At 73.0% G+C, this 57,097-nt stretch carries 46 protein-coding genes and 2 pseudogenes (1 of these 48 cut by a window edge); 22 read left to right on the forward strand and 26 right to left on the reverse strand.

Going from position 1 to position 57,097, the window contains the following annotated elements:
• Positions 1-123: 123 nt before the first annotated feature.
• Positions 124-1,431 carry a glucarate dehydratase family protein gene (locus ACZ37P_RS28800; RefSeq protein ID WP_391048490.1) on the reverse strand — a complete coding sequence of 436 codons (1,308 nt, stop codon included), beginning with the start codon at positions 1,429-1,431 and terminating at the stop codon, positions 124-126.
• 175 nt (positions 1,432-1,606) lie between these two features.
• Here ACZ37P_RS28800 and ACZ37P_RS28805 point away from each other — a divergent pair, with 175 nt between their 5' ends.
• Positions 1,607-2,686, forward strand: a complete 1,080-nt coding sequence (locus ACZ37P_RS28805; RefSeq protein WP_355333362.1) for a phosphotransferase family protein — start codon at positions 1,607-1,609, stop codon at positions 2,684-2,686.
• A 6-nt stretch (positions 2,687-2,692) separates the two neighbouring features.
• A complete protein-coding gene (locus ACZ37P_RS28810) occupies positions 2,693-3,913 on the forward strand; it encodes an acyl-CoA dehydrogenase family protein (RefSeq protein WP_391048496.1) in 1,221 nt (406 codons plus the stop codon).
• Between the two features lie 108 nt (positions 3,914-4,021).
• On the opposite strand, the gene ACZ37P_RS28815 is transcribed toward ACZ37P_RS28810, so the two are convergent.
• The 4 genes and pseudogenes from ACZ37P_RS28815 to ACZ37P_RS28830 form a co-directional block, all read right to left on the reverse strand.
• Positions 4,022-5,005 (reverse strand): NADPH:quinone oxidoreductase family protein, encoded by a 984-nt coding sequence (locus ACZ37P_RS28815; protein ID WP_467349299.1) that lies wholly within the window; start codon positions 5,003-5,005, stop codon positions 4,022-4,024.
• Positions 5,006-5,023: 18 nt separating this feature from the next.
• Positions 5,024-5,647 carry a TetR/AcrR family transcriptional regulator gene (locus ACZ37P_RS28820; protein ID WP_355333369.1) on the reverse strand — a complete coding sequence of 208 codons (624 nt, stop codon included), beginning with the start codon at positions 5,645-5,647 and terminating at the stop codon, positions 5,024-5,026.
• Between the two features lie 112 nt (positions 5,648-5,759).
• Positions 5,760-7,424, reverse strand: coding sequence for an AMP-binding protein (locus ACZ37P_RS28825; protein ID WP_401313553.1), 1,665 nt, complete (start codon positions 7,422-7,424; stop codon positions 5,760-5,762).
• A gap of 140 nt (positions 7,425-7,564) precedes the next feature.
• A pseudogene (locus ACZ37P_RS28830) lies at positions 7,565-8,326 on the reverse strand (SDR family oxidoreductase); the annotation flags it as partial.
• Between the two features lie 264 nt (positions 8,327-8,590).
• Here ACZ37P_RS28830 and ACZ37P_RS28835 point away from each other — a divergent pair.
• Positions 8,591-10,120, forward strand: coding sequence for an alpha/beta hydrolase family protein (locus tag ACZ37P_RS28835; RefSeq protein ID WP_467349301.1), 1,530 nt, complete (start codon positions 8,591-8,593; stop codon positions 10,118-10,120).
• On the opposite strand, the gene ACZ37P_RS28840 is transcribed toward ACZ37P_RS28835, so the two are convergent.
• A complete protein-coding gene (locus ACZ37P_RS28840) occupies positions 10,109-12,883 on the reverse strand; it encodes a penicillin acylase family protein (RefSeq protein ID WP_401856325.1) in 2,775 nt (924 codons plus the stop codon). The genes ACZ37P_RS28835 and ACZ37P_RS28840 overlap by 12 nt on opposite strands.
• 264 nt (positions 12,884-13,147) lie before the next feature.
• On the reverse strand, positions 13,148-13,891 hold the full coding sequence (locus tag ACZ37P_RS28845) for an SAM-dependent methyltransferase (protein WP_355333380.1): 744 nt from the start codon (positions 13,889-13,891) through the stop codon (positions 13,148-13,150).
• 355 nt (positions 13,892-14,246) lie between these two features.
• Here ACZ37P_RS28845 and ACZ37P_RS28850 point away from each other — a divergent pair, with 355 nt between their 5' ends.
• Both ACZ37P_RS28850 and ACZ37P_RS28855 read left to right on the forward strand, forming a co-directional pair.
• Positions 14,247-15,686, forward strand: a complete 1,440-nt coding sequence (locus ACZ37P_RS28850) for an amidase (protein ID WP_467349304.1) — start codon at positions 14,247-14,249, stop codon at positions 15,684-15,686.
• Between the two features lie 193 nt (positions 15,687-15,879).
• Positions 15,880-16,341, forward strand: a complete 462-nt coding sequence (locus ACZ37P_RS28855) for a MaoC family dehydratase (protein WP_391048511.1) — start codon at positions 15,880-15,882, stop codon at positions 16,339-16,341.
• A 55-nt stretch (positions 16,342-16,396) separates the two neighbouring features.
• Here ACZ37P_RS28855 and ACZ37P_RS28860 read toward each other — a convergent pair whose 3' ends face one another.
• Entirely contained in the window at positions 16,397-17,011 is a 615-nt protein-coding gene (locus ACZ37P_RS28860) for a TetR/AcrR family transcriptional regulator (RefSeq protein WP_391048514.1), read from the reverse strand.
• A gap of 210 nt (positions 17,012-17,221) precedes the next feature.
• Complete coding sequence (locus ACZ37P_RS28865; protein ID WP_391048517.1) at positions 17,222-18,376, reverse strand: acyl-CoA dehydrogenase family protein; 1,155 nt, start codon at positions 18,374-18,376, stop codon at positions 17,222-17,224.
• 89 nt (positions 18,377-18,465) lie between these two features.
• On the opposite strand from ACZ37P_RS28865, the gene ACZ37P_RS28870 reads away from it, so the two are divergent.
• Positions 18,466-19,119 carry a TetR/AcrR family transcriptional regulator gene (locus ACZ37P_RS28870; RefSeq protein WP_391161271.1) on the forward strand — a complete coding sequence of 218 codons (654 nt, stop codon included), beginning with the start codon at positions 18,466-18,468 and terminating at the stop codon, positions 19,117-19,119.
• Positions 19,120-19,190: 71 nt separating this feature from the next.
• Entirely contained in the window at positions 19,191-19,736 is a 546-nt protein-coding gene (locus ACZ37P_RS28875) for a DUF402 domain-containing protein (protein ID WP_391161273.1), read from the forward strand.
• Between the two features lie 97 nt (positions 19,737-19,833).
• Here the strand turns inward: ACZ37P_RS28875 and ACZ37P_RS28880 are convergent, their stop codons facing one another.
• The 5 genes from ACZ37P_RS28880 to ACZ37P_RS28900 form a co-directional block, all read right to left on the reverse strand.
• Positions 19,834-20,916, reverse strand: coding sequence for a Zn-dependent alcohol dehydrogenase (locus ACZ37P_RS28880; protein ID WP_467349307.1), 1,083 nt, complete (start codon positions 20,914-20,916; stop codon positions 19,834-19,836).
• 248 nt (positions 20,917-21,164) lie between these two features.
• Positions 21,165-22,565: an aldehyde dehydrogenase family protein gene (locus tag ACZ37P_RS28885; RefSeq protein ID WP_355333606.1), complete on the reverse strand. Its 1,401-nt coding sequence runs from the start codon at positions 22,563-22,565 to the stop codon at positions 21,165-21,167.
• 301 nt (positions 22,566-22,866) lie between these two features.
• The gene (locus ACZ37P_RS28890; RefSeq protein WP_401313541.1) at positions 22,867-25,107 is read right to left on the reverse strand and encodes a molybdopterin-dependent oxidoreductase; all 2,241 of its coding nucleotides are present in this window, start codon (positions 25,105-25,107) and stop codon (positions 22,867-22,869) included.
• A gap of 187 nt (positions 25,108-25,294) precedes the next feature.
• Entirely contained in the window at positions 25,295-25,900 is a 606-nt protein-coding gene (locus ACZ37P_RS28895; protein ID WP_355333401.1) for a TetR/AcrR family transcriptional regulator, read from the reverse strand.
• Positions 25,901-25,907: 7 nt separating this feature from the next.
• A complete protein-coding gene (locus tag ACZ37P_RS28900) occupies positions 25,908-26,561 on the reverse strand; it encodes a TetR/AcrR family transcriptional regulator (protein ID WP_467349309.1) in 654 nt (217 codons plus the stop codon).
• 142 nt (positions 26,562-26,703) lie between these two features.
• On the opposite strand from ACZ37P_RS28900, the gene ACZ37P_RS28905 reads away from it, so the two are divergent.
• The 5 genes from ACZ37P_RS28905 to ACZ37P_RS28925 all read left to right on the forward strand — a co-directional run bounded on the left by ACZ37P_RS28905 (position 26,704) and on the right by ACZ37P_RS28925 (position 32,382).
• Entirely contained in the window at positions 26,704-28,119 is a 1,416-nt protein-coding gene (locus tag ACZ37P_RS28905) for a DHA2 family efflux MFS transporter permease subunit (protein ID WP_467349310.1), read from the forward strand.
• 1 nt (position 28,120) lies between these two features.
• Complete coding sequence (locus ACZ37P_RS28910; RefSeq protein ID WP_467349312.1) at positions 28,121-28,948, forward strand: SGNH/GDSL hydrolase family protein; 828 nt, start codon at positions 28,121-28,123, stop codon at positions 28,946-28,948.
• Between the two features lie 67 nt (positions 28,949-29,015).
• Positions 29,016-30,356 carry a homogentisate 1,2-dioxygenase gene (gene hmgA / locus ACZ37P_RS28915; RefSeq protein WP_391161284.1) on the forward strand — a complete coding sequence of 447 codons (1,341 nt, stop codon included), beginning with the start codon at positions 29,016-29,018 and terminating at the stop codon, positions 30,354-30,356.
• Positions 30,353-31,099 (forward strand): GntR family transcriptional regulator, encoded by a 747-nt coding sequence (locus ACZ37P_RS28920; protein WP_355333412.1) that lies wholly within the window; start codon positions 30,353-30,355, stop codon positions 31,097-31,099. Before hmgA ends, ACZ37P_RS28920 begins: the two co-directional genes overlap by 4 nt.
• Positions 31,100-31,113: 14 nt before the next feature.
• Positions 31,114-32,382: a type ISP restriction/modification enzyme gene (locus tag ACZ37P_RS28925; protein WP_467349314.1), complete on the forward strand. Its 1,269-nt coding sequence runs from the start codon at positions 31,114-31,116 to the stop codon at positions 32,380-32,382.
• Positions 32,383-32,660: 278 nt separating this feature from the next.
• On the opposite strand, the gene ACZ37P_RS28930 is transcribed toward ACZ37P_RS28925, so the two are convergent.
• The gene (locus ACZ37P_RS28930; RefSeq protein WP_401856331.1) at positions 32,661-32,924 is read right to left on the reverse strand and encodes a hypothetical protein; all 264 of its coding nucleotides are present in this window, start codon (positions 32,922-32,924) and stop codon (positions 32,661-32,663) included.
• Between the two features lie 390 nt (positions 32,925-33,314).
• On the opposite strand from ACZ37P_RS28930, the gene ACZ37P_RS28935 reads away from it, so the two are divergent.
• Positions 33,315-34,484 carry a DUF5925 domain-containing protein gene (locus ACZ37P_RS28935; RefSeq protein ID WP_467349316.1) on the forward strand — a complete coding sequence of 390 codons (1,170 nt, stop codon included), beginning with the start codon at positions 33,315-33,317 and terminating at the stop codon, positions 34,482-34,484.
• Positions 34,485-34,960: 476 nt separating this feature from the next.
• Here ACZ37P_RS28935 and ACZ37P_RS28940 read toward each other — a convergent pair whose 3' ends face one another.
• The 4 genes from ACZ37P_RS28940 to ACZ37P_RS28955 form a co-directional block, all read right to left on the reverse strand.
• Positions 34,961-35,332 carry a GntR family transcriptional regulator gene (locus ACZ37P_RS28940; protein WP_188283791.1) on the reverse strand — a complete coding sequence of 124 codons (372 nt, stop codon included), beginning with the start codon at positions 35,330-35,332 and terminating at the stop codon, positions 34,961-34,963.
• Positions 35,329-36,459 (reverse strand): methyltransferase domain-containing protein, encoded by a 1,131-nt coding sequence (locus ACZ37P_RS28945; RefSeq protein WP_467349318.1) that lies wholly within the window; start codon positions 36,457-36,459, stop codon positions 35,329-35,331. Before ACZ37P_RS28945 ends, ACZ37P_RS28940 begins: the two co-directional genes overlap by 4 nt.
• 36 nt (positions 36,460-36,495) lie before the next feature.
• Entirely contained in the window at positions 36,496-38,178 is a 1,683-nt protein-coding gene (locus tag ACZ37P_RS28950; RefSeq protein ID WP_467349320.1) for a carboxyl transferase domain-containing protein, read from the reverse strand.
• Positions 38,179-38,245: 67 nt separating this feature from the next.
• Positions 38,246-38,692 (reverse strand): MarR family winged helix-turn-helix transcriptional regulator, encoded by a 447-nt coding sequence (locus ACZ37P_RS28955; protein WP_467349322.1) that lies wholly within the window; start codon positions 38,690-38,692, stop codon positions 38,246-38,248.
• 86 nt (positions 38,693-38,778) lie between these two features.
• Here ACZ37P_RS28955 and ACZ37P_RS28960 point away from each other — a divergent pair, with 86 nt between their 5' ends.
• Positions 38,779-39,153: a cupin domain-containing protein gene (locus ACZ37P_RS28960; RefSeq protein ID WP_391048546.1), complete on the forward strand. Its 375-nt coding sequence runs from the start codon at positions 38,779-38,781 to the stop codon at positions 39,151-39,153.
• Here ACZ37P_RS28960 and ACZ37P_RS28965 read toward each other — a convergent pair.
• Entirely contained in the window at positions 39,146-40,006 is an 861-nt protein-coding gene (locus ACZ37P_RS28965) for an esterase/lipase family protein (protein ID WP_355333432.1), read from the reverse strand. The two genes, ACZ37P_RS28960 and ACZ37P_RS28965, sit on opposite strands and share 8 nt — an antisense overlap.
• A gap of 435 nt (positions 40,007-40,441) precedes the next feature.
• Between ACZ37P_RS28965 and ACZ37P_RS28970 the strand changes: the two genes are divergently transcribed.
• The 4 genes and pseudogenes from ACZ37P_RS28970 to ACZ37P_RS28985 form a co-directional block, all read left to right on the forward strand.
• Positions 40,442-41,140, forward strand: coding sequence for a hypothetical protein (locus ACZ37P_RS28970; RefSeq protein ID WP_467349324.1), 699 nt, complete (start codon positions 40,442-40,444; stop codon positions 41,138-41,140).
• Between the two features lie 6 nt (positions 41,141-41,146).
• On the forward strand, positions 41,147-42,688 hold the full coding sequence (locus ACZ37P_RS28975; protein WP_401313520.1) for a Y-family DNA polymerase: 1,542 nt from the start codon (positions 41,147-41,149) through the stop codon (positions 42,686-42,688).
• Positions 42,681-45,998, forward strand: a complete 3,318-nt coding sequence (locus tag ACZ37P_RS28980) for an error-prone DNA polymerase (RefSeq protein ID WP_467349327.1) — start codon at positions 42,681-42,683, stop codon at positions 45,996-45,998. Before ACZ37P_RS28975 ends, ACZ37P_RS28980 begins: the two co-directional genes overlap by 8 nt.
• 90 nt (positions 45,999-46,088) lie before the next feature.
• Positions 46,089-46,529, forward strand: a pseudogene (locus tag ACZ37P_RS28985) (2'-5' RNA ligase family protein); the annotation flags it as partial.
• Positions 46,530-46,535: 6 nt separating this feature from the next.
• Here the strand turns inward: ACZ37P_RS28985 and ACZ37P_RS28990 are convergent.
• Positions 46,536-47,864: an MFS transporter gene (locus tag ACZ37P_RS28990; protein ID WP_467349329.1), complete on the reverse strand. Its 1,329-nt coding sequence runs from the start codon at positions 47,862-47,864 to the stop codon at positions 46,536-46,538.
• An 80-nt stretch (positions 47,865-47,944) separates the two neighbouring features.
• On the opposite strand from ACZ37P_RS28990, the gene ACZ37P_RS28995 reads away from it, so the two are divergent.
• The 3 genes from ACZ37P_RS28995 (at position 47,945) to ACZ37P_RS29005 (ending at position 50,112) form a co-directional block, all read left to right on the forward strand.
• The gene (locus tag ACZ37P_RS28995; RefSeq protein WP_467349330.1) at positions 47,945-48,628 is read left to right on the forward strand and encodes an ArsR/SmtB family transcription factor; all 684 of its coding nucleotides are present in this window, start codon (positions 47,945-47,947) and stop codon (positions 48,626-48,628) included.
• A complete protein-coding gene (locus ACZ37P_RS29000) occupies positions 48,628-49,095 on the forward strand; it encodes a PPOX class F420-dependent oxidoreductase (protein ID WP_391048563.1) in 468 nt (155 codons plus the stop codon). The genes ACZ37P_RS28995 and ACZ37P_RS29000 overlap by 1 nt, the downstream gene beginning before the upstream one ends.
• Positions 49,096-49,188: 93 nt before the next feature.
• Entirely contained in the window at positions 49,189-50,112 is a 924-nt protein-coding gene (locus tag ACZ37P_RS29005; protein WP_467349332.1) for a transglutaminase-like domain-containing protein, read from the forward strand.
• A 7-nt stretch (positions 50,113-50,119) separates the two neighbouring features.
• On the opposite strand, the gene ACZ37P_RS29010 is transcribed toward ACZ37P_RS29005, so the two are convergent.
• The 5 genes from ACZ37P_RS29010 to ACZ37P_RS29030 all read right to left on the reverse strand — a co-directional run bounded on the left by ACZ37P_RS29010 (position 50,120) and on the right by ACZ37P_RS29030 (position 56,390).
• Positions 50,120-51,109: a helix-turn-helix transcriptional regulator gene (locus tag ACZ37P_RS29010; RefSeq protein ID WP_467349334.1), complete on the reverse strand. Its 990-nt coding sequence runs from the start codon at positions 51,107-51,109 to the stop codon at positions 50,120-50,122.
• Between the two features lie 173 nt (positions 51,110-51,282).
• Entirely contained in the window at positions 51,283-52,308 is a 1,026-nt protein-coding gene (locus ACZ37P_RS29015; RefSeq protein WP_355333459.1) for a S1 family peptidase, read from the reverse strand.
• A gap of 239 nt (positions 52,309-52,547) precedes the next feature.
• Positions 52,548-53,291 carry a DUF1684 domain-containing protein gene (locus tag ACZ37P_RS29020; RefSeq protein WP_467349336.1) on the reverse strand — a complete coding sequence of 248 codons (744 nt, stop codon included), beginning with the start codon at positions 53,289-53,291 and terminating at the stop codon, positions 52,548-52,550.
• Positions 53,292-53,527: 236 nt separating this feature from the next.
• Complete coding sequence (locus ACZ37P_RS29025) at positions 53,528-54,664, reverse strand: LLM class oxidoreductase (RefSeq protein WP_467349337.1); 1,137 nt, start codon at positions 54,662-54,664, stop codon at positions 53,528-53,530.
• Positions 54,665-55,148: 484 nt separating this feature from the next.
• The gene (locus ACZ37P_RS29030) at positions 55,149-56,390 is read right to left on the reverse strand and encodes a DUF5685 family protein (RefSeq protein WP_355333465.1); all 1,242 of its coding nucleotides are present in this window, start codon (positions 56,388-56,390) and stop codon (positions 55,149-55,151) included.
• A gap of 457 nt (positions 56,391-56,847) precedes the next feature.
• On the opposite strand from ACZ37P_RS29030, the gene ACZ37P_RS29035 reads away from it, so the two are divergent.
• Positions 56,848-57,097 carry the 5' portion of a cell division protein SepF gene (locus tag ACZ37P_RS29035; protein WP_188283772.1) on the forward strand. Its footprint extends 194 nt past the window's final position, so the window shows 250 of its 444 coding nt (coding positions 1-250); the start codon lies at positions 56,848-56,850; its stop codon lies beyond the right edge, outside the window.

The raw sequence follows: 57,097 nt of genomic DNA on the forward strand, positions 1-57,097 counted from the left end.
GGCCGTTCCCCTTTTTTTCGCTGTTGCCTTCCTCCCTCTTCCTTCCCCTGTTCCTATAACCCCCGCCCGTCGCGGTGCTCGTCGTCCCACTCCCCCCCCCCCCCCCCCCCCCACACGTGTGTGTCACCAGCGCGGCACGGGCGGCGTCCGCCAGTCCGGGTCCGCCTTGCGCATCGCGGCGGCGTCGTCGCGGTCGCGCATGGCGCCGTCGTCGTCGAGCCAGCGCTGGTGCAGCGCCTTGAGCGCGTCCTGGTCGAGTTCGACGCCGAGGCCGGGGAGGTCGCTGACGGCGAGGCGGCCGTCCTCGAAGACATGGCGGCGGGTGATGACGTCCTCGGTCTGCCACGGGTAGTGCGAGTCGCAGGCGTAGTCGAGGTTGGGCACGGTGGCCGCGACATGGGTCATGGCGGCGAGGCTGATGCCGAGGTGGGTGTTGGAGTGCATGGACAGGCCCACGCCGAACGTCCGGCAGATCGCGGCGAGTTGCTGCGTGTTGCGCAGGCCGCCCCAGTAGTGGTGGTCGGAGAGCACCACCTGGACGGCGCCGCGCGTGAAGGCGTCCTGGATCTCGGCGAAGGTCGTCACGCACATGTTGGTCGCCAGCGGCACGGAGGTGCCGCTCGCGACCCGGGCCATGCGGTCGGTGGTGCTGGCCGGGTCCTCCAGGTACTCCAGCACCTCGCCCAGCTCGCGGGCCACGTACAGCGAGGTCTCCACCGACCAGGCGCCGTTGGGGTCGAGGCGCAGCGGCCGGCCGGGGAAGGCGGCGGCCAGGGCGCGTACGGCGGCGATCTCCTCGTCGGGCGGGAAGACACCGCCCTTGAGCTTGAAGGAGCCGAAGCCGTACGTGTCGGCGAAGCGGCGGGCCTGGGCGACGACGCCTTCCGGGTCGAGGGCGGGACCCCAGTCGTCGGCCTCGCCCTGCCCCTCGGGGTGGGCGGCGAGCCGGTAGAAGAGGTAGGCGCTGTAGTCGACGGCGTCGCGGACCTTGCCGCCGAGCAGCGCGTGCACCGGCAGGCCGAGGTGCTTGCCGAGGGCGTCGAGGCAGGCCACCTCGAAGCCGGAGATGACCGACAGCCGCAGCTTGTCGGCGGTCTGCACACCGCGCAGCCCGCCGACGTCGACGGAGTCGGAGACGTCGGCGGGGTCGCCGCAGACCTCTTCCGCGAGGGTGAACAGCCCGTTCAGATCGCTGACCGTGTGGCCGGGCAGCGCGCTGGCCAGGGGCGCGGCGAGGTCGAGATAGCGGGTGTCGCCGTAGGTCTCGCCCACCCCGGCCGTACCGTCGGCGGTGACGACCTCGATGATGAGGCGGGGCGTGTAGGGCTGGTGGACACCCTGGGTGTTGAGCAGCGGCGGATCGGCGATGAGGATGGGGGTCAGCCGCACCTCGGTGATCACGAGTCCGGCGGAGCGATCTGCTGTCTGCATATGTGAATTACGTTCACCCATAAGTCCAGAGCGTAGGTGCGGCGACCACGGCCGTCAATGCGGCCTCCCGAGCGCGGATGTGACGGACGGGACGCGACGGGGAGAGCGAAGAGCTGGACGACATACCGACTGGTCGGTACGATTTCTGAAGCCACGACGGTGACGAGGAGACGGCATGAGCGATACCGACAACCCCCCGGGTCTCGATCTGGGCCGGCTGCGCGCCCATCTCGACCGGGAGCGGCCGGGGCTGGTCGGCGGCGGCCTGCGCGGCAAGCTCATCGAGGGCGGCCGGTCCAACCTCACGTACTGGGTCACCGACGGCGGCACCGAATGGGTCGTCCGCAGGCCGCCGCTCGGGCACGTCCTGGCCACCGCGCACGACATGACGCGCGAGCACCGGGTGATCAGCGCGCTCGCCGCCACCCCGGTGCCGGTGCCCGGCACGGTGCTGCTGTGCGAGGACGGCGAGGTGATCGGCGCGCCGTTCTACGTCATGGAATTCGTCGAGGGCACCCCCTTCCGCACCGAGAGCCAGCTCAGGGAGCTGGGCGCCGAGCGGACCCGCGAGGTCGTGTTCGCGCTGGTCGACACGCTGGTCGACCTGCACGCGGTGGACCCGGCGGCGGTCGGCCTCGGCGACTTCGGCCGCCCCGAGGGCTATCTGGAACGGCAGTTGCGCCGCTGGGGCAAGCAGCTCGACGCCTCCCGCAGCCGTGAACTGCCCGGCATCGACGCGCTGCACGCCGCGCTCGGCGCGGCCCTGCCCGACTCCCCCGGCGGCGCCGTCATCCACGGCGACTACAAGCTGGACAACGTCCTGGTGGACACCGCCGACCGGCTCACCGCCGTCCTGGACTGGGAGATGTCCACCCTCGGCGACCCGCTCACCGACCTCGGGCTGCTGCTGGTCTACAGCGAGCCGCAGATCGCCTCCGACTTCCCCATCCAGGCGGCGGGCGGCGCGCCCGGCCACCCCTCGGAGGCGGAACTCCTCCAGCGGTACGCCGAGCGGTCCGGCCGCGACGTGTCGACCGTCGACTGGTACACGGCCTTCGCCTGCTACAAGCTCGCCGTCATCTCCGAGGGCATCCACTACCGCTACACCCTCGGGCAGACGATCGGCGCCGGATTCGACCGGATCGGCGGCATCGTCCCCCACTTCGTCGAACGCGGCCTCGACCGGCTCCGGCGGCACGCCGAGCGGCAGGGCCGGCCGCGCCCCTCGCAGGACTCCCCCCGGAAGGAAGGCTGAGCAGCCATGGAATTCGCCTTCGACACCCGTACCGAGGAGCTGCGGTCGCGGCTGACCGCGTTCCTCGACGAGCACGTCTACCCCGCCGAGCCGGTCTTCGCCGAGCAGCGCGCCGAGGCCACGGGGGACGACCGGTGGACCGCGCCTCCCGTGGTGGAGGACCTCAAGGCCGAGGCCAGGCGGCAGGGCCTGTGGAATCTCTTCCTGCCCGGCGAGCACGGCGCGGGACTGACCAATCTCCAGTACGCGCCGCTCGCCGAACTCACCGGCCGCAGCCCCCACTTGGCCCCGCCCGCCCTCAACTGCGCCGCTCCCGACACCGGCAACATGGAAGTCCTCAGCGAATTCGGCACCCCCGCCCAGCGCAAGGAGTGGCTGGAGCCGCTGCTCGCCGGGGAGATCAGGTCCGCCTTCGCGATGACCGAGCCGGACGTCGCCTCCTCCGACGCCACCAACATCGAGACGCGGATCGTACGGGACGGCGACTCGTACGTGATCAACGGCCGCAAGTGGTACATCTCCGGGGCGATGAACCCCAAGTGCGCGGTCTTCATCGTCATGGGCAAGACCGACCCGGACGCCGAACGGCACCGCCAGCAGAGCCAGATCCTCGTGCCGCGCGACACCCCCGGCATCGAAGTACGGCGCGGCATGCGGGTGTTCGGCTTCGACGACGGCGACCACGGCGGTCACGCCGAGATCGTCTTCCACGACGTGCGCGTGCCCGCCGGGAATCTGATCGGCGAGGAGGGCGGCGGCTTCGCCATCGCCCAGGCCCGGCTCGGCCCCGGCCGCATCCACCACTGCATGCGGCTGATCGGCATGGCCGAGCGCGCGCTTGAACTCATGTGCCGCCGCGCCGCCTCCCGTGTCGCCTTCGGCAAGCCGCTCGCCGCCCAGGGCGTGGTCCAGGAGTGGATCGCCGAAGCCCGCGTCGAGATCGAGCAGTTGCGGCTCCTCGTCCTCAAGACGGCCTGGCTCATGGACACCGTCGGCAACCAGGGCGCCCACACCGAGATCCAGTCCATCAAGATCGCCACCCCCGTCGCCGTCCAGCGCATCGTCGACCGCGCCATCCAGGTCCACGGCGCCGGCGGCGTCAGCCAGGACTTCCCCCTGTCCCAACTCTTCGCCGCCGCCCGTAGCCTGCGGCTCGCGGACGGACCCGACGAGGTCCACAAGCGCTCGCTCGCCCGCCGCGAGCTGAAGAAGTACCTGACCCCGTAAGGGGACCGCGCCCGCGCGGGGCGATACGCCGGTGTCTTGAGCGGCCCACCGCGGAGGGGTACCTCCGCGGTGGGCGGCGCGCCGGTCTTTTCAGGGGCGCTGAGGGCGTTACGGCTGGACGACCAGCCGGCCGATCGTCGTGCCGTCCGCGACGCGTTGAACGGCCTCGGCGGCGCCGCCGAAAGCCACCTGCTCGCTCACGAGGGGACGGACGGCCCCGGAAGCCGCCAGCTCGCAGAGCGCCTCGTGGGCCTGGCGGACCGCCACCGGATCGTGGGTGTTGTAGAGCCCCCAGTGGAGACCGAGGATGGCGTAGTTCTTGACGAGGGCGTGGCTGAGCGCGGGCGCGGGGACGGTGCCGCCGGCGAAGCCGACGACGACGATGCGCCCTTCGAAGGCGACGCACTTGGTGGACTTGGTGTAGGAGTCGCCGCCGACGGGGTCGAAGACCACGTTGGCACCGCGCCCGGCGGTGGCTTCCTTGACGACCGCGACGAAGTCCTCCGCGTGCCGGTCCACGACGATGTCGGCGCCGAGCTCACGGGCGGCCTCGGCCTTGTCGGGGCCGCCGACGACACCGATGACGGTGGCGCCCGCGGCCTTGCCGAGCTGGACGGCGGCGCTGCCGACACCGCCCGCGGCGGCGTGCACGAGCAGGGTCTCGCCGGGCCTGAGGGCGGCGCGGCGGTGCAGGGCGAACCAGCCGGTCTGGTAGCCGATGTGGAGGGCGGCGGCCTCGGCGTCGTCCAGGGCCTCGGGCGCGGGCAGCACCCCGGCGGCGGGGACGACGGCGTATTCGGCGAAGGCGCCGCGCGGCAGGGCGGCGGGCGTGATGACGCGGGCGCCGGTGTCCAGGTCCGTGACCCCTTCACCGACGGCGACGACCTCGCCGCAGAATTCCACGCCGGGCGTGAACGGCAGCGGCGGCCGGATCTGGTAGGTGCCCCGGCAGAGCATCGCGTCGGGGAAGTTGACCCCGGCGGCGCGTACCCGCAGCAGCACCTCGCCGGGACCCGGCTCGGGGGTGGGGACCTCGTCGAGGCGCATCGCCTCGCGCGGCTCGCCGTTCTCGTGCACGCGCCATGCCTTCACGTCAAAGCTCCCAGCGGGTCAGTGCCGCCGCACCGAGTGCAGCAGCAGGTCGGAGAATTCGGTGGCGACCTGCTCGGCGGAGAGCGGGCCCTCCGCGTGGTACCAGGTGCCGAGGTGGTGCACGGAGCCGAAGAAGAAGTCGACCACGAGGTCGGGCCGCAGGTCGGCGCGGAAGTGGCCGCCGCGCTGGCCCTCCTCGATCAGGGAGCGGAACTTCTCGTGGTAGCGGCGGCGCTCGGCACGTACCGCCTTCTGCTTCTCCGGGGCGAGCTGGTGGATGGAGCGGAAGAAGATCTTGGTGTCGTCCAGGTTCTGGATGCTGGTGACGACGACGTCGGCGGCGGCCTCGGCGAGCCGGTCGGGCACGGCGGTGTCGCGGGCGGCGATGGCGTCGAGACGTTCGGTCTGGAGCCGCAGCACCCGGCCGTAGATCTCGTGCAGCAGATCGTCCTTGGAGCCGAAGTAGTGGTAAAGCGCGCCCTTGGTGACTCCGGCGGCCTCCACGATCTCCTGGACGGAGGTGCGGTCGTAGCCGCGCTCGGCGAAGAGCCGGGTGGCCTCGGCGAGCAGCCGCTCGGGTACCGCGGCGGTGCCGCCCTCGCCGGAGCCGCCGCTGCCGCCGCCCGTCGCATTGCGTGCCATGGCCTGACCTCTTTCCGTACCCACGTGCCCACGTATCCCCGTACCGACCTGCCGGTGAACCGATGTGGCGCCGTACCGACAAAGCGACGCGCGTTCCGGCCGGTAGGGAACCCTATCCGGCCCGGACCTTGAGTTCGCGCCGGAGGATCTTCCCGGTGGCCGTCTTGGGGAGGTCGCCGAGCACCTCGACCTCGCGCGGGTATTTGAAGGCGGCGAGCCGGTCCTTGCAGTAGGCGACGATCTCCTCGGGTCCCGCGGTGGCGCCGGGCCGCAGACTGACGTACGCCTTGACGCTCTCGCCGCGGTAGGCGTCGGGGACGCCGACGACGGCCGCCTCGCGGACCGCGGGGTGGGTGTAGAGGACGTCCTCGACCTCGCGCGGCCAGACCTTGAAGCCGGACGCGTTGATCATGTCCTTCTTGCGGTCGACGACGTAGAGCCAGCCGTCCTCGTCCATGAAGCCGATGTCGCCGGTCAGCAGCTCGCCGCCGGGCAGGGCCGCCGCGGACTCCTCCGGCCGGTTCCAGTAGCCCGGTACGACCATCGGTCCGGTGACGGCGATCTCGCCGGATTCGCCGAAGGGCACCTCGGCGCCCGTGTCGTCCAGGATCCGGACCATCGTGCCGGGTCCCGGAACGCCGACGGCGAGGGTGCCGGACGCGGGGTCGACGGGGGCCTCGGTGCCGGGCGGGACACTGGCGCAGGGGGCCGTGCACTCGGTGAGGCCATATCCGTTGGCGAGGTAGAGGCCGCCGGAGCGGGCGCGGAAGCCCTCCACCACGGCGGGCGGCAGCGGCGCGCCGCCCGAGGAGATCAGCCGGAAGGACGCGAAGTCCGCGGCGTCGGCGTCGGGCCTGGCCAGCAGCGCCATGAAGGCGGTGGACGGGCCGACGGTGTACGTCGGGCGGTGCTCGCGGAAGGCGTCGAGCACCACGCCCGGCTCGAAGCGGTACGCGAGGACGACGGTGTGGCCGCCCGCCAGCCCCGCCGACAACTGGCAGACCATGCCGGTGATGTGGAAGAGCGGCGCGAGCGCGAAGATGACGGCGTCGTCGGCGAAGCCCTGGACGCGTACTTGCCGGTGGGCGTTGAAGGAGATGTTGCCGTGTGTGTTGAGCGCCCCCTTGGGCTTGCCGCTGGTGCCCGAGGTGTAGCTGATCAGCGCGATGTCGCGGGCGGCGGGCAGGGGGACGTCGGGGCGCGGTCCGGCCGCGGCGCGGGCGGCGGTGAGGACGTCGTCCGCGCCCTCACCGGCCTGCGCGGGCGGCCGTTCCCCGGTCAGTACGCGGCTGTCGTCGCGCGTCTGGAGGTCGAATTCGCTGGCGGTCAGCGCGATGCGGACCGGCGAGTCGACGACGGTGGCGCGGACGTATCCCTGCCAGGCGCGCTCCGAGCAGAGGATCGCGGCGGCCCCGGCGTCGGTCAGGATGTGCGCCAACTCGCCCTGCTTGTACATGGGGTTGACCGGGATGACGGTGCCGCCCGCCTTCCACGCGGCGAGCAGGCCGACGACGAACTGCGGCACATTTTGCAGCATGACCGCGAGGCGGTCGCCGGGGGCGAAGCCGCGCGCGGCCAGATGCCGGGCCAACCCGTCGGAGAGGGCGTCGAGTTCGCGGTAGCTCAGCGCGCCGTCGAAGTAGGCGAGCGCGCGGTGGTCGGGTATCCGCGCGGCGACGTCGAGGAAGGTGTGCAGGACGGACGGCGGGTGCTCGACGTCCTCGCGCTGCTCGTCGGTGAAGTGCTTGAGCCAGGGCTGGTCGGCGTAGGTGGTCATGCCGGTTCCCCTTCCCGCGCGGGGGCGTTGGCGGATTCCGTGGTCTGCCCGGCTCGCCCTGTGTCCTCGGCTCTCCCGGTGTCGTCGGCTCTCCCGGCGTCCCCGGCCTTCCCCGCGCCCTCGGCCTGTCCGGCTTCCTTCGCCCGCAACTCCTCGTAGGTGCGCTGGAGTTTGTTCATGCCGCGGAGCCAGCGGTCGGGTTCCGCGGCGCGGGCCGCGTAATAACCGGCGACCTCGGGGTGCGGCAGGATCAGGAAGCGGTCGGCCGCGATGCCGTCGAGCACCGCCTGGGCGACGTCCTCGGGCTCGATGGCGTTCGGCGCGAGCACGAGGTCGCCCGCGACCCCGGTGGAGCGGAGCATCGCGGTGCGCACGCCCTGCGGGCACACCGCGTGCACGTGGACCCCGCGGTGCCGGTAGGTGAGCGAGAGCCATTCGGCGAAGGCGAGCGCGCCGTGCTTGGTGACCGAGTACGGAGCCGCGCCGATCATCGTCAGCAGTCCGGCGGCCGAGACGGTGGACACGAAGCGCCCCTGTCCGCGCTCCAGCCATTCGGGGAGCAGCGCGCGGGCGGCGCGGACGTGGCTCATGACGTTGACGTCCCAGGCCAGCTCCCAGGCGGCGTCGTCCGCCTCGGGGCCGCCGCCGGTGCCGACCCCGGCGTTGGCGCAGAAGATGTCGACGCCGCCGCCGAGCGCGGTGCGGGCGGCGGGCACGATGCCGGAGGCGTCGCCGGGGACGACGGCCGCGCCGATCTCGTCGGCGACCGCGCGGGCGGCGTCGGCGTCCAGGTCGTTCACCACGACCCGGGCGCCCTCGGCGGCGAATCTGCGGGCGAGGGCGGCTCCGATGCCGCCGCCCGCCCCGGTGACGACCACCCGGGCGCCGCGCACTGCTTCCACGACCACGATCGTGTCTCCTTCGAGTCGACTCGGCTCCTTCGCATACTAAGCGGTCGGTCACACAATCCGGTAGTGCCGGGCCGGGGGGCGGGGGCGGACCCCGGACGCCGGGGCCTGGGGTCCGGCCGCGCGCCGTGTACGTAGCCGGTGCCGCCGTGTACGTAGCCGGTGCGTATTCAGCCGTCCGGGGGATGGACGACACCGGCCCCTGTCGGGATGATGCGGGCGAACCACACCATCACGGCGTATTTCCAGGGGGGCACCATGGCCGTGACCGGCACCTCAGTGACCAGCACCTCAGTGACCAGCGTCCGGCCGTACTGGGACCTGACCTTCGACGCGGACGGCGACCCCGACCCCCGGCAGCGGAACGCGCTGCTGGAGGCGGTCGGGGACCGGACCGATGTGGTGGTCTTCTCGCACGGCTGGAACAACGACATCGCCACCGCGACCGCGCTCTACGACGGCTTCTTCGGCCACTTCCCCGGCCTACTGGCCGCCGCGCCGGACCTCCGCTTCGGCTACGTCGGCGTGCACTGGCCGTCGATGCGCTTCAGCGACGAGCCCATCCCCGATTTCCCGCGCACCTCCCCGACGCTCGCCGCGCCCGTGGCGGACGGCGCCGCCGCGTCGGGCGCCGCGCTCGACCCCCTGACCAGGGCCGCGCTCGGCGAGGTCTTCCCCGGCAGCGGACAGACGCTCGACCGGATCGCGGAACTGCTGGCCGAGCGGCCGGAAGCGCCCGAGCGGCTGGACGAATTCGCCGCGCTGGTCCGTACGCTCACCGGACCGCCGCCGAGTCCGGGCGCCGCCGTACGGATTCCCGCCGCACGGGGTCCCGCCGCACAAGGCGTCGCCGACCAGAGCCTCCTCGCCGAGGACATGGGCACCGCGCCGGGCGCCGAGCCGCTCCTCTTCACCCAGGACCCCGTCACCACCTGCCTCTCACTGGCCGACGCCCTGGCGACAGCGGGCGCCGAGGTCGCCCCGGCCCAACCCGTCTCCGGCGAGGCGCTGTTCGGCGGGCTCGGCCGGCGCGTGTGGGACGGCGCCAAGGAGTTGCTTCGGCAGGCCACGTACTACGCGATGAAGCGGCGCGCGGGGACCGTCGGGCAGCGCGGGCTCGGGCCGCTGCTCGGGGTGCTGGCGCGCCGGGCGCCCTCGGTCCGGGTTCACCTGATCGGGCACAGCTTCGGCGCGCGGCTGGTGTCCTTCGCGCTGGACGGCATGCCGTCCACCGTCCGGGTCTCGTCGGTGACCCTGCTCCAAGGGGCCCTCTCGCACTACGCGTTCAGCGGCCCGCAGCCCTTCGACGCGCGGGGCGGGGCGCTGCACGGCAGGCAACAGCGGGTCACCGGGCCCCTGGTGGCCTGCCATTCGCGGCACGACCGGGCGCTCGGCGTGTTCTACCCGCTGGCCTCGCGGCTCGCGGGTGAGGACGAGTCGCTGCTCGGCGACATCGCCCACGCGGGAGCGGATTTGCTCGGCTTCGGCGAACGCTGGGGAGCGCTGGGCCACGACGGCTTCCAAGCTCTGGACGGCGCACCGGAGTTGACCCTGGAGCGAGCCCTGGCCGGTGAGCTGCCGAGGACCGGCTGCGTCAGCGTGGACGCGTCCTCGGTGGTGTGCTCGGGCGGGCCGCCGTCCGGCGCGCACAGCGACATCTGCCACGAGGAGCTGGCCCGCCTGGTGCTGCGCGCCGCGGGCCGGGTCCCCGGCGGAGGACCCGGCCCGCGACTGTCACCGCGCACCGCTCAAGGGCTCACCCCTGAGCGGAACGCGTCACCGGTGTGACGGGAATTCCACCACCTGCTGGAAGGTGGGCCGGTTCTGCCACGCGATCCGGTCGTCCGTGACTCCGCCCAGCGGACGCTGGACGATCGAGTCGGCGCACCACTGGTCACCGGCGGAGCAGCCGCTGTCGTCGGCCGGGTAGACGGTGGCCGCCGGGACGGCCGCCGCCTGCTTCAGCGTGGACAGCAACATGTCGCGGCAGGCGGCCAGTTGGCCGCCGCCGCAGTACGTCTGGTCGAGCGCGCCCTGCACCGGCTTGCCGAGCACCTTGCGCAGATCCTTGTCGGCGTACGACCACCAGCCGTACTGGAAGGCGCTGCCCGCGTGCGAGCCGGTCGGCCCGTGTCCCGCGGACGGCGACTCGTCGATCGCGAGGTTCGCGGCCAGCGCGTTGTAGAGGTCGCTGCCGAGGCCGGGCTGGAACTCGCCCGCGATCAGCAGCGGCCACCACGCGTCCATCACCCGTACCGCGTCCGCGTTGGCGTACGTGTGCGAGCCGGGCGAGGTCTCGTGCCGCTTGGTGCCCGCCGTGCTCCACGCCTCCAACTGCTGTACGGCGGTGGCCTCCTGGGGATCGGTGACCGGTGCGCTGTGGATCACCTGGAGCAGGTCGGGCAGGACGTCCTCACCGCGCAGGTCGGTGAGCGCCGCGTCCGCCATGGCCTTGGTGAGCGCGGCGCGGGTGACGCCGCCCGCCTGGGTGAGCGCCTTCACCCGGTCCTCCAGCAGGTCGGCGCGGTGCACGGAGCCGTTGCCGAAGCCCGCCGAGGTGTACCCCTTGGCCTGCTTGTTGTTCCACGACACGTAGTAGTCCTGGTCGACGGACTGCGGATGCTGCGCGGGCGGGGTGTAGGAGGCGGTGTTGGTCACCGGGTCCCAGCCGCGCCAGTCGTAGGCGGCCTGCGCCCACACCGGGAACGACGGGTCCACGCCGTCCGCCCTGACCGGGTTGGTGCCGCTGTTGTAGTACGCGGTGTGCTGGGAGTCCGCGTAGAACCAGTTGAAGGTGTAGTTGATGTCCTGCGTCGCCCGCTGGAACGAGGCGGCGTCGTGCACGAATCCGGGGTCGTTCAGCTCCTGGAAGCCCAGGATCGAGTCGGCCTCGTGCCGGTACGAACTGCGCAGCGCCGTATAGGCGACGGCCTTGCCGCCGACGGTCGCCCGGTACTGCACCGGGCCGTACGCCGTGCGCCAGACCTGCATGCGGTACGAGCCCGCCGCCGTGGAGTCGGCGACGGTCGGCGACCAGGAGTTGGTGCGTTCCAGCTTCTCCATCGGCACGCACGCGCCGTGCAGCACATAGTGCGTGGAGTCCTGGCACAGCTCCACGGCGTAGGTGTCGGTGACGTCCTGGCTCGCGGAGGTCGCGCTCCAGGCGTAGTCCTGGCCCCGGCCGAGTTCCACGTACATGCCCAGGCCCGCGAAGGACGCGCCGCGCGCGCTGATGCCGGGGCCCTGCAACTCCTGGAGCATCAGCAACTGTGGCGCGAAATAGCCGGTTTGCGGACCGAAGACGGCGACCGGGTGGCCGCTGGCGGTGTGCGCGCCACTGACCACGAGAGCGTTGGACATTCCCTTCTTCGTGGCGTCGCCGGAGAAGAGGTTGCTCGGCAGCACTCCGGGGCTCTTGGTGGTGGCCTGCTTGGCGCCGCCGGTCGCGTCGTAGACCAGCGGTTCCGGTACGACCGAACCGGCGTCGGGCAGCGCCTGGCCCTTGGCCTGCGCGGGCTTGCCGGCGTACGGGAAGCTGCTGCCGTCGTGCACGGTGGGCGTGGCCTCGGGGTCGTCCCGCTCGCGGAAGGACTCCCAGACCTTGGTGCCCTCGGCGACCCCGTACTTCTGCTGCGCCGCCAGCAGCGACAGCGCGGACTCCACCTCTCCGCCGCCGCCCGTGCCGAACAGCGCGCCGATCACCGAGGCGAGCGCGATCATGTCGGTGAGCTGGAACGGGTCGATCGTGCCCGCGTTGGTGATCGCGTCCATGTGCCCGGTGAGGACGTACTCGCCGGGGAAGTAACGGCCGTTCTTGGACTGCGTGATGTAGGCGTTGATGCCGTCGACGTACGCCTGCGCGTCGGCGAGCGCCTGCTGGCCGCGGGCGCCGCCGCTGTTCGCCAGCCGGGTGACCTGGTCCTGGAGGTCGGCCTCGGTGTACGGGGCCTGCCGCCAGAACTCCTGCTCCAGGCCGCGGTTGGCCGCCGCGCCGCCCGCGAACGACGACAGTTCGCCGCGTCCGACGTGCCGGAAGAGGTCCATCAGCCACAGCCGGTCCTGCGCCGCCGCGTATCCGGCGCCGTACTCCGTGCCCTGCCTGGTCGTGCCCTTGATGTGGGGGACGCCCGTCGCCTTGTCACGGGTGATCGTCACGTCCGAGCGCGGGCTGATCACCGAGGCGACCTGGCCCGAAGGGACGCCGAAGGACGAGCTGTTGAAGAAGTTGCTGATGGTCGCGTCGGTCAGCCCTGGGTATCCGTCGGCGAGCGACGAATACGGTCCGAGCTGGTCAGAGGTGTGCGCGGGGCGTGTCCCGAGCACCTTGTTCGCCAGAATGTCCGCGAGCGTGGCGTTGCCGTTCTCGCCCGGCGGCAGAATGTCAGAGCACTGTCCCGCGCAGTAGTCGCCCGAGTTGTCCGCGGCCTGCGCCGCCAGCGGCAACGGGGCCACCAAGGTGGCCCCGAGCGCCAGCAGCGCCGCGGCTGTCGCCGTTCTCCACTTGCCGATCCTGCCCAGCTTGCCGATCCGTCGTGGGGTCCGCAGCGGCATGTCTGCTCCTTCCGGATACCAGTCCCCGGACGTTACCGCCGGTACCTCCTTCCCGGAAGATGAACATGCGTCAGCTTTTCACTTCCCCCACATCCCGCCGCCCCCGACTCCCGCAGCCGCGGGGGGGGGTGGGGGCGCGTTGGGGTGAGTGGGGGCGCGTTGGGGTCGGCGGGCACGCGTCGCGGTCAGTGGGGGCGCGTTGGGGTCGGCGGGCACGCGTCGCGGTCAGCGGGGGCACACCGGGATCAGCGGCGCGCGTCGCGGTCAGCGGGGGCGCAGGACGAAGACGCCCCAGCCGAAGTAGCGCTTGCCGTAGGTGAGATGGCCGCGCCGCTGGTGGTCGAGGAATTCGCGCATGGCCGGTACGTCGGGGTGGTCGGCGGGGGTGCGGCGGAGCCATTCGGAGATCGCGAACCACTGGGGCGCGTAGTAGCGGTCCCAGTTGTCGCCGTCGGCCAGCACCATTTCGACCAGGTCGACGCCCGCCGCCTCGAAGCGGTCCAGGGTGCCGCTGAGCGACACGAAGTCGTCCGGCTCGGTGCCGAGGGCCTCGTACGCCTCCTCCGGAGGTGTCTCGTGCCAGTACGGCTCGCCGATCAGCATGAGTCCGCCGGGGCGCAGGGCGGGCCGCAGCAGCTCGATCGTGCCCGCGAGGCCGTCCCCGATCCAGGTGGCGCCGAGGCACGAGGCGATGTCGAAGGCGGCGGGCTCCGGCTGGTATTTCCCGGCGTCGCCGCGCTCGAAGGTCACGCTCTCCGAAACGCCGAATTCCGCGGCCCGCTCGCGCGCCGCCGTCAGGAAGACCTCGCTGAGGTCGACGCCGACACCGCCCGTGCCGTACCGCTTCGCCCAGCCGGCCAGCATCTCGCCCTTCCCGCAGGCGAGGTCGAGGTGCCGCTGCCCCTCCTTCAACCGGCAGATCTCACCGAGCAGCCGCAGCTTCTCCTGGCTGAGGGGGTTGAGGATGCGGTTGTCCGCCTCGGCGATCTCGTGGTGGCGCAGGCTCATGTGGCTCCTTGGCGGTGCTGGTCGTTCACAGGCGGGCTCGGGCGTTCGCGATGGTCCCCGATCGGGATGGCGGGTGCCACTCGTTTTGGCCCGTCGGCTCGGCTCCATAGTGGCCGACGGCGGGGCGACGGCCGTCACCGGTCGGCGGGCGTCACCGGTCGGCAGGCGCCACCGGCCCGCGGGCGTCACCGGCCGACGGGCGTCACCGCCACGGGGCCGTGGTCACCAGGCGTGACGGGTCCCGGGCGGTGACCGGGTCCGCCGAGGGGCTGGTCGGTACCCGCCGGTAATGCGAGGATCGCGGCGCACGACGCGTGGCGCACGGCGGTACGAGCGGCGGAAGGCGGGAGCGGGCATGGCCCAGTTGCACGATCTGACGGCGGTGGAGCAGGCGGCTGCGGTACGTGAGGGGGCGGTGTCGCCGGTCGAGTTGACCGAGCACTATCTGGAGCGGATCGACCGGCTCGACGCGACGCTCGGCGCGTTCATCACCGTGACGCCGGAGGTCGCCCGCAAGCAGGCGGCGGAGGCCGAGGCGTGGGCGCTGGCCGCGCGGCGCGAGGGCGCGGCCGACGAACTGCCCGTGCTGCACGGCGTCCCGGTGCCGGTCAAGGACCTGAATCTGGTGGCGGGTGTGCGCTGCACCTTCGGTTCCGCGGCCTTCGCGGAGCACGTACCCGACGCCGAGGACCATGTGGCGGCCCGGCTGCGCAAGGCGGGCACGATCCTGCTCGGCAAGACCAACACCCCCGAGTTCGGGCTGCCCTGCTACACCGAGAACCGGCTGGCGCCGCCCGCCCGCACGCCCTGGGACCTGGACCGGTCGGCGGGCGGTTCGAGCGGTGGCGCCGCGGCGGCGGTGGCCGGCGGCCTCGCGCCGGTCGCGCAGGGCAGCGACGGCGGCGGCTCGATCCGTATCCCGTCCTCGGTTTGCGGGCTGTTCGGCATAAAACCGAGCCGCGGCCGGGTGAGCGGCGGTCCCGTCCTGCACGACGTGAGCGGGCTCAGTACGTCGGGCCCGATCGCCCGTACCGTCGCCGACGCGGCGGCGCTGCTCGACATCCTCGCGGGCCCCGAGCCCGGCACCCCGTACGGAGTGCCCTCGCTGCCGCCCGGCGAGACCTTCCTCTCCCACGCCCGCCGCGAGCCGGGGCCGCTGCGCGTGGTGGCGCTCGCCGATCCGCCGGTGCCCGGCGTCGCGCTGCACCCCGACTGCCGGGCCGCGCTCGACGGCGCGGCGGGGCTGCTGCGCGAACTGGGCCACGACGTGGACGAGATGGCGCTGCCGGTGGACGACTCGGTGCGGCAGGCGTTCAACGCGGTCTGGTCGGTGATGGCCGCGGCCCGGCCGGTCGCGCCGGGCGACGAGCACTTGCTGATGCCGCTGACCCGGCATCTGCGGGCGGCGGGCGGCAAGGTGTCGGGGCTGGACTTCGCGGGCGCCCTCTACGTCTTCCGCATGCTCGGCCAGCTCATCGCGGACGCGCTCCTGACGTCGTACGACGTGATCCTGACGCCGACGCTCGCGCAGCCGCCCGCCCTGGTCAGGGGCATGCGCGACGACGCGGACCCGACGGCCGAATTCGACGCGATGGCCGCCTTCACGCCCTTCACCCCGCTGTACAACGCGACGGGCCAGCCCGCGGTCAGCGTCCCGCTGCACTGGACGGACGCGGGGCTGCCGATCGGCGTGATGCTGGGCGGGCGGTACGGCGACGAGGCGACGCTGGTGTCGCTGTCGGCGCAGTTGGAACGGGCCAGGCCCTGGGCGGGGCGGCGGCCGGAGCTCTGGTAGCGGCGCAGGAGCCGGAGGTCTGGTAGCGGCGCGGGAGCCGGGGGTACGGGATCGGCGGCCGGGCGGCGCGAGGGGCGGCCGACCGCGCGGCGGCGATTGACACCCGGCGGCCCCCGAACCATGCTGAGAGTCGCTGAGCAAGCGCTTAGAAACCCGTAGCGCGCCGTACCGGACCGCCCCTGGAGGCCACCCCATGTCGCAGCCCCGCATCTTCGCTTCGCCGGACGAACTGCGCGCCGCCGTCGGCGAACAGCTCGGCTGGACCGAGTGGCAGGAGATCGACCAGAAGCGGATCGACCTGTTCGCCGAGGCCACCGGGGACCACCAGTGGATCCACGTCGACGCGGAGAAGGCGGCGCTCGGCCCGTTCGGCACGACCATCGCGCACGGCTATCTGACGCTCTCCCTGATCCCGTCCCTCACCCCGCAGCTCCTGCTGGTCGAGGGCGTGAAGATGGGCGTCAACTACGGCGTGAACAAGGTGCGTTTCCCCGCTCCCGTACCGGTCGGCTCCCGGCTCCGCGCGACCGCCGAGGTCGCGGAGGTCACCGAGGTGGGCGGCGGCATCCAGCTCGTGACGAAGGTGACCATCGAGCGCGAGGGCGGCGACAAGCCGGTGTGCGTGGCGGAGACGGTGGCCCGCTTCTATCTGTAGCTCTGCGGACGCGTTCGGGCGGCTGTCCGTGGAGGCGTTCGCGCGGGTAGCGCCCTCAGGCCGTGGGCCGCACCATGCGCAGCACGAGGTCGGCGTAGAGCGCGCCGACCTCGTCCGGGGTCCTGCGGCCCTCGGGGTTGAACCAGCGGGCCACGTCGATGCAGAGCGACAGCACGGCGAGCGTGGTCCCGGAGACCTCGGGGACGTCGAATTCGCCCGCCGTCACGCCGTCCTTGATGATCGTGCGGATCGCGTCCTCGCTCTGCCGCCGCAGCGCCACGATCTCCGCGTGGTGCTCGGGGGCGAGCGCGCCCAGTTCGTACTGCACGACCCGCCCGGTCGTGTGGTGCTCGGCGTGCCAGCGGACGAAGGCGCGTACGGCGCTCTCCAGCCGTTCGGCCGCGCTGCCGTCGCCGTCCCTGGCCTCGGAGAGCATGGCGAGCGAGCGCAGGTGGCCGACCTTGCTGATCTGGTAGAGCAGTTCCTCTTTGGTCTTGTAGTGGATGTAGAGCGCGGCGGGGCTCATGCCCGCGCGCCCGGCGATGTCGCGGGTGGTCGTGGCGTGGTAGCCGCGCTCGGCGAACGCCTGCACCGCCGCGATCACCAGCCGCCTCGCGGCGTCGGGGCTGATGTCCCCCCACGCCTCGCCGGTTGTCGCCTCGACGCTCATCGCACGCTCCTCACCGCCGGTCACAGCCGCCACCCTATCGCGGGGCTGAGCAAGCGCTTAGATACTAAGCGGTCGCTCGTCACTTGTCGTGACCAGGGCAGGGGGACGTCGAGACAGGACGTCGAAGCGGTACGGGGCGCGGTGCGTGGAAGTGGTACGGGTGCCGTACGGGGAGTGCGGTACGGGTGCGTACAGGTGCGCGGCCTGCGGTCAGAACGCCGATACGCCGGTCAGCGCCCGTCCGATCAGCAGCTTGTGTATCTGGCTGGTGCCTTCGTACAGCGTCATGACCCGCGCGTCCCGCAGCAGCTTGCCCGCCGGGTACTCATCGATGTAGCCGTAGCCGCCGAAGACCTGGAGGGCGTTGTTGGCACAGCGCACGGCGGCCTCGCTCGCGTAGAGCTTGGCGACCGAGGACTCGGTGGCGAAGGGCAGCCCGCGGTCGATCAGGTCGGCGACCCGCCAGGTGAGCAGCCGGGCCGCGTCCACGTCCACCGCGATGTCGGCGAGCAGCTCCTGGACGAGCTGGCGTCCGGCGATCGGCGCGCCGAACTGCTCGCGCTCCCCCGCGTACGCCACCGCCGCGTCCAGGCACGCCTGGGCGATGCCGACACAGCCCGCCGCGACCGACATCCGGCCCTTGGCCAGCGCGGACATCGCCACGGAGAAGCCCTTGCCCTCGGGCGCGAGCATCGCGGAGGCCGGGACGCGGACGCCGTCGAGGACCAGCTCGGCCGTCGCCTGCCCGCGCAGCCCGAGCTTGCCGTGGATCTCGCGGCGGGTCAGGCCCGCCGTGTCGGTCGGCACCAGGAAGGCGCTGACGCCCTTGTGCCCCTCGTCGGCGCGGCCGGTGCGGGCGAAGAGCAGGACGACATCGGCCCAGGTGCCGTTGGTGATGAACATCTTGCTGCCGGTGATCACGTACGAGTCGCCGTCCCGTACCGCGCGGGTGGTGAGATTCGCGGCGTCCGAACCGGTGCCCGGCTCGGTCAGCCCGAAGCAGCCGACCGCGTCGCCCGCGGTGAGCCGGGGCAGCCACGCGCGCTTGTGCTCCTCGCTCCCCCAGCGCGCGATCGACTTGGCGACCAGGCCGAGCGAGACCGAGACGATGCCGCGCACGGAGGAGTCGCCACGGCCCAGCTCCTCGGTCACCAGGCAGTAGGCGAGGTGGTCGCCGCCGGAGCCGCCGTACTCCTCGTCGACGGTCAGCCCCAGGAAACCGAGCGCGCCGAGCTTCTTCACGATGGCGCGGTCCACGCTCTCGGCGCGGTCCCACGCCACCGCGTTCGGCGTGATCTCGCGCTCGGTGAAGTCCCTGGCCAGCTCCTTGACGGCGGCCTGCTCCTCGGTCAGCTCAAGGTTCACTGCGTCGTCACCGCATCCCACGATCGTCCGGACGATCCGTCGAAACTACCACCGCTAGTTTTCGGGCGGCAGGCTCTACTATGTGCCGCATGGCCCGCCCCCGCAAGCCCCTGCTCAGCCGCGATCGGATCGTCACGGCGGCCCTCGCCCTCATCGACGAGGAGGGTCTGGCGGCCCTGTCCACCCGGCGGCTCGCGGCCGAACTGGGCGTGAGCGGGCCCTCCCTCTACAACCACTTCGCCACCAAGGAAGCCATCCTCGACGCGGCGGCCGACACCGTCGTCACCCAGGTCGACCTGTCGATGTTCGGTGACGGCAGGGACTGGCGGCAGGCGCTGCTCGACTGGGGCCGCTCCTACCGCGCCGCCCTCACCGACCACCCGCACATCGTGCCGTTCCTCGCCGTCGGGCCCGGCCTGCGGCCCGCCGGGCTCCGGATGGCCGACGCCGTCTTCGGCGGCATGGTCGAGGCGGGCTGGCCGCCCGCCCACGCCACCCGGATCGGCGCCCTCATGCGCTACTTCGTCACCGGCTCCGCGCTCGGCTCCTTCGCGGGCGGCTTCGTCGGCGACGCGGACGTCTACGACCCCGCCGACTATCCGCACCTCGGCCAGGCCCACCTCCTCGCCAAGCACCAGCGGCAGATCGACAGCGGCGCCTTCGAGACGGGGCTGCGCGCGCTGATCGACGGTCTGGCCGTCCAGTTCGAGGCGCTCGCGGGCCCGGGAACCGCCCCGGCGTGAGCCCGGCAAGGGTGGCCTCCCGGCGGGAAATCCGGGGGCGGACCTGCCGCGCCTGCTGACAGGATGGCGCCATGTCAGAACCGGTCCCGCAGGGCCCCGAGCCCGACTTCGTCCAGGTCAACTACCGCAAATACGACGGCACTCTGCACTGGAATCTGCGGATGCGGCGGCTCGGTGAGGACGAGCACGGCGTATGGCTCGGCCTTCCCGGCTTCGGCCTGGTGCGCAAGGGCCACAACCCCCACGTCCCGATCCCCGAGGCGCACATCATCCTCTTCCCGCGCGACGCCTGGTGGACGGCGACCTTCAACGCCGCGCCCCGCCGCACCGAGATCTACTGCGACATCACCACCCCGCCGCGGTGGCCGTCCCCCGCCGAGGTCACCATGGTCGACCTCGACCTGGACGTCCTGCTCAAGCGCGGCGCCGACCTGCCGATCCTGGTCGACGAGGACGAATTCGCCGAGCACCAGGTGCGGTACGGCTACCCCGCCGATGTGATCGGCGCCGCCGAATCCGCCGCCGCGTGGCTGATGACGGCGGTGGCGGAGGGCACCGGTCCCTTCGACGGCACCCACCGGCACTGGCTGGCGATGGTCGACGGCGCGCAGGCGTAGGCGTACGCGTAGACGTCCGCCTAGACGTACGCCCAGGGACGCGCCCGCTGACAGCGGCGGGTGCGCGGTCCCGCGGGAATCCGGCCCGACCGACCGGTCAGAAGACCACCAGCGTCCGGCCGCCGCGCCCGGCGGTCATCGCCTCGAAGGCCGCCGGGATGCCATCGAGCGTGATGCGGTCGGTGACCATGGCGGACAGGTCGAGGCGGCCCGCCCGTACGTGCTCGGCGAGCACCGGCAGATCCACGGCCGGGTCGCAGTTTCCGTACACGCAGCCGGAGAGCGTGCGGCCGAAGTAGAAGAGTTCCAGCGCGGTGAAGGTGACCTGCTGGTCCTGGCCGCCGATGCCGACCACTGTCGTACGGCCGCCGCGGCGCGTGGAGGACCAGGCGGTGCGGATGGTGTCGGCGCGGCCCACGCACTCGATGGCCGCGTCGGCGCCGAAGCCGTCGGTGAGCTTGCGGATCCGCTTGGCCGTGTCGTCCCCGGAGACGACGAAGTCGGTGGCGCCGGCCGCCCGCGCCAGCTCCTCCTTGGCGGGGGCGACATCGACCGCGATGATCCGCTCGGCGCCCGCGATCCGCGCCGACTGGAGCACGGCGAGCCCCACGCCGCCGACCCCGTAGACGGCGACGCTCTCGCCGGTACGGATCCGCGCCGAGTGGTGCACCGCGCCGTAGCCGGTGAGTACGGCGCAGCCGAGCAGCGCGGCGTCGGTGAGCGGGACGCCGTCGGGGAGCGGCAGGACCGCGCCCGCGGCGACCACGGTCTCCTCGGCGAAGACGGCGGTGCCCAGGCCCGGGTAGAGCGGGCTGCCGTCGGCGGCCAGCGTGGCGTACGGACTGGCGGCTGCCGTGGCGGAGTTGGCGCACAGCCAGGGCTCGGCGAGGCCGCAGAAGTGGCAGTCGCCGCAGGCTGGCGCCCAGTTGAGGACCACGCGGTCACCGGGGGCGAGATGGCCGACGCCGTCTCCGACCGACACCACCGTGCCCGCGCCCTCATGGCCGAGGACGGCGGGTACCGGCTGGCGCAGCGTCCCGTTGGACAGCGACAGGTCGGAGTGGCACACGCCCGCCGCCGCCAGCCGGACCCGGACCTGTCCGGGGCCGGGGTCGGGCAGCTCGATGTCGGCGACGGCCAGCGGCGCGTTGACGGCGGGCAGGACGGCTGCGCGTACCACGAGGTCTCCTGGGTGCGGGGCTGCGAGCGGATCCGGATGCGGACGGATGCGGTCGGGGGCTGGCGGATGCGGTCGGGGGCTGACGGATGCGGTCGGGGGCTGACGGATGCGGGTGCGGACGAGCGGGCGTGAGCGGGGTGGGGCAACGGGCCGGTCGGACCGGGTCGGCCGGGGTGATCCCGGTCGACCGAGTCGGCCCGAACGGGTCGGGAGGGGGGAGCGGTTCGTGCGGTCCTGCGGTCCTGCGGTCAGAACTGGAGGGACTTGGTCTGGAGGTACTCCGCCAGCCCGTGCGCGCCCAGCTCGCGGCCGACCCCGGACTGCTTGTAACCGCCGAAGGGCGCCAGCGGGTTGAACCGGCCGCCGTTGATGTCGACCTGTCCGGTGTCCATCCGGCGGGCGAAGGCGACGGCCTCCGCGTCGTCGGCGCCCCAGACCGCGCCCGCGAGCCCGTACACCGTGCCGTTGGCGATGCGCAGGGCGTCGTCCTCGTCCTCGTACCTGATCAGGGCGACGACCGGGCCGAAGATCTCCTCCTGGGCGATCGTCATACCGGGGTCGACGTCGGCGAAGACGGTGGGGCGTACGTAGTAGCCGGTCTCCAGTCCGTCCGGCGCGTCGGGGCCGCCGACGACGATCCGCGCGCCTTCCGCGGCGCCGCGCCGTATGTAGCCGCGCACCCGCTCGCGCTGCTTGGCGTTGACGACCGGGCCGAGCCGTTCGCCGGGTACGTACTTGGCGGCTGCCGCGGTGGCCGCCTCGACGGCTTCGTCGTAGCGCGCGGAGTCGACGAGGATCCGGGTCCAGGCGCTGCATGTCTGGCCGGAGTTGGCGAAGACGTTGGCGATGCCGACGTTGACGGCGCGGGCGAGGTCGGCGCCGGGGAGGATGACGTTCGCGGACTTTCCGCCCAGTTCGAGCGCGACGCGCTTGACGGCGGCGCCCGCGGTGGCGCCGATCTGCCGTCCGACCGCGGTGGAACCGGTGAAGGAGACCATGTCCACGCCGGGGTGCTCGGCGAGCGCCTGTCCGGCGACCGGGCCGAGTCCGGTGACCAGGTTGAAGACTCCGGCGGGGAGCCCGGCCTCGTCGAGGATCGCGGCGAAGAGCTGGGCGACCAGTGGGGTGTCCTCCGCGGGCTTGAGCACCACGGTGCAGCCCGCGGCCAGCGCGGGGGCGGCCTTGGCGACGACCTGGTGCAGCGGGTAGTTCCACGGCGTGATCGCGCCGACGACGCCGACCGGCTCCTGGAACACCCGTGAGTTGCCGACCTGTTCCTCGAAGCCGTACCCGGCGGCGAGCGCGGCGAAGCTGCCCATGACGGCGGTGGGCATGTCGGTGTGGACGGCGGCGGCGAAGGCTGGCGGGGCGCCCAGCTCGGCGGCGACGGTCGCGGCGATCTCCTCGCGGCGCGCCGCCATCAGGTCGCGTACCGCGCCGAGTATCGCGCCGCGTTCCGCGGGCGGGGTGGCCGCCCAGCCGGGCAGGGCGGCGCGCGCGGCGCGTACGGCCTCGTCCACGTCCTCCGCGGTGCCCGCGGGCACCTGTCCGATGACCTTCTCGGTCACCGGGTTGACGACGTCGATCCGGCCGCCGCCCGCGGCGGGGCGCCACTTCCCGCCGATGTACTGGGCGTCGCGCGATGTCACCAGGTCCTGTGCGCCCTCTGCCGTACCGTCCACCGTTGCTGCCCTCCGGGGTCACCGCTCTGCGTCCGACGCCCAAACTAGCGCCGTTAGTTTTTTGTGGCCAGGGTGTGTCGCGTGCCGTCAGTCACGTCGCGCCGGGAACACCCGACGACCCGGGCTCCGCGCGGGGCCGGGCCGGGCCCGTGACGTCCGGCCGCCCTCCCCGGGCGACCCGCGCCCAGGGGTCCCGTGCCCCGCTGTCCGGGTGTCACACCACTCGGCGGCGCCGTGTCACCCGGCCGTGTCACGGGCGCGGCGCGGGTCAGCGGACGGCCTCCATCCGTATCGGGAATCCGTTGAGCACGGCCGTGCCGGAGAGCGGGTCGAGCCGCGTGCCGTCGAGCAACTGATTGACGTTGACGCCCGGCTCGCGGGCCGCCTCGGTCAGCCGGGTGCCCTCGCGGTCGTGACCCCAGCCGTGCGGCACGCTGACCACTCCGGGGCGCAGCGCGTCGGTGATCTCGACGGCCGCGGTGATCTCCCCGCCGTCGCCCTTGATCAGGGCGAGCGCCCCGTCGGCCAGCCCGAGCCGGGCCGCGTCGACGGGGTGTATCTGCGCCGTGCAGCGGTTGGTGCCGCCGGTGAGCGCGGGCACATTGTGCATCCAGGAGTTGTTGGACCGCAGATGGCGGCGCCCGATGAGGACCAGCCCTTCGCCGTCCGCGCCGCGCGTCACCGCGGCCCGCAGCCGCGGCAGATCGGCGGCAATGGCCTCGGGCGCCAGCTCGACCGTGCCGGACGGTGTCCGCAGCACCTCGGGCACGCGCGGGCGCAGCGGGCCGAGGTCGATGCCGTGCGGCCGGTCCAGGACCCTCGCCAGGGTGAGGCCGTCGGGGTCGGCGCCGAAGCCGTCGCCGTACGGGCCGAGGCGCAGCATCATGTCGAGCCGCCGCTCGTATCCGGTGCTCCCGCCGAGCGCGGCGGACAGCTCCGCGACGTCCCGGCCGTGGACCGGCGAGTGCGGGTCGCCGGTCTCGGCGGTGAGCTTGCGGACCACCGCCTGTTCGTCCACGAGCGCGGGGTCGGCTCCCTGGCCCCGGGTCTGTCCCAGGACGGCGAGGATCAGCCGGGCGTGGATCTCCGGTTCGTCCAGCAGTCCGTCCTCCAGCGGCACCGCGGGCGGGCTGTAGCGGACGGTGTTGCGGACCGCGAGCGTGCTGAAGGCGAAGTCGTAGTGCGCGCTCTGCGCGGGCGGGGGCGGCGGCAGCACCACATCGGCGTGGCGCGAGGTCTCGTTGAGATACGGATCGACGCTGACCATGAAGTCCAGGCCGTCCAGGGCGCGGTCGAGCCGCAGGCCGTCGGGGGCGGACAGCACCGGGTTGGCCGCGACCACGACGAGGGCGCGCAGGCGGCCGTCCCCGGGGGTGTCGATCTCCTCGGCGAGGGCGGCGGCGGGCAGTTCGCCCTTGACCTCGGGGTGTCCCGAGACCCGGCTGTGCCAGCGGCCGACGCGGAATCCCTTGCCGGGGCCGGGCGGTCGGGGCGCCCGCGCGGTGGCCGCGAGCGGGAACATGGCACCGCCCGGCCGGTCCAGATTGCCGGTCAGCGCGTTGAGCACGTCGACCGCCCAGCTCGCCAGGGTGCCGAATTCCACGGCGGTGCTGCCGAGCCGCCCGTAGACCACGGCGCGCTCGGCCGCCGCCAACTCGCGCGCCAGGGCCCGGATGTCGTCGGCCGGGACGTCGCAATACGCGGCGACCGCCTCCGGCGCGAAATCCGTCACCAGGTCGCGTACTTCGGCCACACCGCTGAGCCACGGGGTCAGTTCGCCGGGGTCCGCGAGCCCTTCGGCGAACAGTGTCCTGACCATGGCGAGCAGCAGGGCCGCGTCGGTGCCGGGCCTGGGCGCCACATGGCGGTCGGCGGCGCGGGCGGTCCTGGTGCGGTGCGGGTCGATGACGACGAGTCTGCCGCCGCGCCGCCGCAGCGCCTTGAGCTTGCCGGGGAAGTCGGCGGCGGTGGCCAGACTGCCGTTGGACACCAGCGGGTTCGCGCCGATGAGCAGCAGATGGTCGGTGCGGTCCAGGTCGGGCACCGGGATCGCGTTCGGGTCGCCGAAGAGGTAGCCGCAGGACACGTGCTTGGGCATCTGGTCGAGCGTGCTCGCGGTGAAGACGCGGCGGGTGCGCAGCGCGCCGATGAGCTGCGCGGGGTAGAGGCCGCCCGCCATCGTGTGCACATTGGGGTTGCCGAGGACGACGCCGACCGCGTCACCGCCGTGCGCGCCGGTGACCGCGCCGATCCCGGCGGCGACGGCCGCGTACGCCTCGTCCCACGTCGCCTCGGTCAGCCGGCCCTCGCGGCGCACCAGGGGGCGCCGCAGCCGGTCGGGGTCGGCGTCGAGCGCGCCGAAAGCGGCGCCCTTGGGGCAGATGAAGCCCGCGCTGAACACGTCGTCCCGGTCGCCGCGGGCGTGCGTCACCCGTCCGTCGTCGACGGACAGCGTGAGGCCGCAGGTAGCCTCGCAGAGCGGACAGATGCGCAGGGCGGTTCGGGTCATCGGGGACTCCCCTGGACGGGCGGCGACGTTGGCGCGCGGTCGTCTTCGACATTACCCGGCGGTACTGACAACGACCCCTGGAGCGGGCATCGGGCCTCGCGAGGGCGGGTGCGGGAGATCCGGGAAGGGGCGGGGAGGCCAGGGGACCTGGGGGCCTGGGGGCCTGGGGGCCTGGGGGCCTGGGAGATCAGTCCAGGACGGTCGCGAGATAGGCCCGGATCAGCTCCTTCGTCTCGGAGATCACCCCGGGGTCGCCCGACGGGTCGGTGCGGAAGGCGAGTTGCAGCGCGGCGTCCGCCGTCTCGACGGCGATCACCAAAGCCAGCCGCAGCCGGGGTTCCGAGGGGTCGACCGAGAGCCGTTCGCCGAGCAGCGCGGGCAGCCGGTCGGCGAGGTCGTGGTTGGTCTCGCCCGGCACGCCGAAGTCGACCAGCGCGAAACCGGGCGCGGTGCGCTTCATGGCGGTGTACTCGTCGACCAGGATGTTCACCGCCGTGCGCCAGTCGGGGTCGGTGCCGGGCTCCGCGAGACGCGCGGCCGTACGGTCGAGGAATTCATCGAGGTTGCGGTGGGCGAGGGCGTCCGCGAGGGCGCGCTTGTCGGAGAAGAAACGGTAGACCGACCCGATGGGGACGCCCGCGCGGGCGGCGACGGCGCGGGTGCTGAGACGCTCGTAACCGCCCTCGTCCAACAGCCGGGCGCAGGCGTCGAGGATGCGCTCCAGGCGTTCGGTGCTGCGCTGCTGCACCGGTGCGCGGCGCAGTCCGCTGTCGGCGCCCACGGCCCGTGGCACGGCTCCCTCAGCCCTTCGCGGCGAGCGCGTCGAAGAGCTTGCGCAGGTCGGCGAGGGCTTCCGCCAGGGCGGCCGGCGGGTCGTCGGCCCTGACGATCGCCATCGCGCTCTCGCTGAGTCCGCCGTAGAGCATCGACGTCAGCGGTTCGGCGGGGCGCTGCGAGATCGCGCCCGCCTTGATGGCGTACTTCACGCCGCGCAGGGTGAGTTGGCGGCAGTTGACGCCGAGGTCGCGCATCGCCTCCCAGCCGAGCGCGCCCGGAGCGTCGAAGAGCGTGATGCGCTGCACCTCGGGGTCCAAGGACGCCTCCAGATAGGCGCGGCTGCCCTCGTAGACCGCCTCCCACGGGTCGGCGACCTGGAGATACGCGGTCGAGATCCGGTGGGCGAGACGTTCCTGCTCGCGGGTGTAGACGGCGCTGAAGAGCTGCCTCTTGCCGGAGAAGTGGTGGTAAAGGGCGCCTTTGGTGACGCCCGCCCGCTCGCAGACCGCGTCCAGCGAGGTGGCCGCGTAGCCCTCGGCGGCGAACAGTGCGCGGGCCGCGGTGAGCAGGTCCTCGACGGTGGCGTCCGACCGCTCGCGCTGCGTGGGGCGTGCCGCCGCCCTGCGGGCCGGGACGGTGCCCGTCCCGCTTCCGGTGCCTGTGCGCGGTGCTGCCACGGCGGCGCCCTCCTGTCGTTCGCGATGCCCTTCCCACCCTAGGGCCTGCCCACTCTTGACACGCACATACCTTCGGTATGTATTTTCATACCGTCAGTATGTACTCTCAGTATGTTTCTCGCTGCCAAGGCAAGGACGGCCCATGTCCTCCCCCGCTTCCACCCTCCCCGCACCGCCCGGCTCAGGACGGACCCCGGACGTCAGACCGGGGCTCGTCCTGCTGCTCAGCGCGGGCGCCACCTTCATCGCGTTCCTCGACGCCACCGTGGTCAACGTCGCTTTCCCCGACCTGGCCGAGAGCTTCCCCGCCGACCGCGTGTCCGACCTGTCGTGGGTCGTGAGCAGCTACGCGGTGCTCTTCGCCGCGCTGCTCACCCCGGCGGGACGGATAGCCGACGCCTTCGGCCGCAAGCGCGTCTTCCTGCTGTCGCTCACCGGCTTCACGGTCGCCTCCGCCTTGTGCGCCGCAGCGCCCGGCCTGCCCTGGCTGATCGCCGCCCGCGCCCTCCAGGGCGCCGCCGCGGCCGGGATGATCCCGGCCGCACTCGGGCTGCTGCTCGCCACCACGCCCCCCGCCGGGCTCGCGGCGGCGATCGGCGTCTGGGGCGCCGCGGGCTCGATGGCCAGCGCCGCCGGGCCGAGCCTGGGCGGTCTGCTGGTCGACGCCTTCGGCTGGCGCTCCGTTTTCCTCATCAATGTGCCGGTGGGCATCCTCCTGGTGGCCGCGGGACTGCGCGGCCTGCCGGAACGCGTCGGCGCGGAACGGCGGTTGCCCGACCCGCTGGGCACGCTCGCCGTCACCCTGGGCATCGGCCTGCTGGTGCTCGGCCTCAGCAAGGGCAGCGATTGGGGCTGGGCGTCCGCGGCCACTGTGGGCAGCACATTGTGCGGCGCGGCACTGCTCGTCGTGGCGCTCGTCCGTTCCACGCACCAGGTGACGCCCGCCGTCGAGACCGGCCTGTTCCGCGACAGCGCCTTCGCCGTCGCCTCCTGCGCCGCTGCTTTCGCCGGGGCCGCGCTCTTCGCCTGGATGCTCTGCGGACCGCTGTTCCTCACCACCGTGTGGCACTACTCGGTCCTCAAGGCGGGCTTCGCCCTCACACCAGGCGCGCTCACCTCCGCGGTGGCCGCCCTGGTGGTCGGCAAGCGCGCCCGGCCGCACCATCTGCCCGCCGTCGTGGCCGTGTCCATGGCCGCCTTCGCCGCGGTGAGCGTCTGGACCTGGTTCCAACTCGGCACCGACACCCGTTTCCTGGCGCTGTGGCTGCCCATGGGCCTGATCGGCGGCGCCGCCTTCGGGGCCACGCTCACCGCCCTGTCCACCGCCGCCGCGACATCGCTGCCGCCCCGGCAGTTCGCCTCGGGCGTCGGCATGACCACCACCGCGCGGCAGTTGGGCGGCGCGCTCGGCGTCGCCGCGACCGCCTCGGTCATCGCCGCCCACGGTTTGGACGGGACGCGGGCGTTCCGCGAGGTGTTCCTCGTCTGCGCCGCGCTTGCCGCCGTCGCCGCCGTGGTCGGCCTCGGCCTGACCCGCACCCTTGCCAAGGAGTCCTGAGATGACGCAGCACGGCGACGCCGTTCCCGTTCCCCTCCCCGCTCCCGATCCCGATCCCGATCCCGCTCAGAGTCCCGTCCCCGCTCCCGGTCCCGATCCCGTCCCCGGTCCCGTCCGCAGCGCCGTCAGCGCCTTCTCCGCCACCTATGCGGCCGATCACCCGGCGGAGGCCGCCGACCCCCACTGCCTGTCGCCCGAGGAGAGCGACCGGCTGTTGCGCGGCGCGCCCTGGAAGCGCTTCGCGGTCGTCGGCGACAGCATCGCCGAGGGCCTGGGCGACCCCGTGCCCGGCTACCGCACCGCGCCCTGGGCCGACCGCACCGCGGAGGCCCTGCGCCGGGTCGTGCCGGAGCTGACGTATCTCAACCTCGGCATGCGCGGTCTCACCGCGGGCCAGGTACGCGCCGACCAGGCCGAGCGCGCCGCGCGCTTCGCGCCCGACCTGGTCGCGATCGTCTGCGGCGGCAACGACCTGCTGCTGCCCGGCTTCTCCCCCGAGGTGCTGGAGAAGGAGCTCGACCTGCTCTTCGCCCGGCTGGCCGCGCCCGGCAGGACCCTGTTCGCGTACGCGCTGATGAATGTCGCGGCGGCCGTGCCGGAACTGCGCGGCGGCCCGCTGGAGACCGGCGTCGCCGTCCTCAATCAGGTGACCCGGACGGTCGCGGAGCGCTACGGCGCGGTGGTCGTCGAGATGTACGACCATCCCGCCGTCGCCGACCGCGACCTGTACAGCGCCGACCTGGTGCACGCCTCGGCGAGCGGCCACGCGGTCTCGGCCGCCGCCACCGTCCGGGCCCTGGCAGCGGAGTTTTCCACAGGCTCGGGCTGAGGGTTGCCGCCGTGATTCCTATGGTTCAGCATAGGAATCACGGACGAGACCCCACCGGGAGCAGACCATGAACGCCACGAACGCCGTGAACGGGCCGGGCGGCGCCGACGCCGAGGACGGCAAGGACCTGCCGTACTCCTCGGGCTTCGGCAACGAGCACAGCAGCGAAGCCGTGGCGGGCGCGCTCCCGGAGGGGCGCAACTCACCGCAGCGCGCCCCCTTCGGGCTCTACGCGGAACAGCTCAGCGGCACCGCGTTCACCGAGCCGCGCGCCCGCAACCGACGGAGCTGGCTCTACCGGATCCGGCCCTCGGCCGCCCATCCGCCCTTCCGCCGGGTCCCCAACGGCCAGGTGCGCAGCGCCCCGTTCCTGGACGTGGAGCCCGACCCCAACCGGCTGCGCTGGGGCCCGCTGCCGATGCCGCAGGAGCCGACGGATTTCGTGACCGGCCTGGTCACGGTCGGTGGCAACGGCGATGTGCTGCGCCGTGAGGGCATCGGCATCCACTGGTACGCGGCCAACCTTTCGATGCACAACCGGGTGTTCTCCTCCTCTGACGGCGAGTTCCTGATCGTGCCGCAGCGGGGCGCCCTGCTGCTGCGGACCGAGTTGGGGCTGATCCGCGCCGATCCGGGCGAGGTCGCGCTGATCCCGCGCGGTGTCCGCTTCCGCGTCGAGCTGCCGGACGGCACGGCGAGCGGCTACGTCTGCGAGAACTACGGCCAGCCCTTCCAGCTCCCGGAGTTGGGCCCGATCGGTGCGAACGGACTGGCCAACGCGCGGGACTTCCGCGCCCCGGTCGCCGCCTACGAGGACCGGGACGAGCAGACGGAGGTGGTCAACAAATTCGGCGGCAATCTCTGGGCCGCGGTCTACGACCACTCGCCGCTCGACGTGGTCGCCTGGCACGGCAGCCATGTGCCGTACGTGTACGACCTGCACCGCTTCAACGTGCTGGGGTCGCTCAGCTACGACCACCCCGACCCGTCGATCTTCACGGTGCTCACCTCGCCCTCGGACACGCCGGGGCTCGCGGGCGCGGACTTCGTGGTCTTCGCCCCCCGCTGGCTGGTCGGCGAGGACACCTTCAGGCCGCCGTACTTCCACCGCAATGTGATGACCGAGTTCATGGGCCTGATCGAGGGGGCGTACGACGCGAAGGCCGAGGGCTTCGTGCCCGGCGGCGCCTCGCTGCACAACATGATGTCGGCGCACGGACCGGACCGGGCCACCTTCGACAAGGCGAGCGCCGCCGAACTGGCGCCGCAGCGCGTGGACGACGGGCTGGCGTTCATGTTCGAGACCCGTTGGCCGGTCGTGCCCACCGAGTTCGCGCTGAACGGGGAGCACCGGCAGGGGGGCTACGACCGGGTGTGGGAGGGGCTTGCGAGAAACTTCCGGCCGTGACGTCCTTCGCCCCCGACTCCCTCGTCCTGAACCGCAAGCTGCCGCTGTGGTACCAGGTCTCGCAGTCGTTGCGCGCCTCGATACTGGGCCGCCACGCGCAGGCCCCGCTGCGGCTGCCCACCGAGGACGAGCTGGCCGGGCACTACGGGGTGAGCGTCCTCACCATGCGGCAGGCGCTCAAGGAACTGGAGGACGAGGGCCTGATCAGCCGGCACCGCAGGCGTGGCACCTTCATCGAGCCGACGGCGCTGCGCGGGGCGCCGGTGAAGCTGCTCGGCTCGGTGGACGCGATCGTGGCGCAGCAGTCCGGCGGCCGTACGGCGGTGCTGCGCTACGGTTCCGAGCCGCTCCCGCCGGGGGCCGCCGAGCACTTCCCCGACCTCGACCGGGCCATGGCCTACCGCAGGCTGCGCTGCGACGAGAGCGGTGAGCCCACCAACTGGGCGGAGAATTTCGTACGTCCGGAACTCGGCGCCCGGATCGACCTCGCCGACCTGGAGCGGTGGCCGATGACGAAGGTGCTGCGGGACGTGCTCGGTGTGCGGATCAGCCGGATCACCGACACCGTGGAGGCGCGGCTGGCCGACCCCGAGACGGCGCGGCTGCTGCAAGTGCCGCTGCTGAGCCCGATATTGCACTACACCGGGGTGACCTACGACGAGTCGGGCCGGGCGGTGGACGTGGTGCGCATCCATTACCGGGGTGACCGCTTCTCGTTCACGGTGACGATGGAGGCGCCCTGAGGGTCGTCAGTAGCATGCGTGCGGTGAGCAATGACGCGCCTTTGCTGCACGACGTGATGCCGTGGTCCGTACGCCCGTTGCGGATCGGCCGCGGCTGGCCGATGGCCGCGGAGCCTTCCTGTCTGCGTGCCCGGTGGGCGCTGTTCACCGGCACCGCGGACCAGGACGCCCGGTCGGCGCTGCTGCATCCGACGCGGGCCAGGAATCTGCACACGCCCGTCGCGCAGTTGCCGGGCCACCGCACCCCGACCACCGCGCTGGCCGGCGAGACCGGTCGCTGCCCCGAGCCGGTGCGGGTGCAGCACGGCCCGTACGACCGGCAGTGGCTGATACCCGACCACCGGCTGATCGACGTGGCGCGGGCCGAGATATGGCGGACGGCCGACGACCGGCAGGTCTTCGCGCTGGAACAGGCGTATCAGGCGCGGGCCGCGTCGGTGGCGGAGTCCGGGGCGCCGGAGCCCGCCGTGGTGTTCTGCGCGCTGCTGCCCGACGGGCGCTCCCCTGCCGGGCGGCCGGGCTGGATACGGCCGCTGTTCCGGCAGCCGGGCGGCCGGGACCCCAACATCGCGCCGGGGCTGACCGCCCTGCTCTCCGCGCGGCTGGGCACCGAGGTCGCCGCCGCGGACGTGCTGGCCTGGATCGGCGCGGCGGCGCGGCCGGGCCCCGGCGGCGCCCTCGTACCGCTGCCCCGTGATCCCGCGCTCTGGCAGGAGGGGCTGGCGCTCGGGCGCCGGACGCTGTGGCTCCAGACCCACGGGGCGCGGTTCGCCGATCCCGCCGAGGGACGCGACGCCGGTCGGCTCCGGCTGCCCGGAGGAAGCCGCCCTTACGTCCGCTCGCCGCTGCCGGACACCCCGGCCGCCGGGGAGTTGTCGTACGACCCGGACGAGCGGGCGCTGCTGATCGGTGACGGCCGGATCTCGCCGGTCTCACCGGCCGCCTGGGAGGTCACCGCGGGTGGGGTGCGGGTGATCGAGGCGTGGTTCGAGCGGCGTACGGCGCCGGGTGCGCCGGGGACCCTGGAGGCGCTGCGACCCGCCGCGTGGACACGGGCCACTACGTCGGAACTGCTGGAACTGATCAGTGTGCTGACGCTGCTGGCCGGTCTGCGCGCGGACCGCGAGGGTCTGGCGCGCCGCCTGGCGGTGCGCGGCGAGACGGTCACGACGGCCGAACTGCGGGCCGGCGGCGTACTGCCGGTACCCGCCGCCAGGCGCAGGCCCGCCTCCGTGCTGGAACACCACGAGGAAGGGCCGGACGGGCAGTTCGCCCTGCTGTGACCAGCCGTTGTGACCAGCCGTGCCGTGAACGACCTTGCCGTAAGCGGTCCGACTGCGGCCGGGGGGGAGGGTGTCCGCGCGACCTGGTGTCGCGGCGGACCGTCCGGTGGGGAGGGACGGCCGCGGCGGGCACACACCGAAGCGCCGCGCGAAGCAGCGCCGAGCCGGGACGGTGTGGCCGCCGGACGATCCGAGCACCTGGCCGGTCCGCGGCCCCGACCGAGGTCAGGGGACGGCGGGACCTGGGAGTCCGAGTCCTGGGAGAGGGCGGAGCGGACTCAGCCTCGGTTGCCGAACAGCGATCTCCGCAGCCGTCGCAGCGGCGCGAAGAGCGACACCCTCGCACCGCGGTTGGCCGTGGTGTGCACGGTGTTGCGCGAGGTCAGCTCCTGCATCAGCACAGTCGCTTCCTCTGTGTCGCGCTGGGGCAGGGCAGGCCCGGCCAGTATCGCGAGGTGCCGGTCGAGGCGCGCACTGGACGCGCCTGTACCGCAGTTGATGGCAGGCACTCGTGGCCTGCTGTGCATCGCTATCTGTTCCATTACTCTCCCCACCCTTACGAGGGCACCCGGCTCGGGCAGGCTAACCCTATCGCCCCGCCACGTCACGTGCGCATCCTGGACTCATTCGCGACGCCGTATTCACCTTCTCCTCAAGGGCGTTGACATTCCAAGGGCATGTGCCCAGCTCGGCCGCCCGATCGGCGGCGACCGCTGTGACCTGGCAACAGTGCCGTTCCCGTGGGTCTCCCCCGCCGCCCCGCCGGGGACACCCACGAGCGTGGACGTACGCTTGTACGAGAAGTTCAAGCCGCCCGGCACCTCGCTCGCCAAATACTGACAAGACGGTATGAATCCACCAACGGCGTGGTGGGAGGCCCGGCATGGAAAAAGACTGGGCGAATCGGGCCCGCGTGCCGGATCATGGGCCGCATGTCCGCGACACCCAGTAAACCGAGGAGGCAAGTGCCGCCCACCACCGGAACCGGCAAGGGACCGGCCGCCAAGCCGACCGCCGCCACCGCCCCGCACCAGGCGCTCCCCGTCCATCTGCGACTGGACGACAGCGACTCCCCGTCCGATGTCGTGGACGCCCTCTTCCTGGGCCGGTTCACCTCGGGCGAGCAGCCGTTCTCGCGCGGCGCCTCGCTGGAGAATGTGAAGTCCGGCCTCACACTGCTGCCGCCGGACGCGGTGGTACTGCGCCAGGCCCGCGACAAGGACCGCAGCGCCACCCTCGCCGAGGGCGACGGCTGGACCGTCCTCATCTCCCGCTGGAACCGGGGCGCCGACGTCACCGTGGCCGCCGTCACGGACGAACTGGCCGAGCAGGTGCTGAAGTCCTCCGTCAACGACGCCGAGGACGAGCCGGAGCCGCAGCCCGAGAACGTCACCATGGGCTTCTGGTACGTCTCGCCGCGCCGCGGACCGCACCGCACCACCCGGCAGATCTCCGCCGCCACGTGGGAGGAGCTGCGCGGGAACTACACCGCGCCGGTCGCCGACTCGATGGACGGCCTGATGAAGCTCACGGCCGACGACATCACCGGCCGCCTGCTGCTGCTCCACGGCCCGCCCGGCACCGGCAAAACCTCGGCGCTGCGCACCCTGGCCCGGTCCTGGCGCGACTGGTGCCAGGTCGACTGCGTGCTCGACCCCGAGCGGCTCTTCAACGACGTCGGCTATCTGATGGACATCGCCATCGGCGAGGACGACGGCACGGCGGGCGGTCGCTGGCGGCTCCTGCTGCTGGAGGACTGCGACGAGCTGATCCGGGGCCAGGCCAAGCACCAGACCGGCCAGGCGCTGTCCCGGCTGCTCAATCTCACGGACGGGCTGCTCGGCCAGGGCCGCAATGTGCTGGTCGGCATCACCACCAACGAGGATCTGGAACGCCTGCACCCCGCGGTGGTCCGGCCGGGCCGCTGCCTGGCCAGGATCGAGGTCGGCCCGCTGACCCGTGACGAGGCCGTCAACTGGCTGGGCACTCCCGAGGGCATCGGCCGCGAAGGCGCCACCCTCGCCGAGCTGTACGCGCTCCGCCGCGGCAGCACGGCCGCCCTGCCCGTCCCCGCCCAGGCGTCGGACGGCCTCTACCTCTAGCAGCTCCGGCGGTTTCCCCGCCCCGGACGCCGCCAAGGCCGATGAGGCGTCCGGGAACCGCGCGGCCCGCGGGTGAGAAGACGCACAAGGAGACGCGCGAGTGCCGGACGCCGCCTTGGAGACGTCCGCTGTTGTCATGACTCCGACGGCACCGACGCCCTCGTGGCCCGAGTGGCGGAGGAACTCGCGGCAGCGCCTGGCGAACGCTCCGAGCAGACGGTGTACGCGGCGGGCGGTCTCGCCGTGACCGTCCGTACCGGCATCCCGGCGACCGACCCTCCACCACCTGCGGACCATCGCGATCACTCCCCCCGTCTCGCCGAAGCCGACTCCCCCATGGGCCGGCTCCGTTACGTACTCCCGCCGATCCACTACGACGGCTCCCCCACCACCTGGTCACGCCCGCCCGGCCCCCCGGCCGCCGACCCGCCACGCTGGCGCCCCTCCGAGAGCGAGAACCTCCGGGGTCCGGGGCTCTAGGTCTCGTCGACGGCGCGCAGCGCCTCGTCCACCGCGGCCCGCGCGGCGTCCCGGTCGAGCCCGAGGCGGCGCGTGCGTGCCACGTACTCCGCCGCCGCGGCGGCCACTTCCCGTGCGCGGGCGTCGGCTGCGGCGATGTAGGTGCCGTGCCTGCCGCGGGTCTCGATCACCCCGTCGGCCTCCAGCGCGCGGTACGCCTTGGCGACCGTGTTGGCCGCAAGCCCCAACTGCTCGGCGAGTCCCCGTACGGTGGGCAGCTTGTAGCCGACCGGAAGGCGTCCCTCGCGGGCCTCTTCCGCGATCTGCCCGCGCAGTTGCTCGTACGGGGCGGTGGCCGCGTCCGCGTCTACGGTGATCTTCAGGCTCATATCCGGGATCCTGGCACAGCGGACGGCGGCAGCGGCACCGCTCGGCCGCTGCCGGCCGGGTCGTGGGCGATCGGGTCCCCGCTCCCGTGCAGGTGGAGCAGGAACGGCTGCCCGCCCCGGTAGGCGTCGATCCCCGCTCGGCAGTACGCGACCATGTCGTCGGGCAGGGCGTCCAGCGAGTACCAGCCCAGCTCGGAGCACTTGTCGGGCTCGCGGTTGACGGGCTCGCCGCCGCTACCGTATTCGGCCGTGAAGAACCAGCCGATCCTGGCCGCGCCGTCCGGTGCGCGGTGCTGCATGACCAGGGCGACCGCCAGCTCCTCCGACGCCAACTCGATGCCGATCTCCTCGCGGGCCTCGCGGATCATGCCGCTTCTGACGTCCTCGCCGTCCTCCAGGTGTCCGGACGGCGCGTTCAGCAGACCGTCCGCGTAGCCGGTGCCCGAGCGGCGGGCGAGCAGCACCTCGTCGCCGCGGAGCAGCAGCAGATGGACGTCGACGATCTCCTTGTGCCGTTGGGGCGCGGGCGGCCGGAGCACCGCCGCGTACCGCTCGTCCTCGACCTCGCGGCCCCACAACGCGGCGTCGTGCCCGAGCTGTTCGATCACCAGTCGGCCGCCGAGCGGTGCGGTCAGCTCGACGAGTTCCGCGGCCCCGATGCCGACCGGGCTGATCGCGCCCCAGCGTCCTTCGACCAGTACGAGCCTGCCGCCCGGCCGCAACAACCCCACCCAGTGCCGCAGTACGGCCGCCGGATCCGGCAGGGTCCACAGCACGTGCCGGACGAGGACGACATCGAATCCGGCAGGGCCGACCGGCGGCCGGGCGGCGTCGCCGACCAGCACCCGCGCCCCCGTACCCGCCAGCTTCTCCTCGGCCCGCGCGACCATCTTTGTCGATGAGTCGACAGCGGTGATCCGGTGTCCCGCCTCGGCCGCGAGCAACGCGAGGCTTCCCGTGCCGCAGCCGAGGTCGAGCACGTCGGACGGCGTCCCGGGCAGCCACGAGCGCAGCCGTATGGCCCAGGCGTCCCTGACCTTCGGGTCGCGCAGGCCGTGGTCGGGCTCGTCGTCGAAGCGGTCGGCTTCGCCGTCCCAGAAGTCGCGGTTGTCCGTCTCGGTGCTCATGGGAAAAGCCTGCCACCCACCACTGACAATGGCCCCTCAGACCCCGCCCAGCCTGCGATAACGCGCTCTGCGGGCGGCTGTTCGCCGCTCGGGGTCCATCGCGCGGAGGTCCGCGAGACGCGCGCCGAGGACGTGGGCGAGACGAGTGAGGAAGGCGTCCGGGGCGTCGGCGGCGTCCGGGTCCTCCGGGACGACGGCGTCCGCGATGCCGTGGGCGAGCAGCGCGGCCGAGCCGATGCCCTGCTGTTCGGCGAGTTCGACGGCGCGGTCCGTCGTGCGGTGGAGGATCGCGGAGGCGCCTTCGGGCGGGAGCGGGGACAGCCAGGCGTGCCGGGCGACGAGCACCTGATCGGCGGGCAGCAGAGCGAGCGCGCCGCCGCCCGCCCCTTGGCCGAGGAGCAGGCACAGCGTGGGCGCGGGGAGCGTGACGAGGTCGGCGAGGCTGCGGGCGATCTCGGCGGCGAGACCGCCTTCCTCCGCCTCGCGGGAGAGCGCGGCGCCCGCCGTGTCGACAACGGTGAGGAGGGGCAGGCCGAGTTCGGCGGCCATCCGCATCCCGCGCCGTGCCTCGCGCAGCCCGGCGGGTCCCAGCGGCGCGGGTCCGGCTTCCGCGGGGCGGCGGTCGTGGCCGAGCACCACGCACGGCGAGGGTCCGAAGCGGGCGAGTGCCAGCAGCAGACCGGGGTCGCGCTCTCCCGCGCCGGTGCCGCTCAGCGGTGTCACATCGGTGGCACGGGCCAACAGGTCGTGCAGTCCGGGGCGTTCGGGTCGGCGGCTGCGGCGCAGCGAGTCGGCGGTGTCGGCGGTGTCGGCGGTGTCGGCGGTGTCGGCGGTGTCGGCGGGAAGTGACGCGCTCGTGGGAAGCGACGCGTCCACGGGTAGCGGCGTGTCCTCTCCTTGTCCTCTCTCTTCCTGCCCTGCGGGCGCGGGCGGAGATAGGAGTGCGGGCGGAGATACGGGCGTGGACACGGATGGAGGCGCGGGCACGTGCCGGGGCGTGGTCAGGGGCCGGTGCGAGAGCGGGCCCTGCTCGCCGCAGAGCACGTCGAGCGCCGTGGCCGCCGCCGCGGCGAGCGCGCCCGCGGGCAGCACCGCGTCGATCAGACCGTGGGCGAGCAGATTCTCGGAGGTCTGCACTCCGGCGGGAAACTCCTCGCCGTAGAGCGCCTGGTGCACCCGTGGTCCCAGGAAGCCGATGAGCGCGCCGGGTTCCGCCGAGGTGACATGGCCGAGCGATCCCCAGGACGCGAGCACCCCGCCGGTCGTGGGGTGCCGCAGGTGGACCAGGTAAGGGAGTCCGGCGGCTTTGTGGTCGGCGATGGCGGCGGTGACCTTGACCATCTGGAGGAAGGCGATGGTCCCTTCCTGCATGCGGGTGCCGCCGGAGGCGGGCGTGGCCAGCAGCGGGAGCCGTTCGCGGGTGGCGCGTTCGACCGCCGTGACCAGCCGGGTGCCCGCGGCGACTCCGATGGACCCGCCGAGGAAGCCGAACTCCCCTGCCATCAGCGCCACTCGGCGCCCCCGGATCCGCCCCTCCCCCGTCACCACCGACTCGTCCAGGCCGGTACGGGCGCGGGCGGCGAGCAGATCCGCCCGGTAGTCGCCCGCTTCGGGCAGGTCGGCCTCGGCCACCGGTTCGTCCCAGCGGCGCCAGGCGCCGGGGTCGAGGACGGTCCCGATGATCCGGAGGGCGGTGGGCCGGCGGTCTGGGTCGCTCATGGCGCCACCCTGCCACGGCCGGTGCGGCCGGGCCGCGTTCTCCTCCGGCGGTCGGCCGCGTGCCGCGCTACCAGCTCGGACGGATGGGGCCGGTGGGCGCGAGGCGGACCAGTTCGTCGCGCAGCGCAAGCAGCCGCTCCTCGCCGAGGAGTTCGATCCAGGGCTGGACGGCTTCCGCGGCGGACTCCTCGGCGGCGCGGGTGCACCGCCACCCCTGCGGGGTGAGCACAACCAGCCGGGCCCGCGCGTCGTCGGGGTGCGGGCGGCGTTCGACGTACCCCTTGCGCTCCAGCTCGTCCACGATCTGACTGGCCGCCTGGCGAGTGACGCCGAGGTGTTCGGCGACCTCGGTGACGGTCGCGCCGGACGGGGCCAGCCGGGAGAAGACAAAGCCGTGCGTGGGGCGCAGGTCGGTGTAGCCGAGGGCCACGACGCCGTTGTGGATGTCCTCGACGAGCGAGCCGGTGGCGGCGAGGAGCGCCGCGCTCAGGCTCATGGCATCGGAATTCTTCACAGGAACACCTTGACACAGTGCGCAAGCTGCTTGAACATATAGGCAAGGAACTTACGCAAGTTACTTGCCTAACACTGGAGGTTGTCATGCCTTTCATCACCGCGGCCGACGCCGTCGCACATGAGATCCACGGGGTGCGCTTCGTGTCCTACGCGGCGCCCGCACTCGGCAGCGAGGAACTGTGCGCCTGGCGCAGCGAGGTCCCGGCCGGGACGTCGGGACCTCCGCACACCATCACTCGCGAGGAGGTGTTCCTGGTCCTGTCCGGGTCGGTGGAGCTGTCGGTCGACGGGGAGACGCGCTCCCTGACACCGGGAGATGCCGCCATCGCACGGCCCGGCTCCTCCATAGGTCTGTCCAACCGCACGGAGGAGCCGGCCACCTTGTGGGTCACCACGAGCATCGGCCTGCAAGCCACGCTGGCCGACGGCTCGCGCATATCACCGCCATGGGCTAACTGAACGCCGACAGGCAGGTGGTCGGGGTCGCGTGCGCCGGATCGAGCGCGTTCGCCGCCTCGTGGAAGGCGATGCGGTCGGTCAGGCCGATGGCCACATGCTCGGACACGTCGACCGGGCACAGGTTCTGGAGCACGACGTTGTGCACGTCGGGCCCGGACAGCGCCTGGGTCGTATACGGCGTGACGACCTCGTCGTAGATGGTCGAGATCACCGTGTAGTGCACGCCGGGCACGGTGTCGCCGCCCGCGTTCAGGTGCTGCTGGAAGGGCGATCCGGCCACCTGGTCGGCGAGTCCGGGGGTGATCCCGTGGAGCGCGTCGGCCGCACCGGGGAAGTACGGGAGCAGCTTGGTGAGTCCGTCGAGCGTGGTCCCGTGGTTGTCGGGGGCCAGTGCGACCAGGGCGTTCACCTTCGCCGCGCCGCCGAGGAAGCGCAGGTAGTAACGCGGCATCATGCCGCCCTGCGAGTGCCCGACGATGTCGACCTTGGAGGTGCCGGAGGCGGCGAGCACCCGGTCGGTGAAGTCAGAGAGCTGCTGCGCGGAGTCCGCGATCGGACCGAGGCCGCCGATCAACGGCACGCCGGGCAGCATCCCGTAGTCGAACGAGTAGACGCAGTAGCCGCGCTGCACCAGGTAGGGGGCGAAGGCGAGCCAGTTGTCGGTGCCGTTGCCGAAGGTGCCGTGGACCAGGACGACAGGACGGGGGTGTTGGGCCGAGGGGCGGCAGGAGAAGTTGTTCCACCCGCTTGACGGTGCCGAGTTGGCAGATGCGGAAGCGGTGGCAGCGGGCGCCACAACCATCGCGGCAGCCAGCGAAAGCGCGGCCAAGAGCCGTCGCCAGGGCAGCCTCATGTGATCTCCTCGCAGTTCGGGAAAATGGACACACGCAGGCCCTGTGATCCGGATCACGAGGTTGCTGAACACCCGTTAAATTACGCGCGAGTAAGTACGGGCGGCTAGTTACGCGTGAGTAAAAAGTCGGCGCGTCGTTATCCGCCGGTCACAAAACCCACGACCCTCCACGGCATCTCAGCGGAAGTGATGGCCTCCACCGGCGTCCGCGAGTACGGCAGGCGGCGGGCGGACGTCGGCCACCGGAGTGACGACGGCCGAGCGGGCCGAGAACGGCGTCGCGACCACCCCCGCCCGGGCGGCCAGGGGCGGGCCGAGCGGCCGCGGTCGAGCGGATGCAGAGGACATGCGTATCGACCGTACGACACCCCTCACGTGCAGTGATGGTGGTGCGCCGACTTGCCTTGTTCGAACGCGCGTGCGAATGTCGGGGGCATGGGTGCAGTGCTGGCGGCAGACGGTCGGGCGGGACACGGGACGGTCGCCGGACCGGGGTCCGTGTGGGGTCCGCTGCTGCCCGAAGGGCGGCTGCGGGCGGGCACGGTGACCGCTGTCGGCGGGGACAAGGGGCTGCTGCTGGCGTTGGCGGCGCAGGCGGTGGGACGGCGTCCCGGGGCCGGCTGGGCCGTGGTGGGGCTGCCGTCCTTGGGGGCGCTGGCCGCGCGGGACGCGGGACTGGACGCCGGGGCGGGCCTGTGGGTGGACGCGCCGGGGGGCCGGTGGGCGCAGGTGGTGTCGTTGCTGGTGTCGACGGTGCCGGTGATCCTGCTCGGCGCGCCGGGGCCGGCGCCGGGGCGAGTGGTGCGACGGGTGGCCGGACAGGTACGGGCCCACGGCGCCGTGTTGCTCGTGGCCGGTCCGTGGGACGGCGCCGATCTGCGGCTGCGGGTGACCGAGGCGCGGTGGGACGGGCTCGGTGCGGGCCACGGTGTGCTGCGTCATCGCCGCGTGGTGGTGGAGGTGTCCGGGCGCGGCGCCGCGGGCGGTGCCCCGCGCCGGGCGGAGCTGTTGCTGCCCGGCCCGACCGGGATGGCGATGCCCGTGGCGGAGCCCGAACCGGTCTCTCCGCCCGCGGATCAGGTGCGGGCCGGGGCCGCGCCGGGCCGGGGCCGGGCGCTGCGCGTGGTGGGGTGAGCGGGCGTGCGAGTGCTGGTGTCGTGGGTCCCGGACTGGCCGCTGATCACCACGGGGCTGCCGGACGGCGAGCCGGTGGCGGTCGTGTCGGGGGACGGACGGGTGGTGGCGTGTTCGGCCGCGGCGCGGGCGGCCGGGGTACGCCGGGGGATGCGGGTACGGCAGGCGCAGTCCCGCTGCCCCGGGCTGCGGGTCGCCGAACGGGATCAGGCGGCCGAGACGCGCGGGTTCGAACCGGTGGTACGCCGGTTGGAGGCGGAGGTGATGCCGCGGCTGGAGGTGATCCGTCCGGGCATGGTGGCCGCCCCGGCCCGCGGTCCCGCGCGGTACTGGGGCGGCGAGGCGGAGCTGGCCGCGCGGGTCGCCGCGGCGCTCTCCCGGCTCGGCCACCCCGTGCAGAGCGGGGCCGCGGATACGACGTTCGCCGCGGCGCTGGCGGCCCGCGCCCGGTCCGGGGTCCTGGTTCCGGCCGGGGAGACGGCCGGTTTACTCGCCCCCTATCCGGTGGGCGTGCTCGGTCGGCCCCGGCTGGCCGAACTGCTGGTCAGGCTCGGAATCGGCACGCTGGGCGGTTTCGCGGCGCTGCCCTCGGACCAGGTGTCGGCCCGCTTCGGCGCCGACGGGGCGGCGGCGCACCGCACCGCGTCCGGGCGTGAGCCGCGGCTTCTGAACGCCTCGGGCGCGGAGCCCGACCACGCGGTGCGGTGGGGCTTCGACCCTGCCGAGGAACGCACCGAGCCGTTGGCGTTCGCGGGGAAGGCACTGGCCGAACGGTTGCAGGAGCGGCTGACGTCGGCGGGCGTGGTCGGAGCACGAGTGGAGGTGGAGGTGGGCCTGGCCGACGGCCGCAAGTTGCGGCGCGCGTGGCGGCACGAGGGACGGCTGTCGTCGTTGGCGGTCGCGGAGCGGGTGCGCTGGCAGGTGCAGGCGTGGACCGATGCCGGGGATCTCGCCCCGGCCGCCGACGGGGCCGGGGGCGCGGTCGGAGTGGTGGAGCTGGTGCTGCGGCCCCGGCAGCTCAGCGCGGCCACCGGCCGTCAGACGGTGCTGTTCGGCGGGGGCGCCACGCTGGACGATCTGGAGCGTGCGGCCGGTCAGGTGCAGGCGCTGCTCGGGCACCGGGCGGTCACGCGGGTGGAGTTGACCGGGGGCCGCGGCCCGGCCGACCGGGTCCGCAAGGTCCCGGTCGGCGACATCGCCACGCCCCCGGCCGGTGGCGGGCCGTGGCCCGGCAGGCTGCCCGCCCCGCACCCGGCCACGGTGTACCAGCCGCTGCTGCCCGCCCGGTTGCTGGACGGCGCCGGGCAGGTGGTGGGCGTCTCGGGACGGCTGGCGGTCTCCGCGCCTCCGGTCCGGCTGACCGTGGACGGGCTCCCCGGCGTGCTGGAAGTGACCGCGTGGAGTGCGCCGTGGCCCGCGCTGGAACAGTGGTGGGACCGTGACCGTGCGCGGCGGATCGCCCGGATGCAGATCACCACCGCCGCGGGCGGGGCATGGCTGTTGCAGATCTCCGCGGGCCGGTGGTGGGCCGAGGCCCACTATGGCTGACCGCCGCACCGGTCGTCTGCTGCGCCTGCCCGCCGCCGCTCCGCGCACGGCGCGCCCAGCGAATCCGGCGCACGCGGCGGACCCGGCGGACCCGGCACACGCGGCACACACCGAATACCGGGAAGAGCGGAGCCGGTTGCCGTGGGCGGAGCTGCATGTGCACAGCTCGCTGTCGTTCCTCCAGGGGGCCAGTGATCCGGGGGCGCTGGTCACGGAGGCCGTGCGGCTGGGCATCGAGGTGCTGGCGCTCACCGACCGGGACGGGCTGTACGGGGCCCGGCGGGTTGCCGAGGCCGCCCGCGGTACCGGGCTGCGGACCGTGTTCGGCGCCGAACTCACCCTCACCGCTCACGGGCTCGGGCACCCCGTCGTCCTCGCCCGGAACCTCGACGGGTTCCACCGCCTGTCCGCGGCGATCACCGCGGCCCAGCTCGCCGGGTCCAAAGGCCGTCCGGTGTACGACCTCGACGTGCTCGCCCGCGCCGCCGCCGGCGGCGACTGGGCGGTCCTGACCGGCTGCCCGCCCGCCGACGCGGGCGAGGACGGTACGGAGATCGGACAGCTCGCCTTCCACCTCGACCGGCTCGGCGAGGTGTTCGGCAGCGGCAGCGTGCACGCGGAACTCATCGACTGGAATCTTCCCGTCGACAGCGTGCGCGCCGACGCCCTGGTGGTGGCCGCTCACCGCACCGGCACCCCCGTGGTCGCCACCAACGCCGTCCACTACGCCGCGCCCGCGCAGGCCCGGCTCGCCCAGGCCCTCACCGCACTGCGACGGATCGAGACCCTCGACCAGGCCACCGGGCATCTGATGGCCGCGCCGACCGCGCACCTGCGGACCGGGGCGGAGATGGAGGAGCGGCTGGCCCGCTACCCCGGAGCGTACGAATCGACCATCGCCCTGGGCCAGTCGTGCGTCCTGGACCTCGCCGAGCTGCGGCCCGAACTGCCGCGCTTCCCCGTACCGCCCGGTCACGACGACAGCTCCTGGCTGCGGCGACTGGCCGAGCGGGGCTGCGCCGCCCGCTACGGGGCCCGTGACGATCCGGCGGCGGCGACCGCGTGGCGGCAGCTCGACCACGAACTGGGGGTGATCGGCGATCTGGGCATGGCCGGGTACTTCCTGATCGTCCACGACATCGTGCGCTTCTCGCAGGAGCAGGGCATCTGGTGCCAGGGCCGGGGCAGCGCCGCCAGCAGCGTGGTCTGCTACGTCCTGGGCATCACGGCGGTGGACGCGCTCAAGCACGGGTTGCTCTTCGAACGGTTCCTGTCGATGGAGAAGTCCGGGCCGCCGGACATCGACATCGACTTCGAGAACCACCGCCGCGAAGAGGTCATCCAGTACGTCTACACCCGCTACGGCCGTGACCACGCCGCGCAGGTCGCCAACCTCATCAGCTACCAGCCGAAGCTGGCGGTCAGGGACGCGGCCCGAGTGCTCGGTTACCCGGCCGCCGCCGTCAACGCCATGACCCGGTCCCTGCACCACCGGCCCGGCCGCCCCCACACCCCCGACGGCGCGAGCAGCGACACAAACACGGCCACGAGCACGGCCACAAACACAGGCACGGGCACGGGCACGGGCACGGCCACGACAGCCGATCCGGACATCCCCGCCGACGTCACCGAGCTGGCCGCTCAGCTCAAAGGTCTGCCACGGCACCTGGGGGTGCACTCCGGCGGCATGGTGCTGACCGCGCAGCCGATCGGCGAGGTCATGCCGGTCGAATGGGCCACCATGCCCGGCCGGTCCGTCCTCCAGGGCGACAAGGACGACGTCGCCGCCGCCCATCTGGTCAAGATCGATCTGCTGGGTCTCGGCATGCTCGCGGCTCTGCACACCGCCTGTGACCTGATCGCCGGACACCACGGCGTACACCTCGACATGGCGACGATCCCGCAGGACGACCCGCGGGTGTACGCGATGATCGCCCGCGCCGACACCATAGGGGTCTACCAGGCCGAGAGCCGCGCCCAGATCAGCACCCTGCCGCAGCTGAAACCGGCCTGCTTCGAGGACCTCACCGTCGCCGCCTCGATCATCCGCCCCGGGCCGATCCAGGCCGGGAGCAAGCACCCGTATCTGCGGCGCAGGGCGGGCGAGGAACCCGTCACCTACCCCCACCCGCTGGCCGAAGCGGCGCTGAAGAAGTCCCTGGGGGTGGTGTTGTGGCAGGAGCAGGCGATCCGGCTCGCCACCGACTGCGCCGGGTTCACCCCGGGCGAGGCCGACCGGCTCCGCAAGGACCTCGCCGCCAAACACGCCACCGAGAAGGTCGCCCGGCTGCGCGACCGGCTGCTGACCGGCATGGCGCGGCGCGGGATCGGCCCGGACGCCGCGGAGCGGATCATCACCATGATCTCGTCGCTGAGCAGTTACGGCTTCCCCGAGTCCCACGCGCAGTCCATGGCGGGCATCATCTACGCGTCCGCCTGGATCAAGCACTACTACCCCGCGGCCCTGATCGCCGGGATCATGGCCCACTTGCCGATGGGCTTCTACGACTCCCAGACCCTCATCCAGGACGCCCGCCACCACGGCATCGCCGTCCGGGGCGTCGACATCAACGCCTCCGGCGTGCACGCCACCCTCGAACCGGACTCCGCGCGCCCCGACGGACACCCGGCGATCCGCCGCGGGCTCACCAGCGTCCGCGGACTGTCGCAGGACGCCGCCACGACCCTCCTCACGGCCCGCGCCGAGCGGCCGTTCCGAGACCTGGACGATGTCGCCCGACGCGGCGGCCTGGGCGCCCGGCTCCTCGAACAGCTCGCCACCGCCGGCGCCTTCGCGTCCCTGGGCACCGGCCGCCGCACCGCGATCTGGCGCTCCGGCGCCCACACCGCGCACCAGCAGCCGGTCCTGCCCGGCTTCGACGCCCTGCCCGACGCCCCCGAACTCCCCGCCATGACCGCGGGCGAGACCACCCTGGCCGACCTCACCGCCACCGGCGCCACCGCGGGACCGCACCCCGTCCACCACCTGCGCCCCTACCTCGACCACCTCGGCGCACAGCCCACCAAGGCCATCCGCACCTGGCCCGCACAGCGCCGCATCCGCGTCGGCGGCATCGTCAAATACCTCCAACGCCCCCCGACCGCCAACGGCATGGCCTTCGCCGTCGTCGAGGACGAGACCGCCATGGCCAACCTCGTCATCACCCCACCGGTCTGGGCCCTCATCCGCCGCACCATCCTCGACGCCCCCGCCGTCCTGCTCGACGGCCACATCGAACGCGAACACGACGTCACCAACCTCGTCGTCCACACCGCCCGCCCCCTCGGCGAGGGCGAGCCGAAGGCGTAGGACCGCGACGGGTGTTGGGGGACGGTGGGTGTCGGGTGACGGTGGGTGTTGGGTGGCGGTGCGAGGGGCGGGCGGGGGACGATGCCAGGTATGGGTCAGAAGGGAACGTCGGGGCGCGCGGCGGGTACGACCGCGTTGGTGGCTGTGGTGCCGGAGGCGGAGAAGGTGGTGGGCGCGGCGCGGGAGCGGTACGACCCGGCCGCGGCGGAGGGGGTGCCCGCGCATCTCACGGTGCTGTATCCGTTCCTTCCGGCCGAGCGGATCGACGCGGGGGTGCGGGCTGCGCTGGGTGAACTCTTCGCGGGCCACGCCCCGTTCGAGGTGCGCTTCCCCCGCTTCGGGCGGTTCCCGGATCTGCTGTGGCTGGCGCCCGAGCCCGAAGGACCCGTGCGGGCGCTGACCGCGGCGGTGGCGACCCGGTGGCCGGAAGCCCCGCCGTACGGAGGCGCGTTCGGTGATCCGGCCCCCCATCTGACCGTCGCGCAGGGGCAGTCGGACGAGGTGTACGCCGCGGTGGAGGCGGAGTGCGTCCCGGCGCTAGCGCTGCTGCGGACGCGGATCGCGGAGGTCCGGCTGGTGGTCTTCGACGGCGTCCGCTGGACGCAGGACGCCGTGTTCCCCCTGGGCGAAGCCCCCCACGGCGGGGCTCGCTGTAACAGAGCCCACTGAAACGGCGTCCGCCGAACCCGCGCCCCCGCCACGCAGCAGCAGAAGCCACGCGGCCAGCAGCCCGAGGACGCCGACGGCGGCGAGTTGGAGCCGGAAGTCGACCAGGGCGACCAAGCCCGCGCCGAGGGCGGCGGCCAGCGCCGTGGGGCCGAAGATCACCGTGCTCGCGGTGGCCGCGACCCGGCCGACCAGTTCGGGAGCGGTGCGCTGCTGGACGGCGGTGAAGGCCGCGACGATGACCCAGGGCAGCCCGACCCCGATGGCGAGGGTCGCGACGAGTACGACGGGCAGTGAGGGGACGGCGCGCAGGGCGGCGCCGGTGGTGAAGAGCAGCAGGCCGACGGCGGCGAAGACCCGTTCCGGCAGGCGGCGCATGACCGCGCCCGCGACCACTCCGGCGACGATCGACCCGGCGCCCTGCACCACGTAGAGCACCGCCACGAAGGCGGGCGGACGGTGCAGCCCGGCCTCGGTCATCTCGTAGATCGCGGAGCTGCTGAGCCCGGACAGCACCATCGCGACCGCTCCGACGGTCACCAGCGGGCGCAGCAGGGGGTGGTCGCGCAGGCAGCGGATGCCCTCCGCGGCCTGTTCGCGCCAGCCCTCGGCCGGTGGGACCGGCGGGAGTTCACGGGTGCGCAGCATCGCGAAGGCCGCCGCCGCGAGGACGAAGGTGACGGCGTCGAGGACGGCGACGGCCCCGCCGCCGTAGCGCAGGAAGAGGCCCGCGCCGACGAGCGGGGCGAGCAGCTTCATGGCCTCGTTGACGGTCATCCGCAGGCCGTTGAAGTCGCCGCGCAGGTCGACGGGGACGGCGGCGGTGACGAGACCGGCCTCGGCGGCGTCCGACAGCACGGAGGCGGCGCCGACCACCGCGAGGACCACGAACAGCAGCCATGCCTCGCGGCCGGACCGTACCGCGAGAAGGACCGGGAGCAGGACGGCCAGGGCCGCGTTGGTCCAGATCAGCAGCGAGCGGCGGCGCACCCGGTCGGCGAGGGTGCCGAGCACGGGCCCGGCCAGGGCGGGCGCCCACACGCAGAAGGTCACGGCCGCCGCGAGGCTGCTGGAGCCGGTCAGCGTCTTCACCCAGATACCGGCGACGAGCAGCATCGCCGAGTCACCGAAACCGGAGACCAGGACACCGCCCAGATACGTCGCCGCGTCACGGTCCCCCAGGACCTTGCGCACCGTCATGACTCCCAACATATTGCTTGGGAGTCAGCGGCGGCAACCGCCTGCCCGCTTCCCGCGCCCGTGGACGGTCTAATGGGCACATGACGGCGACCGATCCCCTCCTCAGAGCCCTCGCCCACCCGGTGCGGCTGCGCATCGTGTCCCTGGTCTGGAACGCGCCGCTGTCCGCCGCGGAACTCGCCCGCGAACTGGGCGTCTCGCACGCCCTGGCCAGTCAGCATCTGCGCAGGCTGGACGCGGTCGGCCTGGTGGAACTCGCCGAGGTGCGCGCCAACCGCGGCGGCAGGGAACGCCGTTACCGCGCGGTGCACGGCTCCCCGCTCTCCGATCAGCGGGACGAGGGGGCGCTGCTGATCGCCGAGGCGCTGGCCCACAATCTGCGCGACCGGGCGGGCCGCCGCGCGCCGGGCGCCGCGGGGGTGACCTCGGACGCGGAGCTATGGGTGGCGCCCGAGGTCTGGGACACCTTCCGTGTCCGACTGGCCGCGCTCTTCGACGAGCTGCACGACGCGGCGCGAGCACCGCATTCGCCGGGCACGGTCGGAATCGGCGCGACGGTGATGGCGTTTCCCCTCACTGAACCCGACGCCGGACCGGGACCCGCACAGCCCGACCACAAGCACGAGCCAGCCCGCGAGCGCGACCACGACCAGCACCAGCACCAGCACCAGCACCAGCACCAGCACGACCACTCACCCGCGCCCGAGGCCGCACCGGCCACCGGCCACCACCCCGAAGCCCCACGATCAGAACCGGAGCGATGATGAGCCGTCAGGAAACCTCCGCCCACCCGCTGTTCGACCTCCTCCAGCGGCAGCTCAACGGCGTCCTCGTCACGCTGAAGCGGGACGGCCGGCCGCAGTTGTCCAACGTGACCTTCCACTACGACGACTCGACCCGCACCATCCGCGTCTCGGCGACCGACGACCGCGCGAAGACCCGTAATCTGCGCCGCGACCCGCGGGCCAGCTTCTACGTCTCCACGCCCGACCTCGGCGCGTACCTGGTCGCCGAGGGCGACGCCGAACTCACCCCGGTGGCCGCCGATCCGCACGACGCGACCGTGGAGGAGCTGGTCGACCTGTACCGCGCGCTCCGGGGCGAGCACCCGGACTGGGACGAGTACCGCGCCGCGATGGTCGCCGACCACCGCCTGGTGATCAAGCTGCGCGCCGACCGCGCCTACGGCTGGGGCCGCGAAGAGGGCGCCACCAGCGGCCCGTTGGCCTGAGGCCCCCTGAGGCCCGGCGCCGCGACACCGATTGCCACGGACGGACGGCCGAACAGGTTGAATTCCGGCGGGAATTCCCGGCAGAGTTCCCTCATGGACGAAAATGAGTTCGATTTCTACCGGACGCAGAGCGTGGCCAGCGACCCGGGCGGCACGGACGTCTTCGCCGGGCTGCCCGCCGACCCGGGGGTCCTCGCCGAGACGGTGCGCAATCTGCTCGTCCACCGGGAGGAGACGCACCTGTTCGGGTACGAGCTGCCGCGCGACCGCAAGGACGCCGAGGCGGAGACCCGTTACGCGGCGGACATCCTCGCGGTGGCGCGCGGCCTGTGCGACGCGCCGCTCGACCGCCCGCGCCGCCCGGAGGAGCGATTCGCCGGTACCTGCCGGGACTTCGCGCTGCTGCTGTGCTCCGCGCTGCGCGAGAAGGGCGTCCCCGCCAGGGTCCGCGGCGGCTACGCCACGTACTTCACACCGGGTTTCCACGACGACCACTGGATCACCGAGTACTGGGACGCGGACCGCGCGAGCTGGCGGCTGGTCGACGCGCAGATGGCCACGCCCGAGCTGATCAGCGCGCACAGCATCGACTTCGACCCGTTCGACGTGCCGCGCGACCGGTTCGTGGTGGCGGGCCGGGCGTGGCAGGACTGCCGGTCGGGCACGGCGGACCCGCGGACGTACGGGGTCGAACTCCTCGGTCTGCAAGGGTGGTGGTTCGTGCAGCACAATCTGCTGCTCGACCTGGCGATGCTCAACAGCACCGAACTGCTGGTGTGGGACGGCTGGGGGCTGGCCGACCCGCCGAGGGACCAGCCGTTCGACGCGCTCGGCGCCGACGACGTGGCGCTGCTCGACGCGGTCGCCGAACTCAGCGCCGCGGGCGGCCCCTTCACCGGAATCCGCCGTCTCCCGCGCGAGCACGAGGCGCTGCGGGTGCCGCCGGTGGTCAGCTCGCACACCACCTACTTGGGCGAACGGACTGTGACGCTCCGTCAAGCGGTCGCTTTCGACTGAGCCTTGCTCACCCCGGCCCCGAGGACGCCTCCGTCCCGTCGGCCACCCCGCGGTCCGCCGCCCGCGTCAGCCGCCCCGCCACCACCCGCAGATACTCGGCGAGTTCGGGCGGCTCCCGCACTTCGAAGTCCACCCCGAGCATGCCGACGAACATCGCCAGCGCGTCCAACGACTCGAAGCCGGTGGTCAGTTCGCAGGTGTCGGCGTCGATCGGGTCGACCGCTCCGAAACCCGCCCAGATCTGCCGGACGGTCGAGGCGGGCGCGTGCAGCACCACGCGCGCCTGGAAGCGGTACGCGTGCGAGGTGACGCCCTTGGCCACGTACTCCGCCGCGTCCTCGGGCAGTTCGCGGGGCGTGAAGCGCGGGCCGGTGGGCGGCTTGGGCTCCATCCGGTCGACGCGGAAGGTCCGCCAGTCCGCGCGGTCGACGTCGTAGGCGAGCAGGTACCAGCGCCATCCGTGGTGGACGAGCCGGTACGGTTCCACGGCCCGGCGGCTGGCCTTGCCCGCGTAGTCGCGGTAGTCGAAGCGCAGCAACTCCCGGTCCCGGCACGCGGCGCCGATCACGGTCAGCACCTCCTGGCCGACCGTCGGACCGGCGGCGCGCGGCCGTACGGTGACCGCCTGCATCGCCTGGACGCGGTGCCGCAGCCGGGACGGCAGCACCTGCTCCAGCTTGGTCAGCGCGCGTACCGACGTCTCCTGGATCCCCTCGACGCTGCTGCCCGCCCCGGTGCGCAGGCAGAGCGCGACCGCCACCGCCTCCTCGTCGTCGAGCAGCAGCGGCGGCAGCGCGGCGCCCGCGCCCAGCCGGTAGCCGCCCGCGGTGCCGGGCGCCGCGTGCACGGGATAGCCGAGCGCCCGCAGCCGCTCGACGTCACGGCGGACCGTGCGCGCGGTGACGCCCAGCCGCTCGGCGAGGTCGGGCCCCGTCCAGTCGCGGCGTGACTGGAGCAGCGAGAGCAGGCGCAACAGCCGCGCCGAGGTTTCCAGCATGCCGTCCAGTCTGTACGAACCGGCGCCCCCACCGCGCGGGGTGCGGTGGGGGCGTCGGACGGTGGAGCTGTTGAGCGGGTGAAGTGCCTTTGCCCGCAAGGCTTCCGCCCGCTCGGCCGATTCACGCCGACTCGCGCGGGCCTCGCTTACTCGCGCGGGTTTCGGCGGACGGCTCAGTAGACGCTGACCCCGTACGCGCTCAGCGCCTCCGTGACGGGCTGGAAGTACGTGGTCCCGCCGGAGGAGCAGTTGCCGCTGCCGCCGGAGGTCAGGCCGATGGCCTTGGTGCCGTCGTAGAGGGAGCCGCCGCTGTCGCCGGGCTCGGCGCAGACGTTGGTCTTGATCAGACCGTAGACGATCTCGCCGTTGCCGTAGTTGACGGTGGCGTTGAGGGCCTGGACGGTGCCGCTGTGGATGCCGGTGGTCGAGCCGCGACGCGTGACGGACTCGCCGACGTAGGCGTTGGCGGCGCTGGTGATGTCCTGGCTGCCGACGGTGCCGTCATGGGCGACCGTCGAGTCGTAGCGGACGATGCCGTAGTCGTTGGTCGGGAAGCTGGTGCCCGTCGTCGGGCCGATGTAGGTGCCGGAGGTGGTGTAGTACGCGGGCTTGCCCTCGGTGCAGTGACCCGCGGTCAGGAAGTAGTACGTGCTGCCGCTGCGGACGTTGAAGCCCACCGAGCAGCGCCACTGGGTGGTCTGCACCGCGTCGCCGCCGGAGAGCAGCGTGTTGAAGGTGCCCTCGACCCGGTTGATGCGCACGGCGTCGCCGAAGCCGGCCGTGGACTTCTTGAGCTGGTCGAGCTGGGAGGCGGTGACCCGGCTGTCGATGCTGACTTCCAGGGTGTTGCTGCGCGGGTCGACGGACCAGGCGGTGCCCGCGACGTCGGCCGCCTTGGTCGCGTCGCCCGCCTTGGCGAGCTGCGCGGCGCTGTGGGTGACCAGGCGCGGGGTGGCGCCCGCGGCGCGGACGCTGTCGGCCGCGGCCTGGGTGGTGACGTTGACGACGGTGGTCTTGCTCGCCGCGTCGTAGTAGGTGCCCGCGGTGCTGTTCGCGCCGAGGTGGGTCGCGAGGGTGGCGGCCGCGTCGGGCGTGGCCTTGGGGGTGGGGGTGGCGCTCGCCGACGGGAGTGCGATGGCGGTGGCGGCGATCAGGCCGGAGGTGACGGCCAGAAGCTGTATGCGCCGGGTGGTCTTCACTCGTTTCCTCCTGTGGGGGTGGGAGGTTGCGGGGGGATTTGTCGGTGTACTGTCAGACTCGATCCGATATTCGAACGCCTCATACGCCTGACAAGCACTCACAGGAGTATTCAGATCCCACAGGCAACACACAAGGGGGCCTTTCGGCCGGGTAGTTCGGCCGAATGTCCGTACGGCGCCTGACACAGCGCTGCCCCGGCGGTCCAAAAACCGCCGGGGCAACCGGATGTGACGCTGTCTCAGTTGGTGAGAACTGCCCGCTCCCCCGCTTCCAGCGCGAAGGCCAGGGTGTTGCCCGGCGGCGGGAACGGGCAGATGAAGGCGTCCGCGAAAGCGCACGGCGGCAGCGTCGTACGGTTCAGGTCCAGCGTCAGCGAACCGTCGGCGGCCGGCGCGGGCGCGTGCAGGAAACGGAACCGGAAGGTGCTGGTTCCGCTGGTCGCGTCCGCGATGACGCCCCACAGCCTGCCGTCGTCCTCGACCGTCACGGCGAGCGTGTGCTCGGTCCCGTCCACCGTGAACGCCAGCTCGCCGCCGAGGCCGAGACCGCGCTCACGGCCGTCCGCGTTCGGTACCCGGACGGTGCGGTCGGCCTCGAACGGGCGGAAGACCGCGGGCAGCACCCAGCGCTCGTCGGGGTCGAAGGCCGCGATCCCGGCGAAGGCCAGACGGGCGGGCGACCGCGGGTCCCAGACCCGTACGGCGAGCAGGCCCTCGCGGACGATCGCCAGCAGTTTCCTGCCGTCCGGCAGGAACACCGGCTCGCCCTCGGCCTCCAGCACGGTCGACACGCCGTCCGCCTCGTGCACCACCGCCCCGCCGTCCTGCCGCCACCGGCCCGGCAGTCCGGGGATCGTCCCGTCCCCGGCCACGTCGTCGAGCCAGTACGTACCGATCAGGGCCAGCGGACCGTACGGCGCCGCGACGGTCTCGGCCCGCCGCTCGTGCCACCGCTTCCAAGCAAGAACCGTTTCTGCGCTCATGCCGACCAAGCCTTCCATACGGGCCGCGCGAGGCGGATGCGCTCGCACGGCGGTGACCTGCGGGGAGTGTGCCGTGAGGGGGTACGGGGAGTGTCGCGGGAGAGGGCGCGCGGAGTCATGGGACAGGACGTGCGAAGCCTCGGAAGGAGGCGCGCGGAGTCTCGGGAGGAGACGCGCGGAGCCTCGGGAGGCGGCGCGCGGCGACGCACCGCCGTCCGACCGGTGAGACGGGCGGTTCACCGGAGGTCCGGTAACGGGCGGTGCAGGCCCAGGTGTTCGCGCAGCGTCGCGCCGGGGTGGAAGGAGCGGAACAGACCCCGGTGCTGGAGCAGCGCGGTGGTCCCGTTCACGAAGCGCTCCAGATCGCGTCGGGGCTCCACCGGCCGGACGCGGAAGCCGTCGACCGCGCCCGCCTGCTGCCACGCGGCGATCAGCTCGGCCAGGTCGACGGGGCCGCCGCAGAACAGCACGCCGCCCGCGCCGTCCGGCACCAGGGTGATCTCGGCGCCCGGCTCCGGGCCGATCTCGCCGCCGCCGAGGTCGACGGAGAGTTCGGCGAGCACCAGCAGCCGGTCAGGGTCCCGCCCCGCTCCGACCGCCAGCCGCCGCAGTTCGTCCCGTACCAGCCCGGCGGTCTCGGGACCCGCGGCGCGGACGAAGGCGAGGTCGGCGTACCGGGCCGCGACCGCGCGGGCGGCGGGTTCGGTCGCGTCCACCGCCGTGACCGGCCGCCCCTGCCGCACCCGCGGGCCGGGCGCGCCGCCGTCCCACTCCCGCGCGACCGCCTCGGCGACGGCCGCCGTCTCCCGCCACATCGCCTCGGCTCTCGCTTTCGGCGTGAGCGCGGATCTCGGACCGGATCTCAGGTCGGCCGTCCCCCCGGCCCTCGACTCGGACCTCCGACCGGACGCCGGACCGGACCTCCGACCGGACGCCGGCTCAGGCACCGGCTCTGGCACCGCCCGGGGCGTCCAGCCGGCCCGGCCCCGGCTGGCCGAATCCAGGGCGCCGACCGCCGCCGCGACACCACGCGGCCCGGCGCGGGTGACGGGCACCGCGGGGACGAGCCCGATCCGGCCGGTCTCGGCGGCGACCGCGGTGAGTACGGCGAGCGGATCGGCGTCGGCCGCGCCGTCCAGGGTGACGAAGTCCAGCGCGCCGCCCTCCGCGAGCCGGGCCAACTCCCCGTACGAGGCCACCTCGTAGCGGTCGGGGACGTCGATCGCGGCGGCGAGATGCAGCGAGCGCGTACGACGCCGGACGGCGGGTGCGGGCGGCGCGGCGGCAGCGGTCACGGAGGCACCCGAGGACGCGGAGGCCGGGGAAGAAGAGGAAGAAGGCGAGGGAGAAGAAGGGGAGAAGGCAGCAGGCATGCGAAGGCTCCGTGGACACGCGGAAGGGGCACGGGAGTCGTCTTCACACAGGCCGCCGCGTCCCTCAACGCGGCTGGGCCCGTCAAGGGCCTTGACACGAGGCTATGCCGACGCCGTCACCCGCTGTCAAGCATGTCCAGGTGCTGGACCACGCGTCTCAGCGTGGTTGACGGATGCCCTGATGGGCTGCTGCACTGTGGGCATGCGTAGCTGTCGGCTCGTCACTCGCGGCCACATCGACTTCGGTCGGGTGTGGTCGGCGTCGTGTTGTTGTAGCTGACCTTTCTCCGACGGATCGTCCCGTCCTCACACACGCGCGCACGCAGCCCCGCCGTTTGGCCGCCCTCCCTCGGGCGCTCCCCTCGCAGGTCACCCCCGCAGGCCGTCCCGCCCACCGGGCTCCCGCTACGGGCCCGACCTCATTCGTACAGCTCATTCGTACAGCTCACCCGAACACCTCATCCGCACGCCCCGCCGTACAGCCTCAGCAGTCGCACCCGCAGTCGCAGCAGTCACAGCAATCGCAACAATCACCGCAGTCCGAGCAGCCGTCGCAGTCGCAGTCGCAGTTGCTGCACCAGGAGTCGCGGCGCTGCCCGCTCCACGGGTCGTCGTGCTCGCGGCAGCACAGCTCACAGGTGCAGCACATCCCGGCGTAGACCAGGCAGCCCATGATCAGTCCGCGCCTGCGCGGCGGCTCGGGCGGCGGGAAGCCGCCGGGAAAACCGGGGCCGCCGGGCGCGTTCGGCCGCTGGCCCGGACCGTGCGGAGTGCCGCCGGGCGCGCCCGGCGCGTAGGGGTTGCCCGGCGGGGGCGAGGCGGCGGACGGCGCCGCGCCCTGGTGCGCGCAACCGCCGGTGCCGAAGGCCCTGTCCACCGACCGTCCCAATTCGTGGACGAGCAGGACATGGGTGAGCTTGCCCGAGGCGGACCCGGCGAAGTCGGTGTCGCGGAGCGCGAGCCGTATGCCGTGCAGCGCGTCGTCGCACAGCCGCCGCGCCTCGGCGAGGTCGGTGCCGGTCGCGGTGAGCGGGTTCCAGGCGCCGGAGCGGGTGTCCTCGGCCAGGTCCTCGACCGCGTCCAGGAGGTGGGCGAGCCGTCCGAAGAGCCGTCCGGCCTCCGCCAGCGGTTCCCGGTTGGCGGGCCGCCCGGCGAGTACGGCGGTGTGCGCGAAGGCCGCGGCGGTCGCCGTCTCGGTGGGCTCGGTGACGGTCAGCAGCGAGGTGCCGAGTCCGGCCGCCGCCTCGATCCCGCCCTGCCGCCCGACCGCGTCGAGCAGCACCGCGGTGTCGAAGCCCAGGCTGTCACCGGTACGCGCCCCGGCCCGGTCCCAGCGGCGTGCGACCGTACGGGCCGCCGCGGCGACCGGCCGCCGGGCGAACGCCCCGTCGGCGTCCTCCACATGGTCACGCATCTTCGCCGAGGCGAGCACCAGCGAGACGGCCGCGGCCAGCCGCGCGCCCTCCCCCATGGCGACCGGCGCCGTCCGCATCCCGCGCAGCGGGCACGGCCCGGCCTTGCGGCGCAGGCTGTCGGCGTCACCGGAGACGGCCGTCTGCGCCTCGACGAGCACCGACACGACGAGTCCGTCGTAGTTGGTGGCGATTCTCGCGAACTGGCCGTGCCCGTCCCGCAACGCGAGACACAGGCCGCACAAGTGGGCCGTCCAGGAGGCCGCGAGCCCCTCGGACATGCGGTGCCGACACGGCCTGATGATCCCGAACATCGCGTGCTCCCCCGTTGAACTCGCCCGCCCGCAGGGCCGACCCCTGCGACCGGCGGACATATTATCCGCAGCCGGGGGCAGGGGTCAGTCGTCGGCGGCAGCCGTACGGGTCCGTCCGGGCCCACGGTCGGCCGCCACCACGACGCGCGGATCGCGTACGACGGTTCGGGGCCGGCCGGTGGGCGCCGGATACGAGCGGACTTACGACGACACGTACGGCCGTGCCTACGAGCGCGCGTACGGCCGGACGGCCCCGCGTGTCACCCGGAAGTGGGGAGCGCTCCCAACGAAGTGTCAGGGGCCATATCCCTGGGCCTGCCTGACGATCCGCCACTATCGTGTGCACCAGTACCGTCACAAGACGCCTGACTGGCGGCAATCCGCTTGGCACATCATCCACATCATGGACGACCATAGGACTGCGGACGGTACTGACCGTGTGAGAGAGGAGGCGTCCATGGGATCGGTTCGACGGGCGAGTGCTTGGCTGGGCCTCGTTGACGACAACGGCGGCGAGGGTTACTACGACGAGGAGTACGCCGACTACGGCGAGGGCTCCGAGCGGGCTGACACGTGGGTGACCGACCCGCGGGTGCGGGTGGCCACCGAGACCGCCGAAGAGCAGGGCCGCAGGATCGCCACCGTGACCCCGGACGGTTTCCGGGACGCGCGCGGCATCGGGGAGCTGTTCCGCGAGGGCGTCCCGG

It is taken from the genome of Streptomyces sp. NPDC024632 (assembly GCF_055559175.1).

Coding starts and splice junctions, on each gene's coding strand:
- ACZ37P_RS28800 (WP_391048490.1), bottom strand. CDS start 1,431: ATGCAGACAGCAGATCGCTCCGCCGGACTCGTGATCACCGAGGTGCGG.
- ACZ37P_RS28805 (WP_355333362.1), top strand. CDS start 1,607: ATGAGCGATACCGACAACCCCCCGGGTCTCGATCTGGGCCGGCTGCGC.
- ACZ37P_RS28810 (WP_391048496.1), top strand. CDS start 2,693: ATGGAATTCGCCTTCGACACCCGTACCGAGGAGCTGCGGTCGCGGCTG.
- ACZ37P_RS28820 (WP_355333369.1), bottom strand. CDS start 5,647: ATGGCACGCAATGCGACGGGCGGCGGCAGCGGCGGCTCCGGCGAGGGC.
- ACZ37P_RS28825 (WP_401313553.1), bottom strand. CDS start 7,424: ATGACCACCTACGCCGACCAGCCCTGGCTCAAGCACTTCACCGACGAG.
- ACZ37P_RS28835 (WP_467349301.1), top strand. CDS start 8,591: ATGGCCGTGACCGGCACCTCAGTGACCAGCACCTCAGTGACCAGCGTC.
- ACZ37P_RS28840 (WP_401856325.1), bottom strand. CDS start 12,883: ATGCCGCTGCGGACCCCACGACGGATCGGCAAGCTGGGCAGGATCGGC.
- ACZ37P_RS28845 (WP_355333380.1), bottom strand. CDS start 13,891: ATGAGCCTGCGCCACCACGAGATCGCCGAGGCGGACAACCGCATCCTC.
- ACZ37P_RS28850 (WP_467349304.1), top strand. CDS start 14,247: ATGGCCCAGTTGCACGATCTGACGGCGGTGGAGCAGGCGGCTGCGGTA.
- ACZ37P_RS28855 (WP_391048511.1), top strand. CDS start 15,880: ATGTCGCAGCCCCGCATCTTCGCTTCGCCGGACGAACTGCGCGCCGCC.
- ACZ37P_RS28860 (WP_391048514.1), bottom strand. CDS start 17,011: ATGAGCGTCGAGGCGACAACCGGCGAGGCGTGGGGGGACATCAGCCCC.
- ACZ37P_RS28870 (WP_391161271.1), top strand. CDS start 18,466: ATGGCCCGCCCCCGCAAGCCCCTGCTCAGCCGCGATCGGATCGTCACG.
- ACZ37P_RS28875 (WP_391161273.1), top strand. CDS start 19,191: ATGTCAGAACCGGTCCCGCAGGGCCCCGAGCCCGACTTCGTCCAGGTC.
- ACZ37P_RS28890 (WP_401313541.1), bottom strand. CDS start 25,107: ATGACCCGAACCGCCCTGCGCATCTGTCCGCTCTGCGAGGCTACCTGC.
- ACZ37P_RS28905 (WP_467349310.1), top strand. CDS start 26,704: ATGTCCTCCCCCGCTTCCACCCTCCCCGCACCGCCCGGCTCAGGACGG.
- ACZ37P_RS28910 (WP_467349312.1), top strand. CDS start 28,121: ATGACGCAGCACGGCGACGCCGTTCCCGTTCCCCTCCCCGCTCCCGAT.
- hmgA (WP_391161284.1), top strand. CDS start 29,016: ATGAACGCCACGAACGCCGTGAACGGGCCGGGCGGCGCCGACGCCGAG.
- ACZ37P_RS28925 (WP_467349314.1), top strand. CDS start 31,114: ATGCGTGCGGTGAGCAATGACGCGCCTTTGCTGCACGACGTGATGCCG.
- ACZ37P_RS28930 (WP_401856331.1), bottom strand. CDS start 32,924: ATGGAACAGATAGCGATGCACAGCAGGCCACGAGTGCCTGCCATCAAC.
- ACZ37P_RS28935 (WP_467349316.1), top strand. CDS start 33,315: ATGTCCGCGACACCCAGTAAACCGAGGAGGCAAGTGCCGCCCACCACC.
- ACZ37P_RS28940 (WP_188283791.1), bottom strand. CDS start 35,332: ATGAGCCTGAAGATCACCGTAGACGCGGACGCGGCCACCGCCCCGTAC.
- ACZ37P_RS28945 (WP_467349318.1), bottom strand. CDS start 36,459: ATGAGCACCGAGACGGACAACCGCGACTTCTGGGACGGCGAAGCCGAC.
- ACZ37P_RS28950 (WP_467349320.1), bottom strand. CDS start 38,178: ATGAGCGACCCAGACCGCCGGCCCACCGCCCTCCGGATCATCGGGACC.
- ACZ37P_RS28960 (WP_391048546.1), top strand. CDS start 38,779: ATGCCTTTCATCACCGCGGCCGACGCCGTCGCACATGAGATCCACGGG.
- ACZ37P_RS28965 (WP_355333432.1), bottom strand. CDS start 40,006: ATGAGGCTGCCCTGGCGACGGCTCTTGGCCGCGCTTTCGCTGGCTGCC.
- ACZ37P_RS28970 (WP_467349324.1), top strand. CDS start 40,442: ATGGGTGCAGTGCTGGCGGCAGACGGTCGGGCGGGACACGGGACGGTC.
- ACZ37P_RS28980 (WP_467349327.1), top strand. CDS start 42,681: ATGGCTGACCGCCGCACCGGTCGTCTGCTGCGCCTGCCCGCCGCCGCT.
- ACZ37P_RS28990 (WP_467349329.1), bottom strand. CDS start 47,864: ATGACGGTGCGCAAGGTCCTGGGGGACCGTGACGCGGCGACGTATCTG.
- ACZ37P_RS28995 (WP_467349330.1), top strand. CDS start 47,945: ATGACGGCGACCGATCCCCTCCTCAGAGCCCTCGCCCACCCGGTGCGG.
- ACZ37P_RS29000 (WP_391048563.1), top strand. CDS start 48,628: ATGAGCCGTCAGGAAACCTCCGCCCACCCGCTGTTCGACCTCCTCCAG.
- ACZ37P_RS29005 (WP_467349332.1), top strand. CDS start 49,189: ATGGACGAAAATGAGTTCGATTTCTACCGGACGCAGAGCGTGGCCAGC.
- ACZ37P_RS29010 (WP_467349334.1), bottom strand. CDS start 51,109: ATGCTGGAAACCTCGGCGCGGCTGTTGCGCCTGCTCTCGCTGCTCCAG.
- ACZ37P_RS29020 (WP_467349336.1), bottom strand. CDS start 53,291: ATGAGCGCAGAAACGGTTCTTGCTTGGAAGCGGTGGCACGAGCGGCGG.
- ACZ37P_RS29025 (WP_467349337.1), bottom strand. CDS start 54,664: ATGCCTGCTGCCTTCTCCCCTTCTTCTCCCTCGCCTTCTTCCTCTTCT.
- ACZ37P_RS29030 (WP_355333465.1), bottom strand. CDS start 56,390: ATGTTCGGGATCATCAGGCCGTGTCGGCACCGCATGTCCGAGGGGCTC.